Raw genomic sequence first — 57671 nt, 5'->3', positions numbered from 1 at the left:
GTAGCCATGCGTTAATTGATTGCAGCACCCGCTTCGCGGAGGTTTCAACAGACCAGGCATCAGAGGTGGCGTAATAATCCTGTAAAAAACTATTGATAGCCGCTTTGCTCGCCACTTGACTGACTGAGCTACTTCCAATGCCGTCTGCCATAGCGAGTACTTGTCCCTTTAATCTACTTTGGGCGTCATGAATACAGTGAGAGCCGCAATGGTCTTGATTAATGGGTTTAAGGCCAGCAATTGAATGCTGGCCAACGGCTACTTTAGCTAGATGCATATCGCTTAACGAGATGCGTGCTTTGCGACTGAACTTGCAGCAACATCAGGTGTTTTGCTGTATGGCAAGTCACGCTTTTTGCCGGTACGCACATGGGTACTGTAAAGGGTTAAACCGGTAAAGGCTAAGCCGCCAACCAAGTTACCTAGGGCAGTCGGAATTTCGTTCCATACTAGGTAATCCATGACGGAGAAATCACCACCTAAAATAATGCTGAATGGAAATAAGAACATGTTCACTACTGAATGCTCAAAGCCCATGAAGAAGAACAAGAAGATGGGCATCCACATGGCGATGACTTTACCGCTTACGTGTGTTGAAATCATTGCACCCACCACACCTAACGACACCATCCAGTTACATAACATACCGCGAATGAAAATAGTGAACCAACCGGCCGTACCAAATTCGGCATAACCCAAGGTACGCGCTTCGCCGATTGAGGCAACTTTTTTACCAATAGCGCCTGGATCAGTATTAAAACCATAGGTGAAAATGAACGCCATCATTATCGCAACGGTTAATGCACCGCAGAAGTTACCTAAAAAGACTAAGCCCCAGTTACGTAACACGCCTTGAACGGTAACGCCCGGTCGCTTATCAAGCAAAGCCAATGGCGTTAACACAAACACACCGGTTAATAGGTCGAACCCCATAAGGTAAAGCATACAAAAACCAACTGGGAATAAGATTGCGCCAATTAAGAACACCCCAGTTTGCACAGCAATAGTGATTGCGAATACTGCCGCTAAAGCCAATATGGCCCCTGCCATGTAAGCACGAATAATAGTATCTCGTGTAGACATGAATATTTTTGCTTCCCCTGCGTCTACCATTTTGGTGGCAAACTCTGATGGTAATAAATAAGCCATTTTGAACCCCGTTTAAGTAAATGTGTTTAGCCAGTATTAAAAGTGGTTCGGGTAATTCTTAAATTTTGTCCTTTCAAACAAACAAAAAAACGGCGTCAGTCTTTCCGCTGTTTAAGCAGAAACACTAGACGCCGTCGTCAGAATCAATTTGTTTGAGAGGGCAAAATCCCCCGAACTCATAGTGCCTATTACAAATCCTATGCCAACGAATTAAATATAATAATTTCAGTCAGTTAAGATATTCACTACTTTTCCACTTGACGCACTATGGTGCATAATCAACCAGAACTCACCAGCAATGCCACATTTTGGCGCACAGCGTAAACTCAAAGTGAGACAACATCCAAAGCACGCACGAAACCAGCAATAATTTACAGTGACACCCACCTTTAATTCATATAAACACCCATGCTTACAAAGTAGAAAAATAATAAAGACAGCCATGTTTATAAGCGTAAAAAACGATTCAATTATGCTTTAACGTTGCTATTCAATCGTATGAATTCAACGTGATACAAAGTAACCGTAATTTTGAGCTAACTATTTGGTGGTTTTCACGGAATTTCGTGGAGATTGAGAACAAATTGGAAGAGGTAAGTAATTTACAGTGACACCCATGTTTAATTCATATAAATACCCATGCTTACAAAGTAGAAAAATATAAAGACAGCCATGTTTATAAGCGTAAAAAACGATTCAATTATGCTTTAACGTTGCTTTTCAATCGTATGAATTCAACGTGATACAAAGTAACCGTAATTTTAAGCTGACTATTTGGTGGTTTTCATGGAATTTCGTGGAGATTGAGAACAAATTGGAAGAGGTAAGTGAAATTGAGCCAAGCGCCCGCGTCACAAGCAGTGCATTAAGTGTATTTGTTGAGATTAGTTTAAGTTTAAGCGCGCTTCAGTAGCTCTTTTGCTTTGCCCATCCCCCGTATTCGTTGATGATGAGTATGGCGCTTAAAGGCATTCATCATTTGCTCTGCACCTGCGGCGTAGCAGAAGTGTTTTTCAAATTCAGTGGTTAAGGCTAACCACTGTGCTGAGTCTAACCCTAGTCTTTCTAGAATAGGGCTTTGAGTGTTATCGATATAACCTGCCTTATCATCACGAATACAGCGACCCGTGCTATCGATAAGCTCACAATAGTCTTTGAGGGAGTAAGCAATGCCTTTGGGCATGTTTTCTTTCGGGTTTCCCGCAAAGGGCATTAGCGTACTTGGCTGGGCTTGATGATGTTTAGCAGCGTGAATACGCTGTTTGATGCTGGTGTGTTTTGCTGTTTCAGGTGTTGTTGCAATTTTCGCTCTAATCGGGTTTAAATCCACATAGGCCATACAAGCCAGCACGGCACTTTCATCTAACAAGGCTTGAGATTTAAATCGTCCTTCCCAGAACCGGCCTGTGCAGTCATCCTCTTCATTGGCTTGACGAGCAATATATTCATTCAAGTCACGCATAAACCAGCTGATGTCGTACAAGCGTTTTCTGTAAATTTCAACGGTGTCATCAAGGGTGATTAACTCCCCTTGGGTTAAGGTATCACCGTTTATAAATTTTTGCGTGAGTAACGTACCTTTATGAAGCGTGTGATAACGCTTTAGTACCGATTCGGTATCCCATTTATCAGCTAAGGCTTTATCCACACAAAGCACCACATGGGTATGATTACTCATCACTGCATAAGCGCATATGTCGATTGCGAACACGGTAGATAAAAACAACAAACGCGCTTCAACCCAGCCACGACGATGTTCGTAGCTCTGCCCTGTAAGCGCATTCGTACCACATAAGAAAGACTGGCGTACACAACGGGACACACAGTGATAATAAGGCGTATCGATTAAACTGATTTGGCTTTTTCGTGACTGAGGCATAACAGTCGACCCAATAAAGTAGAACACGCATCAAGTGTAGTTGAGGGATGAAAATTAACCATTTTTAACATGGGTGTCTTCTTTAAAGATTTTAGAAAGTTTAGAATCCGGCAAGTGCGTTATCGCGAGCCAATATCGGTGAGCTTGTACTTTTGAATTAGTGAAATATCTGAGACGATATACAATTTGGGGCGCTAACCGCATTACGGCAACCGCGTTGTCGTGACCCATTGGGGTTGCGAGCTAAGTAACAATTGTCCGTTACTTTTAACGCTTTCAAATTTGGAGCGGGAAACGAGATTTGTATCCGGCAACCGCGTTGTCGTGACCCCTTGGGGTTGCGAACTAAGTAACAATTATCCGTTACTCTTAACACGTTCGGATTTGGAGCGGGAAACGAGATTCGAACTCGCGACCCCAACCTTGGCAAGGTTGTGCTCTACCACTGAGCTATTCCCGCATAATGATGTTGTGCTTTGCACGTACTTCATGGTCACTGCTCAGTTCCTGAGCTATAACAAAATACATCCTGTATTTTGCCTGCTAGGCCAGCCTTTGGCTGTTCTAAATTGTTCCAGACAATTTAGTCCCGCATAATGATGTGGTGCTTTCTGAATTTGTCATGTTCAAATTTGCAGCGCTAACCGCGTTACGGCAACTGCGTTGCGGTCGACGCTCGATCGTGACCCCTTGGGGTTGCGAACTAAGTAACAATCGCCCGTTACTTTTAACGCTTTCAAATTTGGAGCGGGAAACGAGATTCGAACTCGCGACCCCAACCTTGGCAAGGTTGTGCTCTACCACTGAGCTATTCCCGCGTCAATTTATGATTTATGACAAAATCACCCGCTGTCATCGACAGCGGGTGCGCATTTTACAAAAACTGGCTGGGGACGCAAGGGTTAATTTGCATTTATATGAAATTGATTTGCTTAAGTGCTCAGTTTATCGACGTTGCGTTGAAGAAAAGCACAATTCGGGCATCCATTTAATCAGATGGTAAAGATATGTTGGCGGTAATACACCAGCTCCGCAATGGATTCACGAATGTCATCTAACGCTAAATGAACACCTTTTTTACTAAAGCCATCTAACACTTCTGGCTTCCAGCGTTTGACCAATTCTTTCAACGTGCTCACATCAATATTTCGATAGTGAAAATATTCTTCCAGTTCTGGCATGTACTTCACCATAAAACGGCGATCTTGCCCTATGGTGTTACCGCATAAAGGAGAAGCCCCTTTAGGGACGTACTTTTCAAGAAAGCGAATAGTTTCGGCCACGGCGGTTTGTTCATCTATTGTGCTTTTGCGACAACGCTCGGTCAATCCTGACTTACCATGGGTGTCTATACACCATTGGTTCATGTTGTTCAGCACCTCATCGGATTGATGAATGGCCAGTACTGGGCCTTCTGCCAAGATATTTAAGTTGGCGTCTGTGACAATAGTCGCAATCTCGAGCACCACATCTACTTCAGGATGCAATCCCGTCATTTCCATATCAATCCAAACAAGGTTTTGTGCATCCACCGCCATGGTTTCTCCTAAAATCGCGCTAAATTAAGTTGTTGAACGGAATTGCTATAATTCCGACCGAGCTAACGTTACCATAATACTAGATATTAGAAGAAAATGCAGACATTCACCTGTGGCGAAAAAACCAAAACTTACCCATAAACAACGTCGTCAAGTTTCACATAATCGTACTAAGCGATTAGCTGAACCGGCAAGCACTCCTAGCGAAGACCAACTGGCAGACCAACAATCTGGTCGTGTCATTGGCCGTTTCGGTAAACACGCAGATGTTGAAGATAAAGAAGGCAATATTCACCGCTGTCATATTCGCCGTACTGTTCTTAGCGTGGTATGTGGCGATGATGTGTTATTTCGCCCGGGCAAAGATGGCACCGAGAGCATCAGTGGCGTTATCGAAATAGTCCAAGACCGTAAATCTGTGCTCACACGCCCTGATTTTTATGATGGGGTAAAACCGGTAGCGGCGAACATAGATCAAATCATTATCGTCAGTTCGGTTATTCCCGCATTGTCGTTAAACATTATCGATCGTTATTTGGTGGCATCAGAAGATGTAGGCATTGAACCTGTTATTTTGCTTAATAAGGTTGAATTGCTCAGCGATGAAGAACGAGTTGAGGTTGAAGCGCAGCTCAAAATTTACAGCGATATTGGTTACCGTATAGTGTACACAAGCTGTAAAAAACACACAGGTATTAGCGATTTAGCCCTGTGTTTAAAAGACAAGGTCAGCGTATTTGTAGGTCAGTCTGGGGTAGGTAAATCTAGTCTAATCAATGAGTTGCTGCCTGACGCCAAAGAGATTACCAATGAAGTGTCAGATAATTCAGGCTTAGGCCAACACACCACGACAACGGCTAAGTTACTGCATTTTCCCCAAGGTGGGGATTTGATTGATTCACCTGGTGTCCGCGAGTTTGCCCTGTGGCATATGCCCATGGAACGCTTAACCTGGGGCTTTAAAGAGTTTAGAGATTACATTGGTGGCTGCAAGTTTCGTGACTGCACGCATGCAGACGACCCTGGCTGCATCATTCGCCAAGCGGCTGAAAAAGGTGAAATCAGTATGTTGCGTTACGAAAGCTACCATAAGATTTTGTCTAATTTAGACGAACAGCGCCCTGCACACAGTAAAGTGTAGGGTTAGCAAGGTCCCAAGGATGAGAAATTGCATTTGCATCGATACACACTGTCAATATTTCTCACCATTATTAACTAGCATATAGCTAGTCGTGCTTATCATCATTCCCACTCAATAAAATATTACTGTACAATCGCTGGCGGTAAAAACTTTTCGTTTTAGGATTCTCATTTTGTTCGACTCGATAAAAATTGCATTTCAATACATTACACCTAAGCATTTGATTTCTAGGATAGTTGGCAAGCTTGCGGCAGCAGAGGCCGGTGGCTTAACCACCGCATTGATAAAATTATTTATCAAGCAATATAAGGTCAACATGGCTGAAGCAGAGCGGGAAAACCCTGCTGATTACGCGTCATTTAATGAATTTTTCACCCGCCCATTAAAAGATGACGCTCGAATTATTTGCCCTAATGAGCAAGACTTAGCCATGCCTGTTGATGGCGCGATGAGCCAGTCAGGTGACATTAAACACGACAGTATTTTTCAAGCGAAAGGCCATGACTACAGTTTAACGACCTTGCTAGGCGGTAAGCCTGAGTTAGCGGCGCCATTCAAAAATGGTAAATTCGCCACTGTATATTTAGCTCCTAAAGATTATCACCGTATTCACATGCCTATGGATGGCCAATTAACTGACATGGTGTATGTACCGGGTGATTTATTTTCAGTAAATCCATTGACCGCTAGACGCGTCCCCGGATTGTTCGCCCGTAACGAGCGTGTTGTGGCAATATTTAATACCCCCAAAGGTAAGATGGCCATGGTATTGGTTGGTGCAACGATTGTGGCTAGCATTGAGACGGTTTGGGCGGGCACAGTCTCACCACCAGTAGGCAAAAATGTGGTGCACTGGCAGTACCCAAGTGAAGGTGAAGAAGCCGTTTTCCTTAAAAAAGGTGATGAATTAGGTCGCTTTAAATTAGGTTCAACCATAGTGGCTTGTTTTGAGCCTGACATGGTGGAGTTAGCAGATTATAGCGCTGGAGATGACACTCGCCTCGGTGATGTTTTCGCTACTTTGACCCAATAGTTGTGGATCCAGTTAAAAAGAGCCTGTGGTCTCTACACCTCACCGTTATTTTGCTGGGGGCGACAGCACTTTTCTCAAAAGTGATCCCCCTTTCAGCGACTGATATCACCTTCGGCCGCTCAATTGTTGCCTGCTTAGCTTTATTTACATTAGTGAAAATGAATGGCGGCAAACTCACTCTTGCGCGCAAAAAAGATTACTTTATTGGCATCGGCTTAGGGCTGTTAATGGCTGCGCATTGGGTAAGTTATTTCGCGGCTATGCAATACTCTAGTGTGTCTGTTGGCATGATCGCACTTTTCACTTTCCCTGTTATCACCGTATTAATCGAACCTTTTTTCGAAGGCATCCGCTTGGTCTGGCAAGATATTTTAAGCGCACTTGTAGTACTCATTGGCATTTTTCTGATTGTCCCTGAAGTCTCTCTACAAAATGACGTTACTTTAGGTATTTTAGTGGGTGTCACCTCAGCAGTGCTTTACGCGTTTCGCAACGTCTGCCACAGAAAATATTTTTCTCACTATAGCGGCTCGTTAGCTATGGCCTACCAAACCCTAGTGATATTTTTCTGTTTAAGCTTTTTCATTAGCCCAGATTTGTTCAATGCCAGCGGAAAAACCTACGTATACCTAGCCTTGCTTGGCACGTTTTTCACCGCTGTACCTCATGCTCTGATTGCTACGAGCTTGCAACACTTAAGAGCAAAAACCTTTTCACTCGTCGCCTGTATGCAGCCTTTGTATGGCGTTATTCTGGCCATAATCGTACTCGACGAACAACCAAACTGGCAAACTTATGTAGGTGGATTATTGGTGATATCAGCTGCTTTGTACGAAACTGTTAACACTCAAAAACTACACAAGAAATAGGCCTACCTCATGCTTGTTTTTGCTCATCGCGGTGCCAGTGCTGACGCACCAGAAAACACCTTACTCGCCATTAAAGCAGCTCTAACGCAAGGCTGTGACGGTATTGAAATTGATGTGCACCAACACGGTGACAAGCTAGTGGTTATTCATGACCACTGGCTTCATCGCACCACCAACGGCACCGGCCAGCTCAAAGACCACAGTTTCGAAGCACTACAACAGCTTAATGCAGGATCAGATGAACGCATCCCTACTCTGTGGCAAGTCATGGAATGCATTGCTGGCAGATGTTTACTCAACATTGAAATCAAGGGTGTGTCGGATGTGCAGCTAGTGCTGGACAACATTGAAAAAGCCATTCACGAGCTGAATTTCACCTTGGATCATTTCATTGTTTCTTCTTTCGATCATCACCTACTTCGTAGTATTAAAGCACATAATCCAGATTTGAAAATAGGTGCATTAACTGCAAGTAAGCCCATAGAATACGCCGCGTTTGCTCAGGCATTGAATGCCTACTCGGTCAATGCTGATATAAGTTTCGTAGACGAGGCGTTCGTACTTGATGCCAAGCAAAGAGGTCTAAAATTCTTTGTTTACACAGTTGACCAACCTGCCGACCTAGCAACCTTAGCCAGTTGGCAAGTCGATGGTGTTTTTAGCAACGGTCCTGGCAAAGCCAAAGCATTTTTAGCAAAGTAACAGTATCGGCGGTATTACTTCATTCAAGCGCCTTGACTAAGTTCTTTTAAATTTTCGCTGAGTGATTAATTATTGATTGGAATTGGTATTAACTAAGACGGATTTTAAAAAGACAGCGGCAACATTAGTCTGCTTTCAAGCCGGCTGGAACGGAACGCTTGCACTACAATTGATGCAGTGCACTTTTCGAATTGGTCAGGGCGTATATTAGTCGGTCGAGCAGCTGTTTTCTGACTCACAGCTATGACAACTTTGGCACAGTTTTAAGTTAACGATATGCGCCCCTATTATCAACAAGGCCCCAGTAGCAATCGTAAATGGCTCGTAAGTTTCACCAAACATGTCTTTGTTCCAGTAAATAATCCCGCCTAACATCAAGCTGTACAGAGGGTAAATCTGGCGGTGATAACGATAGAAACCAGACAATAGCGCCCAGAATCCTACAATCATCGACAAAGACAAAATAGTTCTTTCAAACCAGTCTTGGGCAAAGAAGCTTGCGCCAACTAAAGGCAATAAAGGGATCAGAATGGGCAAAGCAAGACAATGCACAGCACATAAACTGGAGGCCCATATGCCTAGTCTATCTAATAGTGATTTATCTTCTGTTACTTGCATTGCTGGTTAATCCTCTAAAATTCGGACGTTATAATATAACATCAATGGGAGTATGCCAAACTTTTTCAAGCCAATTTTCAATAAATATTTATATAGGCTGGGGTAAATTATTACTGCTGACCTTCACTTAATTAAAAATGAATAAATCATCACAAAAATACTCACTAGGGCGTTGCCTACTTTTCGAATACCGCCCGTAACATATAATTACGAGGGGTTAATTGTGCTGAGCAAAAAATGCCAACTTCAACCTGATAGCCTTGTTCTTGCATAAACAGAGCTCGGTCAAGCACTAGCCACAACTCCATTGCGCGGCGAAAGCAACTGCGCACCGCCTCTAAGCGGGCGAGTAACGCTCGGCGCTGTTTGCCGATAGCTAAATACTGAGTAACCTGTTCGTCTGTGGCACTAAACAGCTGATTTTTTTGCTCTGCGGCCCAGTGACAAAACGCTTCAAACCCTTGGTTCAGCTGGCTCTTTTTCACAGATGGAAGGGGAATGTAATTATCGGCGTTTAGTGTCTCTCGTAACCATGTGTCAAAACCAAGCCGATAAGTTAGCTCAAGCTCGCGTAAGTCTTGCTCTCTTGCGCCAGCAGTCGCGACTTGTTTAACCGCGAGTTTTAAATCGTCTTTGTCTATCTCAAGCCCATGTTGAATCAAGTTAGCTTGGCAGAATTGGGAAAGCCCAAGGTAGTGAGCATCTCGGGTCAGGTGGTAACAACAGGGTGAAATAACCACGTGGGGCGTTTTAACCTCACCTGCAGCTCGCAACAAAGCGGTATGTAAATCTCCGCATGCGTGTAAGGCCATTGCGCAGTTTTTGCCTGTTAAATGGGTAGCACTTTGAGCACCAAGCGCATCATCGCACACAAAATCTTGTTGCACATTCGCCTTTTGGGCAAGCGTGCTGCCTTTATCGCACAAAGCCTGTTGCCATTCTAAACTGAGTACACTGGAGGCCGTTTTAAGCGCGACCAAGCGACCTAGATGCCCCATACCGGCGCACCATTCAAGATAGTTTTCAGCCTGTTGCGCAGGCCCAAGGGCGGCAAAAAAAGCACTAATTTGCTGCCATTTTCGCCCGCCAATACCATGACTAAAATGCACCGGAACGGAGGAAAATTCAGCGCTATCTTTGTTTTCGCTAGGTGTTAAACAATCAAGCGTAAAATCATCAAGCTGAGTCAGTGCCTCTATCTGGGACACAAATGGTAAAAATTGGCCAATTCGCGCTTGGCTATCCTCAGATAAAAGGTCAGTCACAGATTGGGAATCTAGCCAATTACACAGTTCAGGGTAGTCTTCACGCCATGGCAAATCAGCTTGATTAAAAGTCGCAAATTGCCACAAGGCTTTGTGTTCAGATAACAAATGGGTTAACTGTTCAAACCTGCGGGCATAATTGAAATCGTCTCGGGCGATATTTGACATGTATTTGTATGGCTTGTTGAGTTAAAAGAAACCTTAGAAAGGGAAATTACGTATAGCGCGAAACGCCTCATTCTCCCACGAATTACCAATGGATCGAAGTATTTTCCACGCAATTGGCAGCCCGCAACTGGGTTAAATTCCTTACACCGCACAGTGCTGAATTTTATGTCTTGGCTATAACTCTTTTACGTTTTGTAATAATGTTGTGGGCAAGTGTCATATGGAATGAACCTGATGAAAATAACAAAAAGAGCCTTTATTAAAGCCAGTGCTGCAGCAGTAGCCACCCTCCCCCTTTCTCAATCGGTATTTGCAGCAAATAATACTGCCTCTTTAGCCGCAGATAAAGCAGCGACATTATCCGATATCACGACATCTAGCCGTCCTATCACAGTCAATGAACGCAAAGCGCGCATCAAAAAAGCGCAATCATTAATGGCGAAATCCAATGTGGCAGCGATGATTTTAGAGCCCGGCGCCGCAATGGAATACTTTACAGGGATTCAGTGGTGGCGTAGCGAACGTTTAACCGCTGTGGTAATCCCCAGAGAAGGCGACATTGCCGTGCTTTGCCCTTTTTTTGAAGAACCCAGTATTCGTGAATCCCTTAAGGTTGGCGACGATGTACGCGTTTGGCAGGAGCATGAAAGCCCATTTGCGTTAGTTCAGCAAATTTTGAACGATCGTAATGTAACAAAGGGGCGCTTGGCCTTCGAACATTCAGTTCGTTATTTCGTGCTCGACGGTGTTATGAGCCTAATGCATCAGATGCAACACACTTCTGCTGATCCGATTACCCAAGGTTGTCGCATGTTTAAAAGCGACCACGAAATCGCCCTTATGCATAAAGCAAATGAAATCACCCTTAGGGCATACCAATACGTGCATGCCAACCTTGCGCTCGGGATGAGCCAACAAGGCGTCAACCAACTAATGAGCAGCGCTCAGGCCCAGTTGGGTGGCAGCGGTATTTGGACTATGGCCTTGTTCAACGAAGCCAGTGCCTATCCTCACGGCAGCAAACAGGCTCAAACCATTAACAATGGCTCTGTTGTTTTAATGGATTGTGGCTGTGCGGTGCATGGTTATCAGTCTGATATCAGCCGCACATTTGTGTTTGGTGAGCCAAGTAAAAAACAGCAAAAAATTTGGCAAACAGTACGCAAGGGCCAGCAAATTGCTTTCGAAAAAGCCCAAATTGGCGTACCCGCCGGTGCAGTCGATGACGCGGTGCGTGCTTATTATCAAAGCCAAGGGTTAGGCCCCGAATACCAATTACCTGGGCTTTCCCATCGCACCGGTCACGGCATTGGTATGGAAGGTCATGAACCTGTTAACTTCGTGCATCAAGAACAAACGCTACTGCAGGCGGGCATGTGCTTTTCTGATGAACCAGGTATTTATATACCTGGGGAATTTGGGGTACGGTTAGAAGACTGCATTTACATGACCGACAAAGGCCCTCGCTGGTTCACCACACCGCCTGATAGTCTAGAATCCCCGATTGGCGCTCTAGCCGTGCTTTAAACACCCTTTTATTAAAATAAGAATCAAATTAATGAAAATCAGCATTATCAAAAACACACTATCCCATACAATCGGCAAACCCCTTGGTATGCTCACATTACTGGCTATGTCAGGGAACACATGGGCAGATGCCACCCAAGAATTTAACGATTTACTCAATAGCCACTGGCAAGAAGCACAAAAAGAAAAAATATTCTTTCGCACCGATCCAGATGCGTGGAAACCCAAAGGAAAATTAGCAGATTTCAGCCCACAGGGTTTCGAGCGCCGTGAAGCATTTAATCAGCAGATGCTTGAACAATTAGCGCAAATTGACGTTAAACAACTGAGTGCAGACGAACAAGTCAGTTACCGCTTATTCAAATATGAGCGTGAAACCGAAGCCAAAAGCTACGAGTTTCAAGATCGTTATTTCCCTATAAACTTTTTAAGCGGCTGGCACACTTATTTTGCACAGGCCCCTGCCAACATGGCATTTCTTACCCCGCAAGATTATGATCAATACTTGATAAGCCTTGAAGACTACCCACGCTTTAATCAAGAAAATATTGATTTACTCGCTCAAGGGGTCAAAACGGGCTTTGTGCAGCACTGTGAAACCTTCAAAAACTATCAGCAAACTATCACAATTCACATCGTTAAAGACCCCAAAGACAGTGCATTGTACGAACCATTTACCCGTTTTCCGGCTCAATTTACTGAAAAGCAAAAACAACGCTATGCCAGCAAAGGCGCCGAGCTTATCAAAAACGCGGTTGTGCCTGCTTATGCGCATTTCAACGATTATTTTGTAAATGACTATATGCGCCACTGCCGCCAAGAGCCGGGTATTTCTAGCGTCAAAGGGGGGGCTGACTACTATGCTTACACCGCTAACTATTACACCACTACGAACTTAACCCCGAAGCAAATTCACCAACTCGGCTTGGACGAAGTAGAACGTATTAGCAAAGAAATGAACGAGATTATTCAGCAGGTGGGCTTTAAAGGCAGCTATGCAGAGTTTTTGCAGTTTTTAGCCACAGATCCGCGCTTTTACGCCCAAGACCGCCAAGATGTAATGGAGAAAACCGCATTTATCACCCAAAAAATGTACGGTAAATTACCTAGCTTTTTCGCCACCTTGCCTCGCAATACGTTCACCATTAAAGGCTCTGCGTCACGTGGCGCGTTTTATATGCCGCCACCAGATAACCGCACGCCCGGCACATACTTTTTAACCTCTGATCCTGCCCAGCAACCACTATACAATTTAGAAGCCCTTAGCCTGCATGAGGCCGTCCCTGGGCATCATCTACAAAATGCTATTGCTATGGAGTTAGAGGTACCTGAATTTCGCCGCACCCTTAACCACTCAGCGTTTTCAGAAGGCTGGGGCTTGTACTCTGAGCGTTTAGGCAAAGAAGCCGGTTTTTATCAAGCCCCTTATTCTGACTTTGGTCGACTGGGTTACGAAATGTGGCGTGCAGTGCGCTTAGTCGTAGACACGGGCATTCATGCCTTCGGCTGGAGCCGCCAACAAGCGATTGATTATTTGGGCTCACGCACGGCACTAACTGAAAAAGCCACCGCAGATCAAATTGATCGCTATATTTCTTGGCCAGGCCAAGCGCTGTCTTACAAAATTGGCGAGCTTAAAATACGTGAACTTCGCAGCAAAGCCCAAACCAGCTTGAAAGAAAACTTCGACATACGTCAATTCCATGATGTGATTATCGGCCAAGGCTCGTTACCTATGGCCGTTCTTGAAGACAGTGTCAATCAATGGATTGAAACACAGTTAAAACACGATGAATAACAGCTAGATATGGTTTGTTACGTTTTATTGAGTATTGCCTGACAAAAATATAACAAAAGCGCGACTCACCGACTTGAGTGGACTGCGCAATACTCTACACTAAACCCTAATCGCATTAGCGTAAAAAACTTCATAGAAAGTAATAAAAATATAATCAAAACAACACCTAACCCAGGGGACAGAGCAAATGGAAAGACGCGACTTTATAAAGCTAAGTAGTGCCGGAATGGGCACGCTTATGCTACCGATATCCGGAGTGGCTATATCAGCCGATCAACTTCTCGATAAACCCATGGATGTAACGTACAAAAAGAAGCTTGCTGATATCGCATTAAACGCCGCAAAAGCAAAAGGGGCCACCTATGCTGATGCGCGCATTGGCCGTTACTTAAACCAATTTGTGACGACCCGTGAAACCCGCGTTGACAGCATAACCAATACTGAATCTGCGGGTATTGGCGTGCGTGTCATTGCTAATGGGACATGGGGGTTTGCGTCTACTTCAAACATGACGCCTGACAGCGTGGCTAAAGCTGCAGAACAAGCTGTCGCCGTCGCTATGGCAAATTCAAAGTTTCAAACCACACCTGTGCAACTCGCTCCTGTGAAAGGGGTTGGTGAAGTCAGCTGGCAAACACCTATCAAAAAGAATGCCATGGAAGTCCCCATTCAGGAAAAGGTCGATTTATTATTGTCAGTAAACGATGCCGCAATGCAAAACGGCGCGAGCTTTATCAGTTCACGTTTATTCCTAGTGAATGAGCAAAAGTATTTTGCCTCCACCGATGGCTCATACATCGATCAAGATATTCATCGCCTATGGGCTCCTTTTACCGCCACAGCTGTAGGGGAAGACGGCTTCAAACAGCGCTCTGCTTTAGGCAACCCCGTGGGTATGGGATACGAATATTTAGACGGTTTAGAAAAAGACAAAGTGCGAGTTCAAGGGGCAAACGTTGGCTACCATAACTCCTACGATATGGTAGAAGATGCCGCGGCTGCTGGTAAACAACTGCAAGCAAAATTAAAAGCAAAATCAGTAGAGCCTGGCAAATATGACCTCGTGTTAGACCCAGCTCACCTAATGCTGACCATACACGAATCCGTTGGACACCCACTTGAGCTAGACCGAGTACTGGGCTACGAAGCAAACTACGCTGGTACTAGTTTTGCCACGTTAGACAAATGGAAAAGCGGTGATTTCCAATATGGGTCAGACATAGTCAATCTATATGCAGATAAAAATCAAGCCAACACCTTAGGCAATGTGGGATACGATGACGAGGGTGTTAAAACCAAAGAATGGGACTTGATCAAAGACGGTATTTTGGTGAACTATCAAGCAACCCGAGACCAAGTACATATGCTTGGGCAAAAAGAATCTCATGGTTGCAGTTATGCACAGAGCTGGCGCGATGTGCAATTCCAGCGTATGTCGAATGTGTCACTTCGTCCAAATGAAAAAGACTTATCTGCTGATGATGTGATTAAAGATGTTGAAAAAGGCATTTATATTGCTGGTCGCGGCTCTTACTCTATCGACCAACAACGTTATAACTTCCAATTTGGTGGGCAGTTATTTTATGAAATTAAAGACGGCAAAATTGTCGACCAAATTGAAGATGTTGCATACCAATCTAACACCCAGGAATTTTGGAATAGCTGTAGTCAGTTAGCAGGTAAATCAGATTACAGAGTGGGCGGTTCGTTCTTTGATGGTAAAGGCCAGCCTTCACAAGTGAGCGCGGTTTCTCATGGTTGTCCAACCACGAGATTCGACAACATTAACGTGATTAACACAGCGCGCAACGTTTAAGCAGCTCACTAAGAAGGAAAAATATAATGACCATAATTACCGAACAACACGCCAAAGAGCTGCTGAGCAAAGTCCTTACATTCTCAAAAGCCGATGAATGCGAATGCAATTTAGAAAGCAAAGTGGGTGGCAATATTCGCTATGCCCGCAACACTGTGTCAACCTCAGGACAAGAAAGCGACCTTATGCTTATCGTGCAATCTACCTTTGGTAAGCGCACAGGCACCGCCACCATTAATGAGTTTGACGATGCTTCCCTTGAAAAAGTAGTGCGCCGCTCGGAAGAACTAGCCAAGCTCGCCCCAGAAAATGAAGAGTTTATGCCTGTATTTGGCAAACAAAAATACAGCAAAGCAAATACGTATTTTGAATCTACTGCCAATGTGACCCCAGAGGATCGCGCTCAAGCGGCCTTTGATAGTATTGAGCCATCTAAAAAGAACAAGCTCATTGCAGCGGGCTTTTTAGAAGACGCCGTAGAGATGAGCGCGATTATGAACAGCAAAGGTTTGTTCGCGTATAACACAGCTACCCAGGTGGATTTTTCGGTCACTATTCGTACCGAAGATGGTAAAGGCTCGGGCTGGGCCTCGGGTGACTACAGTGACGTAAAGCTGCTCGATACCGCTAAGTTGTCCTCTATTGCCATTCAAAAATCGAAAGGCTCTGCAGAAGCAAAAGAAATGGAGCCAGGTAAGTATACGGTTATCCTCGAGCCTGCAGCCAGTGTTGGCCTTATTCAAAATATGATGCGTGCGTTTGATCAACGTTCTGCGGACGAAGGGCGAAGTTTTTTAAGCAATAAAGTCCCCAAAGGCGAAAACGCTCCGAAAAACAAATTGGGCCAGAAGATGTTTGACGAACGTGTCCATATTTATTCTGATCCTCAGCATGCAATTGCCCCTAGCGCGCCCTTTGCTGGCAATGGTTATCCGTTGAGTAAAATCGATTGGGTAAAAGACGGTACGATTAAAAACATGCCCAACTCACCTTACTGGGCAAAACATACCAAAAGTGACTATATACCAGCCAATCGTAATTTCATTATGAGCGGTGGTGATCAGTCTCTTGAAGATATGATCAAAAACACTCGCCGGGGCGTGCTGGTCACCCGCTTGTGGTACATACGTGGCCTTGACCCGCAAACCTTGCTGTATACAGGTTTGACCCGCGACGGCACCTTTTACATTGAAAACGGCAAGATCAAATACCCGATCAAAAACTTCCGTTTCAATGAAAGCCCGATCATTATGCTCAATAATATTGAGGCGCTGGGTGAACCACAGCGGATTGAAGGCTGCATGATACCGCCTATGAAAATTCGTGACTTTACGTTTAGCAGCTTGTCTGACGCAGTATAAGTCGCTTTGTCTCAGGCTCGTACGAGCCTGAGGCCATTTTCATCATTTTAAACGTGTGCCAAACCATGAGTATGTCCCGCCGAAAATTTATTAAAAACGCATGTATAGCATTCGCTGCACAGGCGTTTTTTCGTGGTGCCAATTCATGGGCCCAGAGCAGTGATTACGATTTCTATTTTACTCGATTAAGCTACGAGTCCGGTGATTGGGAAGTCGACGAACGAATGCCTGCCAACGTGCTCAACTCGTTAATTGAATACACCAGCCTGAGGGTGGATATAAAAGAGCGCATTATTCCCCTGTCAGACCCCGCCATGTTAAACGCGCCTTTTTGTTATATGGCTGGGCACAGATTGGTGCAATTTAGCGATGCCGAGGCGCAGAACTTTAAGCAATACGTTGAAAATGGTGGCTTTGTTTTTGTAGATGATTGTAACCACGATATTGACGGAATGTTTGCCAAAACCTTTGAAGCACAAATGCGCAGCCTATTTGGGGAAGATGCCTTACAAAAGATCCCTAACGATCATCCAATATACAGTGCATTTTTTACCTTTGATGGGCCACCGCGTACTTCTATTGAACTTAATGGCTGGGGTGATGACTTGGTTCACAACTACCTGAAAGCCATCATAGTTAACGGCAAAATTGCGGTGCTATACAGCAATAAAGATTTAGGTTGCGAATGGGATTATGATTTTCGTAACAAGCGCTGGCTCAAAGAAGACAACACAAAATTCGCGGTGAATATCGTACTTTATGCCATGACCGCCTGAGCCCATATAAACAAGAACACTATGCTAATCGAGCACCAAGAATAGTCGGCCAACCAATAAGAATTAAGGTAGTAACCTCATGAGTACCACGAACAGTTTGCCCTGTGAACCACAGAGCCACGCCCTTTGTGAGCAAGATATTTTACAGCTACTTTCCAAGCTGGCCGATGTTACTGATGAACTTGGCCGAGTGATAGTTGGCCAGCGCAGCGTCGTGCAGCAATTGTTAGTCGCGATGTTAGCTGGTGGCCATTGTTTACTAGAAGGCGCACCAGGATTAGCCAAAACCTTAGTGGTCAGCTCATTAGCCAAAACCCTAGAGCTGGATTACAAGCGTATTCAATTTACACCGGATTTAATGCCAAGCGACATTATAGGCACAGAAATACTGGAAACAGACCACGACAGTGGCGAACGCTTTTTTAAATTCAAACAAGGTCCCGTTTTCACTCATATTTTATTAGCAGATGAAATAAACCGTACTCCACCAAAAACCCAAGCAGCACTACTAGAAGCCATGCAAGAGCGGACCATCAGCTATGCGGGCAATATTCACCCTTTACCAAAACCCTTTTTTGTTTTGGCTACTCAGAATCCCGTTGAGCAATCAGGCACCTATGCCCTGCCTGAAGCACAACTCGACCGCTTCTTAATGTTTGTGCGCGTGGGTTATCCAAGTGCAGAAGAAGAAATAGAGATCCTAGCCCGTACTACTGGTACCCAAAGCGTTACGTTAAAAGAAGTACTGCACACCGAAGAAATACTGACATTGCAAAGCTTAGTGCGCCAAGTGGAGATCTCATCAGAGCTACTGCAATACATCAGTCAACTCGTGCGCGATACTCGCCCAGATATTAGCGAAAATCAAAGCGTGAAAGAGTTTGTCCGTTGGGGCGCAGGGCCGCGCGCAGGCCAAGCACTAGTATTATGCGCCAAAGCCAATGCCCTGTTAAATCAACGCTTTGCTGTGACCTTAGAGGATATTCGTAGTGTGGCTCATGGCGTACTGCGCCATCGAATATTACTTAACTTTCAAGCTCAGGCGCAAAACATGGATACAGATAACGTAATTGACCATCTAATTAACCATACGCCTCTCCCTGAAAGCCCCTTGGCTTCAAACGCGTCTTCTCGTAGCGCGGGCTAAACATGCAGCAATGGATTGACCCGCTCACGCTTTCTCGTGTTAAAGACATGCCCTTAGTCGCCAAAACGGTCGCCGAAGGTGTGCTACACGGTCAGCATACCAGTGTGCAAAAAGGCTCGGGAGTTGAGTTTAGCCAATACCGTAGCTACGAGCCTGGGGATGAGCTAGGCAAAGTTGACTGGAAACTCTTTGCTCGCTCTGACAAATATTTTGTCCGCGAAGCTGAGCGGGAAAGCGATACGCAAATTTGGCTGGTGCTAGATACCAGCCTATCTATGTTGCAACAATCAGCCACCAGCAAAGCCCAAGGCGGTTGGCATAAACTAGATTACGCCCGTTATTTTTTAGCGACTATCGCTTACATTGCCCAGCAGCAAGGTGACGCTGTAGGCGTTATCGGTTTATCTGATGAGCGAATTGATTTTCTGCCTTGTGGAACCGGTCAGCAGCACTGGCACAAACTCATGCTGACGCTGAGTCAACTTACTGTGGGTAAACAATTTCCAAATAAGGCAACCCTAACGCAATCATTGGGAAATATTCACCCTCAAGGTTTGATATTTGTGCTCAGTGATTTTATGCAACGCGAAACCGAGATAGTAGACTTCATGCAGCCATTAAATTACGGCCAGAATGAAGTCGTAGCCATGCAGTTAGTTTGCGATGATGAGGTTAACTTTCCCTATAAAGGCGCGATAAGAGTCGAAAATCCAGAAACTAAAGAGCAACGTCTAGTTTCAAGTTCAGAAGTTAAAGCGCAATATTTAGCGGCATATGAGCAGCATCAAGCCACGTTGAAAAGCCGCTTGGAGCAGCAAAACATTGCGCTTTTTAGGGCCAATATTGATGAACCTTTAGATAAAAGCGTGCACGCCTACTTGACGTCCCGCTCGGGCAGAAAATAACCATGGGGGCAATGTTTAGCGCGCTAAACAATATTGTGCTTTCTCCTCTATGGTTATTGGGTATGCTCGCTGTCATTATTCCTTTAGCCATCCATTTTTTCAGTAAAAGTAAAGCGCCGCTCATTTCATTTGCTCAATACGCACTTATCCCCGCAAAGCAAAGTAGTGTGCCTAACGCGCTGCGCCTAAGTCAGTGGCTGCTGCTGTTGTTACGTATGATGATAATCGTACTTCTTAGCTTGGCGCTGGCTCAGTGTATGAAGCAGCCCTCCGATAATAGTCAAACACGGTATTTTTTAGTCAGCCAAGATTGGCTACACCATGCCAGCGAAAATGAAAAACAAAGCTTGCTAAAAACCTTCAATCAAGCTCAAGATGCAACTTCAAGCAGGTTGGTTATTCTTGGCGCTAATGCGAGCAAGAATCTGAACAATAGCCTGAGCAATAGCCCTGGCAAGAATCCGAGCAATAATTTGAACGCTAAGCTGAGCAATGAGCAGCCAGAAGCGCTGAGTGAGTACGCTATTAATGGCAACAACGAATTAACACTCGATAGGTTGGCGCAAATCACTGCAGCCAACGAAAAAACTGGACTAAACGCTCAAATCAATACAGCACGCCCACTGCCCCAAACAACAATATGGCAGCAAGTAGCTGATTTTATAGCCACTCACCCAACAGTGTCCCCTAGCCAAATACAGATTTTTACTAGCAGTGGATTTTCTCAGTTCAATAACGACAAAATAAACCTTCCTGAAACCCTAACTTGGCACATTAGCAGTGCAGAAAGTTCATCTCTTATGGGTGAAAAATCGAAGATATTGATGCTAACATCGGCGAAAAACCATGCGCAAACACAATATTTAATGGCCGCTTTTGACGCACTCGATCGCGAGTTGAACCGTGAACTATCAGTGGCTCATCTACCCGCTTCGTCACCAATGTCACTTGAGCAACTCGAGCTATACAACTGGGTATTTTATCTTGCTGATACTGGGCTCAATACACAGCAAGCGCAAACTCCGGCTCAAGTATCAGAGCAGGCAGTTGCTCAGGCTTCGGCCCTGAAAAGAATACTCAACCAATATGTACAACAAGGCGGTAATTTATTTATCACTGCGAATCAGCAGGTTGTCAGCACCGGTAAACACTCAGTATTTATTACCCAAAGCGGCCTACGCAATAATGAGATAAGCATTCGCAAGATAGGCGCGCTTGCTAAAGTGACCGAGAAGATAACCAGCAGCAAAGATGAAGCGCCCACCAGCACGCACTATCAGGTCATCTGGCAAACAAGCGATCAGCAACCCTTATTAACAAGAACAATAGCAACCTCCACCGAAGCTACCGAGACTCATGTTGCTGAGCACAAGCGTAACACGGGGCAAATTCTAGAATTTTACAGCCGGTTTGAACCTAGCTGGACAAATTGGGTATCTCAGTTGGACTTTCCATATACCTTAGTTGCACTCATGAACGAGTCCCGATATCAGCAAACGTACCAAGCAAGGGCGACTGTGCATGCAGCGCAAATAGCGCGCGGGGCACCAACAAAATCGGCCAAAGCCAATAGTAATAATCAGGCACAGCAGCAAGGTGAAAATGAGCCTGTACGAAGCCTAGTCCCGTCACTTAACCCTCAGCGCGATGACCAAACCCATTATTGGTTACTCACCCTGCTCGTTTGCGCGTTCTGTCTTGAGCGCATTGCCAGCGAATATTCCGCTAGAACCAAAGGCGCAGGGGCAACTTAATGGCGAACGATTTTCAGGGTCATACACCACCAGCCCCAAATGCCGAACAGGTACGGCAAATAAACGCCCTGCAGCAGGTAGTTTACGCCAGTAAAAGGCGCAAGCTCATCCAACACATGCTGTTCTGTTTACCCGTTTTGCTGCTGTTTATGCTGCTATTAGTGGCTGGCCTTTATCTTATCGATAGCGCTGCATTTATTTTGCAGCCCTTAGCAATTAGCACACTCTTCATTATGGGCTTGGCGCTATGTTTACTCGCGGGATTTTATCGCCCTTCTTATACAGCGATTACCCCACATAATGTCGCCAAGGATCTTAATCGGCGGTTCCCCTCACTAGAGGAAAGCTGTCAACTTGTGCTAGTAAAAGATCAGCACACCCTGAGCGTATTACAACGCCTACAGTACCAGCGCAGTGCAAAGGCACTGAATAAATTACTTGAAGATAAAAATACGCCGCTCGCTCCCCGCTTTGGGTTAAAAACACCCTTAGCGCTTAACCTCGTTACGGTCCTGCTTTGCCTCTTTGCGGCAATTTTCATATGCAATATTGCTCACAAGCCGCTAGGCGACGAGGTTGCTATTAGCAGCGCTCAGGAGACAGCCGATAACTTAGCCAGCGATGTGTTGTCGAAAATCACTGATGCGCGTGTCGCGGTTTCTCCTCCTGACTACGCCATTGGCTTTAATGGCTTTAAGCGTAATCAAACTCAGGCACTTGATATGCAGGTGCTTACGGGCAGCAAAGTAGAATGGCAATTGGTGTTTTCCAATGAACCACAGGGGCAAAATCAGCCTTATTCAATCCAAATCAACAATACACAATTACCTTTAGAACGCTCGCCAGATGGTAATCATACTGCCAGCACAGTGGTTAAGCGTGCTGCGGTGTATCAGGTATTAGATCATCAACGGCGGGTACTTGCTGTGCATAGCATCAAGGTTATCCCTGATGAATCACCGCAAATCAGCTTTATTGCCCCGCAAGCGACCATCACGGAAATAAAAAGCCAAAATGAGAACAGTAAACCCACTATTTCTACCCAAGCAGTGATCAGCGACGACTTTGCATTAAGTAAAGTGGAAATATTAGCGTCAGTCGCCAAAGGGTCCGGGGAGTCGGTTAAATTTCGCGACAGTGTTTTTGCGTTTGATACCATCAACACCGTTGATGGACAGCAGCTGTATAGCAAAGAGTGGGACCTATCCAATTTAGGCATGGAGCCAGGAGATGAGCTGTATTTTAGTGTTAAGGCTTGGGACAACCGAGAAAATCAGCCCCAATTAACACAATCTTCAACAAAAATTATCCGCTGGCTCGGTGAAGACATAGACACGGTTTTCAGTGAGGGCACCGTCATTGACAACATGCCAGCATATTTTAAAAGTCAGCGACAGATCATCATCGACACCAAAGCACTCATTGCACAACGCTCGTCATTAACCGAGCACGAGTTTAACCATACCTCCCAAGAATTAGGCGTGGCCCAAGCTGATTTAAAACATAAATACGGACAGTTTGTTGGAGATGAGGTCAGTGGTATCACCCGTACAATGGAAGATGGCGCAAGTCAGCAGCAAAATAATGAACAAAGTAATGAACGTGGTGCTGAAGAGGCGCACGAAGACCACAGCGAGCATGAAGAGCCGGCCGAAGGTAGCCACGACGCACATCAACACGAAGGTGAGCATGGCTTAATTGAGGATAAATCAGGTTATCAAAGCGTTATTGAGCAATTTGGTCATGCCCACGGTGAAACTGATGTGGCCATTTTTAAAGCCCCTGGTGGCATAGAACAAAACCCAAGAGTAATGATGAAGCGTGCGATCGCCTACATGTGGCAGGCTGAAGGCCAGTTGCGTTTAAATCGTCCACAAGACGCCCTGCCCTTTGAAGAACAAGCACTGATATGGTTAAACCGCGCTAAAAAAGCCCAGCGGATTTATGTAAAACGCTTAGGGTTTGAGCCACCGCCTGTTAGCGAGCAACGCCGGTACCAAGGTGAGTTAACAGATATCAATACTGAAGCTCAACACACGCCAAACGTCATAAACGATACAGATGTGCGCACTCTCACAAAAGCGATTGCGCTTTTAAATGCGCCCCTACGCGCAAATGCCCCATTCAACGAACAAGAGAAGGAGCTGCTATCACAAACCGAAGTACTGCTAAATAGTCTGCTAGATGAAACGCCTGAGGTCATTGAAGCTTTGGCATCTTTGGCGCAAATTCAGCGCAGCAATCGGCGTACCCCTAATCAATGTTCTTCATGTTTGCCGCGTTTAACTGGGCAACTTTGGCGATTACTGCCGTCGCCGCGATACAAAGTGCAGCAACCTGCAAAGCTCTATAACGATACTCAGCCTGCTATCAAGCATTTTGCTGAATTTAAGCAGCAACAGGAGGCGCAATGAGTTGGCAGTTAGCCCATATAGGGCCATACACCGTTAACACGCCTGCCGGCATGCCGTTAGTTTTATGTATGCTTCTAGGCGCTATACTGCTGCTCGCATGGGTATTTAGCAGCCTATTCATGCTCAAAAAAACACTAAAAGCCCCTAGTGAGAAGTCGCTGTTTAAAGGTGCTCGAGCCACTTTATTGCTCAGTATAAATACGTTGGCGTTTATCTTTTTACTTGGAGTCCTGCTTGATATTACAAGCACTAGCACCCAAACAATACGCGCTGTTTTAGTCACTAAGGGCACCACGCCTGAATTGCTGGATACGCTAAAAAACCAAGCACCGCCAAACGTTAATATAGATGCCAACACCTCTTGGTTTACTATGCTAAGTGACCTGCCCGTTGAGCACGCCAAATATTTACCCTCTGCATCTTTATTGCCTCAAACGATTGGCGATTTAAACGAGCTAATCGTGGTCGGAGACGGTCTAAGCTCAGCCCAATGGCAATCATTATTTTCCGCAGCTAAAAACTGGGGTTCTGCTAGCCAAAGTAAAATTGCCATCACCTTTGTGCCTAGTAATAAAGCGCTGGGCATAGGGGAATTAACTTGGCAAAAACAGCTAACCATTGGCGATTCTTTATCCATTCGCGGGACGCTTCAAGGTGCAGATAAGCAAGGGCAAGACGCCGCTGAGTCCTATTTATTGCAACTAATCTCTCCAAGCGGAGACGTAGAGCAGACACAGACGATTAAAGACGGCCAATCGTTTACATTAAGGGCACTCCCCAAAGTAGCTGGGCAATGGCACTATCAACTGCGATTACGAGATAAACACACCCAAGCCTTGATGGCAGAAAACGAAATTGCCCTATCGATTAGTCAAAACAGCTTACCCAACATGGCACCCAGCGACGTGTCGAACCAGTTACCGTTGAATACCCCAAGTATTGCTATTTGGCAGTCGTCCCCTTCGTTTGAAACTAAGCATATAAAACAGTGGGCCAGTGAGACAGGTAGCCCAGTCACAGTCGTCAGCCAAATAAGCCAAGATGCTTATCAGCGCCAGTACGTTAACCAGCCGAAACCCGATACAGGCACAGCGAATCAAAACGGCGATCCGTTTTATCAATCCAGCGCATTGGACAATATTGACCTGCTCTTTATCGATGGTCGCGGCTTAATTAGGTTATCTTCATCGCAGCGTGCGCGCTTACGCCAAGCGGTTGCCAATGGTCTTGGGCTGCTAGTACTGGCTGATGGCGCTTTAGTCGCTAATCAGAACGCTGCATTAACTGAAGCTTTGCACCTGCCGCTATTACGTGAGGATAAACAAGCAATAGATGCGTTTTCCATCGTTTACCCTAACGCGTCAGCACAAAGCAGCACTGATGCCACCTTGGCTGCAAGCGCAATCCGATTTGATGGAAACGAAGGCGACACGCTATTAGCCGCCCCCAACGGCCGCCCATTAGTGAAACGTCATCTCCTTGGGCTAGGGTACGTCGCGGTTACGCTATTACCTCGCACCTATGAATGGAAATTAAATCAAACGAACGGAGCCTATGAGCAATTGTGGCACTACTTAGTGCAACAAGTAGCCCGAAACACCCAAGATGATTTCTGGTTAAAAGAACAAAATAACCAGCTGACTTTTACCAACAAGCAAAGCCAAGCCTGCCTACGTACCAGCAAGCTTAGGCAAGGCGCTCATTGGGTAATAGAATACATTGATGAGCAATCAGGCGAGATAGCGCAACAACCTCTGATGTTAAACCAACGCCCTGAGCAACCTAACATTTGGTGTGCACATTACTGGCCGCCTTCACCGGGTTGGTTGCGCTTGTCGTTGAAAAATGAACAGGGGAATGTGAATGTTCAAAAAGACTCATCACTAAAAACGTCAGAAGCTTCCCTGCTAGCGCCTGAGCAATATCGCTATGTATACCCTACAACAGGTTGGCTTGCACAGCTGCAAGCGTTTAAGCATAACGCCAGTAAATCAGTGGCCGCACTGTCAAGCGCGCGCCACGTTGACTCATCTGAACTACCGATTAACAAAGGACTGTTTTTTGGCTGCTTAGTATTTCTGTTGAGCCTATTGTGGATCGTACGTCGTTTGCTTTGAGGCCAAAACAAACGACGAAGTGATGAATGAAAGTGCTCGCTTAGTAGCGTTGCCAAACTAGCGAGATTTATAAAACAAAGTAGGTCTTGATCCCTTCTAAAATACTGGCGGTCGCTACAGACGCTAGTATAAGTCCCATCACGCGGCTAACAATATTCGCCCCACCGTTACCAATTATTTTATGGATCGGAGCCGCAGCTAACAGCAATATCAAGGTAATGCCGAGCACAGATAACATAATACCCGTTGTAGTCGCTTGCTCTACCAAGGTATAGCGGTCGTTTTCTGTGAGCATCACCGCCGCTAGCATTGCTCCTGGGCTAGCGATAGAGGGCACCGCTAGAGGAAAAATAGCGGTCTCGGTTACTGATTTGGCCATACGCAATTCGCTTCGGGCTTTTCCTTCACCAAATATCATCGTCAAGGCGAATAGGAAAAGTACTATGCCACCCGCAATTTCAAAAGCCGACAGCGGGATCCCCATAGCTGATAACACGTATTCACCAGCAATAGTAAAGAACAGCAAAATACCGGCTGCTGCAATAATCGCTTTATACGCTATGTGGCGTTTAGCTTTGGCATCAAAACCGGATGTAGTGGCAATAAAAACCGGCACACTACCAATGGGGTCGATAACGGCAAAGAAAAAAATGAAGATGGGTATTAATTCGCTCATATGGCTCCTACAAAAGAAAGTCATGGAATCAGGGTCAAATATTAACCCAATAATTTAGGGGAATGTTACAAAAATAGACGCCGAAAAATATGCTCCTCATAGATCCTACTACCGCCTCAAGATACCACAGTCATGGCAAGTTTAGCGAAGAATAAGTGTGAGATAATGTATCTAGCTTCGGCGAAATAACACCAATCAGCTATAAAATGAGGAGAACATCCGGAGCGCTAAACGCTAAGAAAAAATAAATTCAGCAAAGCGAATGTTACGCTTTACAGTTATTAACTTGATAATGCTTAACCTAGACAAATATCCGTCGTGCCATAGCGTTCACTGACACAAAGGAGCAAAACGAGCGGACAATGCTTTTGTCAGTGCATTTGGTGATAAGCCAATTTCAAGGCCGCGCTTCCCTGCACTCACATAGATTGTGGCAAGCTCGTTGGCAGAGTCGTCAATCATCGTTTTCAATCGCTTCTTCTGCCCTAGAGGGCTCACCCCACCAAGCACGTAACCGGTAACCCGTTCAACTTCGGCTTTATCCGCCATTTGTGCTTTTTTGGCTCCTGCGGCTTTGGCCAGAAGTTTCATATTAAGCATATTTTCAACGGGCAAAATTGCTACACATAAGGTTTGAGAATCTAACTTAACCACTAAGGTTTTATACACCAAGTTAGGGGCTAAATTGAGTTTTTCTGCTGCTTCTAAACCGAAGGATTCCGCATTGGCGTCATGCTCGTACTGCAATACTTCATGCGCTATTTTTTGCTTAAGCAGTAAATTAATCGCTGGGGTCATAGTGACACTGTCCTTGTCAATTAACGTTCAACCTAAGAAGCTTGCCTAGTCAGTTTATGTTGCGCTAACAAGGGCAACTCTCCTCCCAGACCGGCGGCATGTTGAACAATTTTCTGTTTTGCTTTGGGCAGATGATTCACGGTGCTAAGGCCAATATCTCGGGCTAACTTTTGTACGGGGTTTGCCCCATCAAACAGGCGTTTGAATGATTCCATGGTGCCAATCATCTTCACCGTCTCTGTTTTACGCCAGCGCTCGTAGGCACGTAAACTTTTAGTCAAACCGATATCTTTGCCTTGCTCAGCAATTTTGATCACCTGTTCGGCTAAAGCGACTGCGTCCATAATCCCTAGGTTAGCACCCTGCCCTGCGAGGGGGTGAATGGTATGCGCAGCATCGCCAACCAAGGCAACTCTATCTGTCACCCACTGGCGTGCGTAACGCATTTTTAACGGAAAGCTTTTACGTTCACTGACTAACTCACATCTGCCTAAACGCATATCAAAAGCAGCCATGAGTGATTTTTCGAATTCGTCTTCGTTAAGGGCTAACAAAGCTGCAGCCTCGGGCTCTTGCTGAGACCATACGATAGAACAATGATGTTCATCCCACAGAGGCAAAAAGGCTAAAGGCCCTTTTGGGGTAAAGACCTGTCGAGCAGTGTTGTCGTGAGGCATTTCAGTTTTAATCGTGGCCACGATGGAGTGATGTTCGTAATCCCAAAACGTAAGGGGTAAATTCGCTTTTTGGCGCACCATAGAATTTGCGCCATCAGCGCCCACCACTAACCTAGCGCTCAGCATAGTTTCATCATCCAAGGTCAAGAAACTCTCTTGCTGACCAAACACCATGTTACTTACTTTATTAGGTGCTAACAGCGTAATGTGTTCGCTTTGTTCGGCTTTTTTCCATAAGGCTCGGACCAGATTTTGGTTTTCAACCACATGACCAAGATACGCCTGCCCCACTTCCTCGTGAGAAAATCCAATGTGCGCAAAACTATCTTGATCCCACACTGCCATTTTTTCATAAGCACATAAGCGGTTATGCGCTATTAAAGGCCAAACACCTAGGTTTTGCATCACAGTCTGAGTAGCAAGCGTAAAAGTACTGACTCTGAGCTCTGGCTTATCACCAAGTGCTTGGCCACCTTCTTGGGCGTCAATAACAGCGACATTTAGCTCACCAGTGGCCAATGTTAACGCCACGGTTAAACCCACTATGCCGCCACCGACGATAACAACATCATAACTTTGCATTTTTTGCTGTCCTACTTGAGTAAGCGATACACAAAAACGGCTATTGAATAAACGATTCGGCCATTAACGCTTCAATCTGTGAAATTTCTTTGGGCACGTCACCGGTAAGTATCTCATGCCCCGAGTCTGTAATAAGCACATTATCTTCGATACGGATCCCGATCCCTCGCCAGCACGGGGCAACTGGCGCGTCACCTGCCACATAAATACCGGGCTCTACGGTTAGTACCATTCCCGGCATCAATGGCCTGTCACCACCGGCTGCTTTGTAATGACCTACGTCATGCACATCAAGCCCGAGCCAGTGACTCAAACCGTGCATGAAAAACGCTCGATAATGTTGCCCTGCTATATTTTCTTCTAGGGTGCCGGTCAATAAACCTAACTCGATCAACCCTGCAGTTATGCATTCAATCGCGGCTTGGGTGGCCTCACCGATAGTCTTCCTTGGTTTGATACGCGCCAGTGCAGCGTTTTGAGCATCAAGCACTAATTGATACAACTGACGCTGCTGCGGTGAAAACTGCCCTGAAACAGGGAAAGTGCGAGTGATATCAGCAGCGTATCCGTGTAACTCACAGCCTGCGTCTATCAATACGAGCTGGCCTTCTTTTAGTTCAGCATTATTTTCAGTGTAATGCAGAATACATGCGTTTTCTCCACTGCCCACTATGGTGCTATACGCTGGGTGCTTTGCTCCGTGCATAGCAAATTCATGGTGCAGTTCTGCCTCTAATTGGTATTCAAATCGACCAGCTTGGGCAAACGCCATAGCGCGCATATGGGCTTTGGCACTGATATGCCCAGCTTGGCGCATTATGTCTTGCTCGTATGGGGATTTCACTAAACGCATTTCGTCGAGCAGCAAACGGCTGTCAACAATACTTGAAGGGGCTGATTGGCTCTGTTTTGGCGCACTACGCAGTTGCTCAATGCAATCAAGCACCCGCTCTTCACAGTCTTGATTGTGCCCTAGGGCAAAATACAACTGCTCATGACCATTCATTAATTCAACTAATCGCTCATCGAGTTCTTCGTTATCAAACACAATATCAAAGCCGAAGGTACGCTTGGCCTCCCGAGGGCCAATGCGCTTGCCTTGCCACATTTCGATGTTAGGGTCCTTGTCTAAACAAAAAAGCACAGACAGTCCCTTGGGGTACTCAGGTGAATTTGTGAGTACCAAACAGGCATCAGGCTCAGGGAAGCCGCTCAGATATTCAAAATAACTATCTTGGCGAAACGGAAATTCAGTATCACGGCTGCGGGTCACTAACGCACTACTTGGCACCACGCAAATACTATTGGGTTGCATTTGCGCCAATAAGCGCTGACGTCGTTGTGCAAATTCATTTTTATCAAACGCTATCATAAAAATACGTGAGCCTAATGTACCGTTTTAGGTTGGCTTTGCTGCTCTTCTGGTGACTTACCTAGTTCGTTAAAACACAACATAGCGCTAACACGCACATACTCAACGACTTCAAAAAGTGCTTGTTCAAACTCTTCACCTTCGGCCATTTCTTCATCCATACGCGCGATTTCAGCAAAGTCTTCTAGTGCTTCTTTCACGTCTGGTGAGCATTTGGTTAAATCATCTTGGAACAAGCCGAAGCCGAGCATAAAGCCTTGCACCCACTCTAGTAATGCTTGACCACGCTCATTAATTGGTGCTGCGTCATCGGGTAAACACAGTACCAAGGAAAAGTCGCTTTCAACCAATTGTTGACAGGTTTGGTTGTACAAATTGACTAATTGCTCTTGCACTTCTTTTGCTAGCGGCTCACCTTGGTTAACAAAATCGGCAATGGCTTCAACCCAGTCTTGGGCTTCTAATGGCATTCCACCACCTAACATGCCGCATAGCACACCTTGAATTTCTGCGGCGCTGGCCAAGATATTATTGCGCTGTAGCGCTGCGGTAATCAGTTCGTATTTTTGTTCTTCAGTATTCAAAGCGTTATCCCATCTGGTTAATAGCTCAATTCTAACATCATGCATAAATTAGGTCATGCAAAGCACAAGAGTAATTCATAACTAACATGAAAATGAAATTGGACAAGCGCCCCCCGTCCCATACTATAATGGCGCCGAAATCGAGGTTATTAGTGCTTTTGCAGTAAAAACCAGCGGTTTTCGTTTAAAACATGCTCGACAATGAGTATGTGCAAGGTCTCCTGGAATGTTTGCCAGTTCAGTAATGTCCCTGGCCGATGCTTTTTACCTAGGAAGTTGATTCCATCGCTATTGTGCAAGCTCGGCTCGTATCGAGACGCCTACGGCGATGATGATACTTCCGCCCTGAACTTTCGGTTCACGGGCGAACACCGAACAGCGGCATTTTGGGAGACACCCTCCATATCATGTGTAATGAAATGTTTATTTTTATTACCTAATGCATTTTGACTTCAAGGATGAAAAAATATGCAGTTCATTGCGGTTAACATCATTACGTTCAACCTCATTACGTTTAGACTCAATTACGTTTAGACTCAATTACGTTTAATTTCAATTACGTTTATAAGTGGCTTTCATGAATCAAGAAACAATAATACGCCAACGAGGTGCCGTTATCGTTGATGCTTTGAATGGCGTAGTGAAATGGAAATACGACGATTTTAATCGTGCGCTTTTGGCAGAATTTTCAGTGGACAAGGCTGATCACGTCAATGCCATTGTGAAAGAACACTATGAGGTGGAATGGCACGCTAAAAATATCAAGCAAGCACCTGATTTGATGAAACACTTAGCAGGGAAATATGCTGTTTTAAGCAAAAAGCAGAGACTATATTATCCTGCAAATGATCCTCACCCGGATGTTATGTTGGCGTGGTGGCCTTGGGGACACGGGGCAACCGTATCCGTGCGCCTATTTATGGTTAGCCAAGAGCCATTTGTTTCATCAAAGCCGCTTCTGAAACGAATTTTCCCGTTTCTAAAATGAAAAATAAGCGCATTTTGTTACTTATTTAGGACAGCTAAGACAATTCTCGGTTAGAATAACGCCAAAATAAGTCTAACTCTCGGAATTAACCTATATGGCAGTTATTAACTTTGGTTCTATTAATGTGGACCATGTTTATCAGGTAGATCACTTTGTGCAGCCTGGTGAAACCCTAGCCTCAACAAATTATCAGTGTTTACTTGGCGGAAAAGGTGCGAATCAATCTATCGCCCTTGCGAAAGCTGGCGCTGATGTACGTCATGTGGGGCGTATCAACGAGTCCGATGCGAACTTCAAGCAAGTCATGATTAAGCACAATATCAACTGTAAGTATGTGGCATGCACTGAAAGCCCATCTGGCCATGCCATTATTCAAGTCACTCCCACCGGCGAAAACGCAATTGTACTGTTCGGCGGCGCAAATCATGAAATATCACCTAAAGATGTGATGGCGGCGCTTGATGGCGCAAAATCGAGCGACTGGGTGTTAACTCAAAACGAAACCAGTTCTATCGATGAAGTCCTCAAGCAAGCAAAAGAAGCCGGTTTGAAAGTAGCCTTCAATCCTGCGCCAATGACAGATTCAGTTAAACAATTACCGGTAGACTGTATCGATTTATTGATCGTCAACGAAGTTGAAGCAGAAGAAATTTCTGGTCACAAAGATATCGATGCCATGGAAAAATATTTCCATGCAAACTGGCCTAATTGTGAAATTATTATTACTTTAGGTAAAGCAGGTGTTTGTATGCTCAAGAATGAGCGCAGAATTGAAGTGGATGCTTTTGTAGTTGATGCGGTAGACACAACAGCCGCAGGTGACACCTTCATTGGTTTCTTCCTATCCGCGTACAGTGAACACACTGACGCAAAAACTGCACTCACCCGAGCGTGTGCTGCATCGGCCTTAGCTGTTACCCAAGTGGGAGCGGCACAATCGATTCCGGATGAAGAGCAAGTGAATCGCTTTCTTGCTAAACATCATAGTTAAAATACATTCAACGAGGACTTTATGAGTCATAAAATTATTCTTGATACCGATCCGGGTATCGACGATGCAATGGCGATTTTTTTCGCTTTTCAATCGCCTGACATTGATGTACTTGGTTTAACCACCGTTTACGGAAATGTGCCCGTTGAAATGGCTGCACAGAACGCGTTAACGTTATGTGAAATGGCAGGAGTGGATATTCCCGTATGTAAAGGTGTTGGCATGCCATGGGTTGGCCCACAATCTAAATATGCCCATTTCGTGCACGGTGATGACGGCTTTGGCGATGTTTGTCCAAAGCCATCTAAACGTGAATTAGATCCACGCAGTTCTGCACAATTTATTGTCGATATGGCGCGTCAGCACCCTGGTGAAATAACCGTAGTGGCCATTGGTCCCTTGGGTAACTTAGCGCTGGCGCTGCGTTTAGAGCCTGAATTACCTAAACTGCTAAAAGGCGTTTCTATTATGGGTGGCGCGGCGTTCGTCCCCGGCAACGTCACCCCAGTGGCTGAAGCCAATATTTGGAACGATGCCTACGCAGCAGAGATCGTTTTTGCTGCTGATTGGAATCTAACCATGTTTGGTTTGGACGTAACAATGACGGTGCCATTTGAGCCGGCATTTTTAGAATCACTGCGGGAAAATAACGCCAAACTCGGTGGCTTTGTGCATGATGCCGCTCAGTTCTACATGGATTTTTATTCGCAAAATCGTGAAGATCGCGTGTGTTTCTTCCATGACGCGATGCCAATCGCCCACTTAGTTGACCCTAGCTTGTTCGAGATTGTGCGTGGTCATGCCCGCGTATCGACCGATCCGCTTAACATAGGTCAAACATCTGTCGCCCCTGAAAATACCACTGCCAGCCCAGATTGGTTAGAGGCCCAACAAATAGATGTAGCAGTAAAAGTAGACAAAGAGCGTCTGACTAAACTGTATATTGATACCTACTAGTCTTTACTGGGTTAAATTGATACTGCATCTATACCTGATGCAGTATCAACCTAATGCTAATCTACAAAATTGTGCGATCACTCCATATTATGTTCTCTCACCAACCCTACAATCAGTATTTTTATGTCAGCGCCTAGTATGCACCCTAGCGATAAAAGCCAACTGCGTAGACACTTTCGTAGTTTGCGTAATAGTCTCAGCCAAACTCAGCAAATCGCTGCCAGTGAACAATTATTGGCGCAGTGCCACGCGTTAACACAATATAGAGATGCAAATTTTGTCGCTTGTTATCTAGCACAAGATGGGGAAATTACATTAACCCCCATCATCGAGGACGCTTGGCAAAACGGCAAAACTGTTTGTCTTCCTGTACTTCACCCTTTTTGCAAAGGGCATTTGATTTTTGTGAAGTATCGGCATAACAGTGAAATGATCTTAAATCGCTTTGCTATCCCCGAACCCAAACTCAATGTCGCTGATATTGTGCCGATATCACTGCTTAATATTGTGTTTACGCCTTTAGTCGCTTTTGATGAGTCAGCCCAGCGCCTAGGAATGGGCGGTGGGTTTTATGACCGCACACTCGCCCCCATGATACGCAATGAAATATCACCACAAGTATTTGGCGTAGCTCATGACTGTCAAAGGGTTGAGGAAGGCTTAGTGAATGAAGAGTGGGATATCCCAATGCAAAAAATCATCACCCCTTCATCCATCTTTAACGCCTCGTAACCCTGCTCATTTTTGCAAACTGGCCACGCGCCGTCACTGCGTTTTACCTTAAAGCCGAACATTCCTAGCTTCTATCAATGCCTTGGGTATAATTTACCCATTACATGCTTACTAGAAGACAAAAATGAATCAAGACGACAAGAAAAAAGCAGTCGCGCAAGCCGCTGTACGATATGTAGAACAAGGCTCGATTGTAGGGGTTGGCACAGGCTCTACGGTCAATTACTTCATCGAAGCCCTAGCACCGATTAAACACGATATTGTAGGGGCCGTATCAAGCTCGGAAGCATCAACTGAGCGTTTAAAAGCACTCGGTATAGAAGTCTTTGATTTGAACTCCGTTGACCAGCTTTCTGTGTATGTAGATGGGGCAGATGAAATCACTGAACATCGTCATATGATCAAAGGCGGCGGCGCAGCCTTAACACGTGAGAAAATCGTCGCAGCCGTCGCACAAAAATTCGTGTGTATTATTGACGATACAAAAAATGTTGACGTATTAGGTGCATTCCCTCTGCCGGTGGAGGTTATTCCTATGGCGCGTTCGTACGTTGCCCGCGAAATCGTTAAACTAGGGGGCGATCCCGTATACCGCCAAGGGGTTATTACCGACAATGGCAACGTGATTTTGGATGTGCATAACCTTAAAATTCTAAATCCTGTAGAACTAGAACGAACTCTGAATAATATCGTGGGTGTGGTTACAAGTGGCCTTTTCGCTATGCGTGGCGCCGATGTAGTGCTGACCGGCAGCGAAGAAGGTGTCCAAGTAAACGATTAACCAACGCTGCGTCCTAGTGCGTTACAGCTACTCCCTATGGGGCTCTAGTAGAATTAACGCTCAGCCATTGGACACAAAAACGTCATAAAACAATGGCAGACTGATTGACTAATTCAATCAACTGTCATTTTTTGTGTCGATTCATTTAGATTCTATCAAAACTCGCCTTGTCGTCATTATCATCGTTTGTGTATTTGGCATGCTGCTATTAGTCGCCAGTCAGATTTTCTACACCCAAAAACTAGTAGATTTGAATGATAAAAATAAATCTCTGTTGCGCTTAGGACAAGACTTCTTACAACTCAGACGCCATGAAAAAGACTTTCTTTTGCGTCTAGATTTGGTTTACGTCGACAAATTTAACCTTCAAGCAGAGCAGTTTTTAAGACAACTAGCGCTTGTGCAGACCACGGATGAACAAGCTGTGTTAAACCAAGATATCTTTCATCAACTTTTAGATAGCTTTCCCTTATACCAACAACAATTTACGACCCTTGTACAAACTCGCGTTGCCATGGGCTTAAATGAAAATATGGGTTACCAGGGTGAATTTCGCGATGCGACCCACAGATTGGAAGCTAAAATAGCTAATGCTGATATGCTGTACATGCACCAAGTGTTGCTGCAAATGCGCCGCGCTGAAAAAGACTTTCTGCTGCGCAAAGACATGGAGTATGTGGATAAAGAACTAGGCCTCTATTCAACCCTGCGCCAACGTATCGAAGCTTTACCACCGCAGGTCCACGCCGAGTTTATGCCCCTTTTAAGTCAATATCAGCAGCAGTTTATGCAATTGGTTGACGCTTACCGCCAGATAGGACTCGATCACGATAGCGGACTACAGGGGCGGTTTCGCAATCAAGCTCATCTAGTTGAGCAGCACTTTATAAATCTCGACCAACAGCTACAACAGCAAGTTGATGATGCGCAGCGGCGAGTTGAAATAACCAGCATTATGATCATGCTGGTAACATCGATAATTTTAATAATTTTGCTTGTACGCAGTTTTCTGACCTTGCAACGAGCCTTTAGTAATTTTGTGATGTTCTTTTATCGCTGCAAGCGAGAGTATCAACATATGGATGAGAAAAGCATGGGCTTTTCTGAGTTCAAATACCTAGCCACTATTGCCAATGAAATGATCGATTCTCGTCGCCAAATGGAACGGGAATTGTGCGCTGCTCAAGATGAAATAAAGCGTTTAAAGAAACAGTATCAATCAACTACATCAGAACAAAGTCAGTAAACTTAAAGATAATCTGCTTGTAATTTTTTGACGATTTCTACATTGGCCGCAGGGAATTCATAGTCGCTTAGCTGTGCAATATGAACCCAACGGCTAATTTGGCCTTCGAGGTGAGCAGGCTCTCCTACGAAGCTATCCACTACTTGAATATGGAGTCTTACGCGCTTATCGCCGTAATCATGCTCAATCAGCATATAATCTAGCGCTTGGGTTACTTCTATGCCGATTTCTTCTTTGAGCTCTCTTATCAAAGCTTGTGTTGGGGTTTCATTTACTTCTTGTTTACCACCTGGAAACTCCCACTTGCCCCCTTGATGCAAGGCATCTGAACGCTTACTGATATATACTTCCTGATCGCGTTTAATAACACCTACCGCCACATCAACTACTTTCATATTGATTCCTTTATTAAAAAAAACGGGCTGCTCCTGAAGGAATAGCCCGCTCTTAACACCTGTAAGTATTTAAAAGCTAAACGCTAGCTTAATTTACCGTGGCATTGTTTGTACTTTAAGCCTGAACCACAAGGACAAGGGTCGTTACGGCCGACTTTAGGGCCTTCACGCAACGTGTTTGCAGGTCGTCCTGCTGGAGCCGCTTCTGGCGCTTGCTCAGGGGCTTGGGTTGCACTGGCGGTTTCATGTTCGTACTGCTTAGGCTGTCCGTCAGCTTGACGGCGCTGCTCTTCAACCGCTTCTACATCCGATTCCGCTTTTACTTGTACCTTGCTCAGCACAGTGACCACTTCGACTTTCAGCGCTTCAAGCATTTCAGTAAATAGCTCGAATGACTCGCGCTTGTACTCTTGTTTCGGGTTCTTTTGAGCGTAGCCGCGTAAGTGAATGCCTTGGCGTAGGTGATCCATGGCCGCCAAATGTTCTTTCCAGTGGCTGTCCAAATTTTGCAGCATCACTGCTTTTTCGAACTGGCGAAGCACATCAGGGCCAACAATCTCTTCTTTGGCTTTATAGCCTTTGTTCACTTCTTCTAGAATGCGTTCACGAATTTTCTCTTCGTATAGTTTGTCGTCTTCATCAATCCATTGTTGTAATGGAATATCCAATAAAAACTCACTTTTGAAGTGCTCTTCTAGGCCACTTACATTCCACATTTCACTCAGTGATTGGGGCGGAATATATTGGCTTATAATACTGTCTACTACGTCAATGCGTATCGCTTCAATGGTGGCGTATATGTCACCTTCATCAAGCAACTCGTTACGCTGTTCGTAAATAACTTTACGTTGGTCGTTAGCAACATCATCAAATTCGAGTAGTTGTTTACGCATGTCGAAGTTACGACCTTCCACTTTACGCTGCGCATTCTCGATAGCGCGCGTCACCCAAGGGTGTTCAATCGCTTCACCGCGCTCCATGCCTAAACGCTTCATCATATTGCCCATTTTTTCAGAGGCAAATATACGCATTAAAGCGTCATCTAATGAAAGGTAGAAACGTGAAGAACCGGCATCCCCTTGACGACCAGAACGACCACGTAGCTGGTTATCGATACGGCGTGATTCATGGCGCTCGGTGCCTATGATATGTAAACCGCCCGCTTCGATAACGGCATCATGATCTTTTTGCCATTGCTCTTTAATGTTCTCTACTGTACCGGGTTTAGGATCTTTAATGCCATCTACCGCGACCTGCCAGTTACCACCTAATACTATGTCGGTACCACGGCCAGCCATGTTAGTCGCGATTGTTACCGCTCCAGGCTTACCTGCTTGGGCAACAATGTCTGCTTCTTGTTCATGAAACTTAGCGTTGAGTACTTTATGGGGAATTTTAGCTTTCTTTAGAATAGACGAAATTAATTCGGAGTTTTCTATTGAAACGGTACCTACTAGTGTAGGTTGACCACGCTTAACGCAATCTTTGATGTCCTCCACTATTGCTTCGTATTTTTCTTGTGCCGTCAGGTATATTAAATCAGCCTTATCTTTACGTATCATAGGCTTATTGGTTGGTATAACCACGGTATCTAAACCATAAATACTTTGGAACTCGAATGCTTCGGTATCCGCTGTACCTGTCATACCCGCAAGCTTCTCGTAAAGGCGGAAGTAATTTTGGAAGGTAATAGATGCGAGAGTTTGATTCTCGTTTTGAATGTTCACCCCTTCTTTGGCTTCAACAGCTTGGTGTAAACCTTCAGACCAACGACGGCCTTCCATTGTACGGCCGGTATGTTCATCAACGATGACCACGTCATCGCCTTTAACAATATAATCTACATCACGGCTAAATAATTTATGCGCACGTAATGCGGCGTTTACGTGGTGCAGCAAAGAGATATTTGCCGCAGCAAATAGAGACTCATCTTCGCCTAAAATACCGCTGGCTTTAAGAATTTCTTCTACATGAATTTGACCTTTTTCGGTCAAATGTACCTGCTTGCCTTTTTCATCGATGGTGTAATCACCGTCGCCATTTTTCCCTTCCTCGTCTTCCTTATCTTGTAATTCCAACTGAGGGATAATGGTATTAATCTTGCGGTAAAGCTCTGAGCTGTCTTCTGCTTGACCAGAGATAATCAGTGGTGTTCTGGCTTCATCAATAAGGATTGAATCAACTTCATCGATAATCGCGTAGTGCAGTTCGCGCTGTACGCGATCGCCAGGGCTAAATGCCATGTTGTCACGCAGGTAGTCAAAGCCAAATTCGTTGTTAGTTCCGTATGTAATATCTGCCGCGTACGCTTCTTTCTTCTGAGCGTGATTCATACCAGGAATATTACAACCAACGGTTAAACCTAAGAATTCAAATAATGGGCGACTGCCATCAGCATCACGACTCGCTAGGTAGTCATTAACGGTAATAACATGCACGCCTTTGCCACTAAGGGCATTTAAATAAGCAGGTAACGTTGACGTTAGGGTTTTACCTTCACCGGTACGCATCTCGGCAATTTGGCCCGTGTGTAACACTTGGCCGCCGAGCATCTGCACATCAAAATGGCGCATAGAGAATACACGTTTACTGGCTTCACGCACGACAGCAAAAGCTTCAGGCAATAAATTGTCTGTGTCTTCACCGTCCTTTAAGCGCGTTTGAAATTCGCCTGTTTTGGCCTTGAGTTGCTCATCACTAAGCGCCTCATACTCCGCTTCCAACTGGTTAACTTGCTCAGTAATTTTATTTAGTTTTTTTAAAGTTCGGTCATTACGGCTACCAAAAACCTTGGTCAGAATACTCGAAAACATGGATTTACAGCTTCCAATCTAATAAATGAATGACCTTATATCCTTTAAGGGTATAAAAATCATGACTAAAATAAAACAAACTGCTCTGTACTGAACAGCTTGCCAATAATTAACGAAAATTGTTTCGTTGGGCTCATCAAACTGATAGGCCTGCGTCAGCTAAACGCATAAGTAGCTAATCACGGTACACAAATGGCAATGGGTCTTGCGGTTGCCCTTGGCGAATAACTTCATAATGTACATGAGCACCGGTTGAACGGCCAGTATTGCCCATTAACGCAATTGCTTGCCCTTTGGTCACCACGTCACCAATTTTCACATTAAGCGACTTATTATGCCCATAACGTGTGACCAAGCCATTACCGTGGTCAATTTCTACTAACTCACCATAACCATAGCGGCTTGCCGCCCACGTTACGATGCCAGCACCGGTCGCAACAACCGGCTCGCCTTCCGCTCCGGCGAAGTCTAACCCTTTATGCATGGTGGGTTTGCCAGTAAATGGATCAGTTCGAATGCCGTAATAAGATGATAACCAACCGGCCTCAATGGGGCGCCCAGCTAAAGCGCTTTCTTCGGTTATATGGTGACTCATTAAGATAGATTCAAGCGCGCTTAGCTGCTTCTCTTTATCTTCTAACTCGTCGAGCATGATTTCGATTCGTGAAACCACATTATATTGGCTGAGATCATTAGCGCTTTGCGCTAGGTCCTGTTCAACTTCAGCTGGCTGCGAAAAGCTAAATTCATCAGGGTTTAATTGGGCTTGCTCAACCAATCTTGCCCCTAACGCATTAACACTGACTAGACGACTTTCTGCTTCCGCAAGCTTTTGTAACAGCGTGGCTAAACGTTGTTCTGTGCTGTTTTTTAACTGATCAAGCTGGGCTTGCTGCTGATGTAAGCCAGATTGCGCTAACGACAATCGGGCTAAATTCTCGTTGGGTAAATCCGTTGAACGGCTCGAAATTAAAAAAACACCGCATATAGCAATAAAGCACGTCAATACCTGGCGCTTAGTTGGCCGGTAGACAAAACGTGATTTTTTACTGCGATACAGTAGTGTCAGACTCATTATTGAACGGATTCCCAAAAGTTTGGATGCTTTACATCTCTTATGAGGTGCAGTTTAACAAAGGGATCTTGATATACAAAATCAATTCGCTATAAACAAAAAATGCCGCTTAGAGCGGCATTTTAATATTAATTCGATTTAGTTCGCTAAAATGGGTGATGCAAACCTGATCGGTAACTCTTCACTATTGTCATAGCTAACGAATTCCCAACAAGCTTGATTCTGTAATAAAGCATTAAGCAATTTATTATTTAAACCATGACCTGTCTTATAAGCGACAAGCTCACCAATAATGCTGTGACCGCCTAGATATAGATCGCCAATGGCATCCAAAATCTTATGCTTAAGGAATTCATCACTGTAGCGTAACCCTTCAGGGTTCAAAACACGATACTCATCCAAAGCAACTGCATTTGCCATGCTGCCGCCAAGGGCTAAATTATTCGCGTTCATATACTCTAGGTCTTTCATAAAACCAAATGTACGGGCTCGGCTAACTTCATCTACATAAGAAGATGAATCAAAATCTAATACCATATGCTGACGCGTTTGGCTGATCGCAGGGTGTTCAAAATCAATGCGAAAATCCACACGGAAGCCATCATGAGGTCGTAACTCGGCCCACTTGTCGCCATCTTTTACTTTGATCGACTTTTTGATCTTAATGAATTGCTTAGGCGCATTTAGCTCTTCGATACCAACAGATTGCAATAAGAAAATGAACGGACTAGCGCTGCCATCCATAATCGGCAATTCATCACTATCGACTTCAACAATAATGTTGTCGATGCCTAAGCCAGCAAGCGCTGAAGCCAAGTGCTCAACGGTGGAAATAGACACACCGTCAGCATTGGTTATACACGTACACAACATCGTGTCACCCACCGCTTCGGCGCGAGCTGGAATATCCGCATGAGGCTCAAGGTCAACGCGGCGAAATACAATACCTGTATTCGCCGGCGCAGGCCGGAGAGTCATAGTGACCTTGTCACCTTTGTGCAGACCAATTCCAGTCTCTTGAACAGATTGTTTAATGGTACGTTGTTTAATCATTTTATTTCTTGGCTCTAGTTAACCTAATAAAAAGCGGCACGTATTATATAAATTAATGTGTCTATTGTCAAAATAGTGTCACATTCACTATTTTCAACCCTATTGTACCTTACGTACTGTAAAGTAACGTAAAGCAATACGAAAACACATAATTTTAATAATTTAATGACCGTTTTTTAATCAGCTTGCTTACGTAAAAACGCAGGAATATCTAAATATTCAAGATCATTTCCTGAGTCTGTACGCTCTTCATTTACCACAGTACGACTGCTTTCAGTGGTCACGCTGGTTTGCATATTGTCAGTACCATTGGCTTGAATGCGTACTTCTTGCTGCTCACTCGGTACACGCGCTGAACTACGGTTTGATACCAAAGAGATATCAGGTTTACGTTCTGCGCCAATGCCTGTGGCAACTACGGTTACACGTAGCTCATCCGACATTTCCATGTCGATAACAGTACCCACGACCACAGTTGCGTTTTCAGAAGCAAATGCTTTAACTGCGTTACCCACGATTTCAAACTCGTCGATAGAAAAGTCAGGGCCGGCTGTAATGTTAACCAAAATACCACGCGCGCCAGACAAGTCGATATCTTCAAGTAACGGACAAGCAATCGCGCCTTCTGATGCTTCTTCAGCACGGTCTTCACCTGTTGCGCTGCCACTGCCCATCATCGCAGTACCCATTTCAGACATAACTGTTCTTACGTCGGCGAAATCCACGTTGATTAAACCTGGGCGGGTAATTAGCTCGGCGATACCTTGAACGGCACCACTTAGAATATCGTTAGCGGCGCTAAATGCTTGTAGTAAAGGTGTGCCTTTACCCATAACTTTTAGTAATTTTTCGTTCGGGATCGTGATCAATGAATCAACGTATTTAGACAGCTCTTCAATACCTTGCTCAGCAAAATCAGTACGTTTACGGCCTTCGAATGGGAAGGGTTTGGTCACAACCGCCACGGTCAAAATGCCCAATTCTTTAGCAATTTTTGCTACTTCAGGCGCAGCGCCTGTCCCTGTACCACCACCCATACCAGCGGTGATGAAAACCATGTCTGCACCTTCAAGAGATTGGCGAATGGTTTCGCGATCTTCTTCTGCTGCTTCACGGCCGATATTAGGGTTAGCTCCTGCTCCTAAACCTTTGGTAACACCAGAACCTATTTGCAAGGTTACGTTAGCAGACGAGCTACGTAAGACTTGAGCATCGGTATTGATGGCAATAAATTCAACGCCTTCAATGCACTGTGAAACCATGTGTTCGATAGCGTTACCGCCACCACCGCCGACACCAATAACTTTAATGACGGCTTCTTCGCTATGACTATCCATTAATTCAAACATATTTACTCTCCGGTTTTTGCGCTAAGACATGCAAACAAAATAGTCTGCGGCCTATAGTTTTTTAAGTTCATCTAAAAGCAGGTTTAAAACTCACCCTTAAACCAACTTTGAATTCGTTCCCAAACGCCTTCAGACGATTTGGTTTTCGCAGCTGTTTTGGCTGCTACGTGTTCTTTGCCGTATTGCAATAACCCTATTGCCGTAGCAAACGTTGGGTCTTCCACATATTCCGACAACCCCTTTATGGATAAGGGTTCACCTACTCTTACAGGCATTTGAAAAATTTCTTCGGCGAATTCAATCGCTCCTTCCATTTTGGCCGTGCCACCTGTTAACACGATCCCCGCTGCAATTTGCTCTTCAAAGCCACTGCTGCGTATCTCTTTTTGTACCAATTCAAATAACTCTTGATACCTAGGCTCAATCACTTCTGCCAGTGTATGGCGCGACATAGCACGAGACGGTCTGCCGCCTACGCTATGTACTTCAATGTTTTCTTCCATGCTAACCATGTCTTTTAGAGCACAGGCATAGTTAATTTTGATGTCTTCAGCATGGCTAATTGGTGTACGGAAAATTTTCGCAATATCGCTGGTAATCTGGTTACCCGCCACTGGCACCACTGCGGTGTGCCTAATCGCCCCATCAGTATAAATAACGATATCGATCGTGCCGCCACCTATGTCCACAACACATACGCCGAGCTCTTTTTCATCATCGGTCAATACTGCATAGCTTGAGGCTAACGATGAGAAAATCAGTTGATCTGTGGTTAACTCGCAACGTTCAACACATTTGACTAGGTTCTTCGCCATATCGTCAGCACAGGTAATAATGTGTGCTTGCGCTTCCATACGAACACCTGACATACCAATCGGGTTTTTGATCCCTTCTTGCACGTCAATGGTAAATTCTTGCGGTAATACGTGCAGTAAGCGACGCTCAGCGGCAATCGGCACGGAACGCGCGGCGTGGATCACGTTGTCAACGTCTTCTTGAGTCACTTCTTTGTTGTTAATGGGCACCATGCCGCTTTCATTTTGGCACTGTACGTGTCGCCCTGAAATCGACATAAATACCGAGGACACACGGCAATCGGCCATTAACTCCATTTCGCTCATGGCGCGCTGCACTGATTGAACGACTAGGTTCAGATCATTCACACCGCCTTTGTCCATCCCTTTCGCTGGGTGACTACCGACACCAATCACACTGATCCCACCATCGTCGAGTAACTCACCCACGACGGCTTTTACCATGCTGGTACCAATGTCTAAGCCTACAATTAGCTTTCTATCTGTAACTTTAGACATACTGTGCTGCTCTCACTTTCATTAGCTCTCTTGTGAAGGTTGCTCAGGGGATTTCCATCCCACGGCTAAACCTGTGTCATAGCGTAAATCAACATAATCCACGGCTTTTTCATTTTTCTTGAGCAAAGGATACAAATCGATAAATCGTTGTAACCTTGCTATGTATTCATTGCGACCTAAATTCAAACTGATGCCATTGACCAATTTTAAATGCCAAGCAAATCGCTCACTTAAAAACAATTCATCAATGCTCATTCCGGCACTCTCCAACAGCGCCTGCATTGAGTTGTAACCGTCAAGCGCGGTATGTTCGCTGCCCCCTGGGCCAAACAAACTGGGCAATTCAGGAGGTGTCATTCCTTTCGCAACGGCCCCTTCAAACGCATCACCATATTGATTGAGAATCAGATCGTCGTTCCACCTTGCGGCTGGTGTCTGTTCTAAAACATAAATTTTCAAACTATTCGGCCAACGCTTACGAATAGATGCGCGATAAACCCATGGCAACTGCTCAATATCTTGGTGTGCTTGCTCTACATTCAGTTCAAAAAAACTACCAGGTTGTGTTTTGCGTACTAGGGTTTCAACCTCACTTTGAGTCACAAAGCGCAAATCCCCTGATAAAGCAATTTCTCGTACCGGTGATTTTTGTTCATCTTCAGCCCAGCTTTTTATCGCCCAAGCGCCATATACAATGCCAGTTAGCAATATCAGCAAAAACGCCATTCCACCGATAAATCGGAAGTTAGGCTTAGCTTTTTCTGTCATCGCTTCGCTGGTCATTTTGCTTAACCTGCCGTCGCTAACACAGCAAGTGATAACTGCGCAAAACTCAAACCCGCTTGCTTAGCGGCTAGTGGTACCAAACTCTTTTCTGTCATGCCGGGTACTGTATTGGCTTCAAGCAAATAAAACTGACCTTGTGCGTCTTGCATAAAATCAATTCTTCCCCACCCTGAGCCCGCAACAGCATCAAAAGCGTTCAAAGCCAATTGTGCTAAGTCAGTTTCCTGCTCATCAGATAAACCACTAGGGCAAAAATACTCAGTCGAATTTGACTGATACTTTGCCTCGTAATCGTAAAAATCTCGTGGAGTCGACATGCTGATTGAGGGCAACGCTATGCCATTTAATAGGCTAACGGTGTACTCTGAACCTTGAATGAATTGTTCCAACAAAACCTTATCGTCATACTCAAAAGCCTGTTGAATTGCTGCAGCGAGTTGATGCGCATTTGAAACCTTAGCCATGCCTATGCTCGAACCTTCTTGAGCAGGCTTAACCATAACCAGATCCCCTAAGCGGGTCATTATATCCCCGCAGTTCGCTGCATTAAAGTCTCTTTTATCAGCAATTTCGTAATTGGCAGTAGGTAACCCCAAGCTTTGCCAAACTTGCTTACTGCGTATTTTATCCATGCACAAGGCTGAACCCAGCACACCAGTGCCGGTGTAAGGCATATTCATTTGTTGTAAGGCCCCCTGAAGAGAGCCATCTTCACCACCTCGGCCATGTAACATAATCAGTACGCGGTCAAACTTTTGCTCCACTAATTCATGTAACTGACGATCAGCAGGATCAAAACCATGGGCGTTCACGCCCGCACCGACAAGTGCATTGAGCACAGCTTGACCTGAGCGTAATGAAACCTCTCGTTCAGCAGAGCGACCGCCAAACATAACGGCGACTTTTCCAAAGCCAGCTGGATCTTTGCTTTCAATTGCGTCTACGTCTATTGCATTTGTGTTTGTTGCGTTGATTGATGTCACTTCGACCATCCTTCACGTAACGTGCTTTTTGCTAATTTCATATCTTGTAGTTGCTTGGCGATTTGCCCGATATTTCCCGCGCCTTGGGTCATCAAAATATCTTGATCGTTTAAATTATCTGCCAATAATTTAGGTAGTTCGCTTTTGTCTGCCACATAAATTGGTTCAAGCTGGCCACGCTGACGAATACTGCGGCACAAGGACTTACTGTCTGCACCCTCTATTTTCTCTTCACCGGCAGAATAAACATCAAGTAATAACAGCACATCGACCTGAGATAAGACTCGGACAAAATCTTCGTATAAATCTCGGGTTCGAGAATAACGATGTGGCTGGTATGCCATCACTAGTCTTCTGTCAGGCCAATTATTACGTGCAACGGCTATGGTCGCTTCCACCTCAGTCGGGTGATGACCGTAATCATCCACCAACAGTACATCACCATCACCGGTAGCAAATTCACCTAGCATTTCAAAGCGTCGACCAATGCCAGAGAAGTTAGCTAATGCTGTTTTAATCGCCGAATCAGCGATATTTTCATCGGTTGCAACGGCAATTGCGGCCAGCGAGTTAAGCACGTTGTGCTTACCTGGGGCGTTAACAGTCACTTGTATATCGTCATGATCTTTACGTATTAAGGTAAATTCACTTTGATTGAACCCGTGCTTAACATTAGTAGCGCGCACATCTGCGTTTTCACTGTAACCGTACGTCAGGTATTTGCGCTTTATCCGCGGTAGCAGTTCGGTAATGACAGGATCGTCAATGCACAGCACTGCTAACCCGTAAAATGGTAAATTGTGCAGAAAGTCTATGTAGGTATCTTGCATCTTATCGAAATCACCTTGGTAGGTTTCCATGTGATCTGGTTCGATATTGGTTACCACAGATACCATAGGCTGCAGGTGCACAAACGATGCATCGCTTTCATCTGCTTCAGCAATTAAATACTGACTTGAACCCAGTCTTGCATTGGTGCCAGCACTATTGAGCAAGCCTCCGATCACAAACGTAGGATCAAGCTCTGCTTGTGCAAAGATGGTCGCAATCAAACTCGTGGTGGTGGTTTTACCATGCGTTCCAGCGATGGCGATACCATGCCTAAAGCGCATCAACTCAGCCAACATCTCCGCTCTGCGAATAACGGGAATACGCTTTTCGTTTGCTGCGTTTACTTCTGGGTTGGTTGGGTCAATCGCACTGGATACCACAACCACATTGGCTTGTTCGACGTTTGACGCCTGATGACCAAAGAAAATAGTCGCCCCTAAGGCCGCTAAACGGTTAGTCATACCATTGGCTTGGCGATCAGAGCCTGATACTTGATACCCTTCGTTTAATAACACTTCAGCAATGCCGCCCATGCCTGCACCGCCTATACCCACAAAGTGAATATTCTTAATTCGGCGCATCTCTGGCACATGGTAATGAACTTTATCGGGTGCGATCATTGCGCTTTCTCCACTAACAACTGGCAGCAATGAGTGACTCGTTGGACTGCATCTAATTTCGCTAAGGCACGGGCCTTGTTGCCCATAGCCACTAACATGTTCGGTTGTGCAAGGCAGATTTCTAACAAGGGGGTTAGTCCGCCGTTGACTAATTCATTTTGCGCAAGCAAATAGCCCGCGTCTTGCTCGACTAACGTTTGCGCATTTTTGGTTTGGTGATCGTCCACCGCATGAGGTAAAGGTACAAAAATAGCGGCCACACCTGCTGCCGCTACTTCGGCAACGGTTAAGGCACCCGCACGACAAATAACGAGATCTGCCCATTGATAAGCTTGCGGCATATCGTCAACAAATTCGGTTACTTGCCATGTTGAGCTGTCGCTAAATTGGCTTTTGTACAATTCATTGACTGAGGCCAAATGCCCCTTACCACATTGATGGCGTACCATAACGTTATCGTGTTTCGCTAACGCTAAAGGGACATTTTCATTCAATGCTTTGGCGCCTAAGCTTCCACCTAGAATAAGAATATTTAATGGACCATGGGTCTCAGATACCTGCTTGGGTGGAATTTCAGCAAAACCCGCTCGCACAGGATTGCCCACCCACTGATATTTATCCGTTAACTTGGTCTCTTGTTCAGTGGCGCTTGCTTTTTGCTGGGCATCAAATGTGTCAGCAAAACCGGTCAGTACTCTATTCGCGATGCGAGCTAATAACCGATTGGTCATGCCTGGCGCAGCGTTTTGTTCATGCAATATCAGAGGTTTGCCCATCAACCAAGCAGCGACGCCACCTGGACCACTTGCAAAGCCGCCCATACCTATCACCACGTCAGGCTTGACTCGTTTAATCACGCGCCTTGCTTGCAAAACCGCTTTGATTATTTTAAATGGCGCTGCAAGCAATCGAATGAGACCGTTTCCGCGTACACCGGCAATATCAATAAAACTGATATCAAAGCCGGCTTTTGGCACAAGTTCAGCTTCCATCCGCTGGGCAGTGCCTAACCAATGGATATGCCAATTTTGCTCTTTAAGGGCTTGTGCTACTGCTAATCCTGGGAATACATGACCGCCTGTGCCGCCGGCCATTACTAGCAGAGTATTCGTCATGGTAGAATCAATCACAGTCGGATTAGACATTGTCATCCTCCTGCTCTTCAGCCGTTGTGCGTCTACTGCGCTTGGTGGCTGTTTTGCCTTGATGATTATCCCCATTTGAGGCTGAATCATCCTGCTCAAAATCATCCATCAATGTATTCATTTCTTGTTCTTCATCGACAACGGCGTACGCCACGTCATCAAGAACCGTAGATACTTTTTTCTTACCCGCGCTACTGGTTGCTTTGGCTTTACTTTTATCTTTACCGCGATTAGGTTTTGCTTTACCACCACGGTTAATAGCTTGAATACCTTCAACGCGCATTTCAAAGTCGATACGCACCAATAATCCGACAGCTGCGGCCATAATAATCAAACTTGAGCCACCGTAACTCAATAATGGAAAGGTCAGTCCTTTGGTCGGTAAAATACCTGCGCTTGCCCCAACATTAACCGCGGTTTGAAAGCTAAACCAAATACCGATGGAGTAAGCAAGATAGGCATCAAACGGGCGCTCATTCTGCAGCGCTTTACTGCCCATTTTCATGGCTTTAAGCACTATGCCCAGCATTAAGGCGAGCACGGTCAACACGCCGGCAAAACCAAGCTCTTCCGCTAAAATAGCCATAATAAAATCGGTATGTGCTTCTGGTAAATATTCCAGTTTTTGTAAACTGTTACCTAGCCCCTGACCAAATAGATCGCCGCGCCCGTAGGCCATTAATGATTGTGTCAACTGATAGCCACTGCCAAAAGGGTCAGCCCAAGGATCTAAAAACGACGTAATCCGCTTCATGCGGTATTCTTCGAACATGATTAAAAAGGTTACGGCAGCACCGCCAGCGAACGCTAAACCAAAGAACTGCCACAATTTAGCGCCAGCTAAAAATAGCAAACCTATGGTGGTACATAACATCACAACCACAGTGCCTAAATCGGGTTGCATTAATAACAAAAATGCAAAAGCAAAGAACACCACCAGCGGTTTAGCAAACCCTTTGATATTTTCAGTCACTTCTTCGTAGCGCCTGACCAAATAACCCGCTAAGTAACAGAAGAAGAAAAGCTTGGCTGGTTCAGCCGCTTGAATGGTTATCGGGCCAATTGCTAACCAGCGAGTACTGCCGTTTACACTGCGCCCTACTAATAACACCGCAACGAGTAACACCAGACCTAATAGCAATAGCCACCCATTGCTGGTGCGCCACCACTGCATAGGAATTTGCATAACGGTTAACGCTGCACCTATGGCTAAAGCTAAATAAATGCCGTGGCGAATAGCAAAATGAAACGGGTTATCAAACAAACGTGACGCTACGGGCATGGATGCCGAAGTAACAATCACTAAACCAATAGCCATCAACGATAGGGCGAGTAAAATTAAACTCACATCGTAGGGGCGCACGACAGCAGGTGCTGCATCGTGGCGCTGAGCAAACATAGCGCGAAGTGGCGTAGCAAATGTCGACGTATTCATCGCTGGCCACCTTGTTTAGCAACAAGATTATTTACTGCTTGCTCGAATAACTCGCCTCGCTGTTGGTAATTTTTAAACATATCTAAGCTAGCGCAGGCTGGCGATAGCAATACGGTACTGTCTTTACTGGCTAGACTTGCGGCCAATTGAACAGCGTCTTCTAAATTTACCACTTGATGACTGCTTGGCTTTAATTTAGCCAGCTCAGGGCCGTCTTTGCCCAAGGTGATAAGTTCGCTCACTTGATGGTTAAAACGTTCTTCCAATGGGCTGAAATCTGCGCCTTTCCCGTCGCCCCCAGCAATTAATATCAATTTGCCTTTGCAGGTAGGCGCAAGTCCATCAATCGCAGCAATCGTTGCACCGACATTGGTGGCTTTTGAGTCATTGATCCAGCGGACATTGCTGCTCATAGCAACGGTTTGGCAACGATGTGCTAAACCAGCAAAATTCATTGCAGCCGACTTGATCGCCTCTAGCTCAATGCCTGCTAGCATCGTCATCGCGGTGGCTGCTTGAATGTTGAGCATGTTATGCTCGCCCACTAGCATACATGCTTGACTATCAAGATACGCTTTTCCGTCAAGTAGCAATTGAGCTGTGTCTTTGTCCCAGCTTAAGCCTCGCTCGCTACTACTCAACCCAAACATAACGTCTGGATTAATGGTCATGGGCCATGTGGCCGCATCATCACGATTGCACACACTAAAACGCGCATCTTTGTAGATACGTAACTTAGCGCGCTGATAACTCAACATGTCGCCATGACGGTCTAAGTGATCATCACTAAGATTCAACATGCACGCGACCAAAGGGCGTAACGTATGGGTACTTTCAAGTTGAAAACTAGATAGCTCAAGTACAATGATGTCTGCGTCTTTTTCCAGAAGTTCAAGAGCCGGAGTACCGATATTCCCCCCGAGTAAAGCCTTTTTACCGCCCGCTATACACATCTCATAGGCAAGTGTCGCGACGGTGGATTTACCATTTGAACCAGTCACCGCTAATACAGGTGTGTTATTGAACATAGCGAAGAGCTCGATATCCCCAACAACTTGCACTCCCGCTTCGATAGCCTCTTGAATAGCGGCTGTTTGTAGACTCAAACCAGGGCTTACGACCAACATATCAGCGCTGCACAAGCGTGTGCTATCAAGCTCTCCTAAAAATACCGGTACATTCACACTGATATTGAGATCAGCACGTGTGTCCATTGCGCTTACGTTGGCACCTTTAGCCAGCAAAAACGTCACGCAGGACAAACCGGTCAAACCGAGTCCGACAACGATGATGTTTTTGTTAGCTAATGGATTTGCAGCCATGTAAACCAAATACCTTTAACGTAACTTCAAGGTGGCTAAGCCAACCAAGACTAAAATGATAGAAATGATCCAGAAACGCACAATAACGCGAGGCTCTGGCCAGCCTTTTAATTCATAGTGGTGATGAATGGGTGCCATACGGAATATACGTTGTCCGCGTAACTTAAATGACCCAACCTGTAAAATAACCGACAAGGTTTCCATCACGAACACACCGCCCATGATCACCAATACAATTTCTTGGCGTACTAACACCGCGATAACACCCAGCGTTCCGCCTAAAGCCAATGAGCCTACGTCACCCATAAACACCATTGCCGGGTATGTGTTGAACCACAAGAAGCCCAAACCTGCCCCCACAATGGCGGTGCATACAATCACCAACTCACTGGTTAAGGGTAAATAGGGAATATTCAGGTAAGCCGAAAAGTTAATGTTGCCTGTGGTATAGGCGAAAATGGCAAACGCACCTGCAACCAAGACAGTGGGTACAATCGCTAAGCCATCTAAACCATCGGTAAGGTTTACCGCATTGCTAGTACCGACAATGACGAAGTACGTCATAAGAATAAATAGCAGCCCCATTTGAGGCATCACATCTTTGAAAAATGGCACCAATAAAGCCGTTTCGGCAGGGTCTTGCTGGCTCGCGTATAAATATAAAGCGACACCAATGGCAATAACTGATTGCCAAAAGTATTTCCAGCGGGCAATCAATCCTTTGGGATCTTTGCGCACCACCTTACGATAGTCATCAATAAAACCAATAATGCCGTACCCCACAACCACGCTTAATGTGACCCAAACGTAACGGTTGGTTAGATCCGCCCATAGCAACACACTGATCACAATGGCAGCCAAAATAAGGAGGCCACCCATGGTGGGTGTACCTGACTTTGCAAGATGAGATTGCGGGCCATCATCACGCACGGTTTGGCCAATCTGCATGGTTTGCAACCAACGGATCATACGGGGGCCAATCAGTACCGCAATCAATAGCGCGGTTAACGTGCTTAAAATCGCACGCAAGGTCAAATACGAGAATACCCGAAAACTTGGCTCGAACTGTTGTAGCCAATCGGCCAATAGCATCAGCATGCAATTAGCTCCCTAAAGCGTTCAAACTTTCCCACGGGGGATGCCTCCAAGGCTTCAACAACCAACTCCATACGCGCACTACGGGAGCCCTTTACTAAAATACTGATATCACGTTTCTCCGTTGCTAAATTCTCGGCTAGCGCCGCAACTAGTTTGTCTTTGTCGCTAAAATGGTAACCACTTTTTTGATATACATCGCTGGCACTTTGACTAAGCACACCTAAGGTGTATAAATCGTCGATGCCCTTTTCTTTGGCGTATTCACCTACTTGTTGATGATAAAAGCGCGCTCGCTCACCCAACTCTGCCATGTCGCCCAGCACCAATACTTTTCGACCAGCAAAACTGCCCAATAAATCGATAGCTGCATTGACCGACGCCACATTGGCGTTGTAGGTATCATCAAGTACTTTCACCTGACCACTTAGCTGCTTAACCTGTAAGCGGCCGCTGACCTGCGCCATATATTGAAGCCCAGCTTGAACGTCTTGTAAGTTAGCACCTACTTCGATAGCTAAGGCAGCAGATACAAGGGCATTACTGACATTGTGAAGTCCAGGTAAGGGCAATGAAATAGACACTTTTCCCAGCGGGGTAACCATCAAAAAATCGGCACAACCGTTTAGCCCTAGAACCACATCTTGGGCGTAATAATCTGCTTCATCCTTAGTGGAGAACGCTTGATTGCGCAGGTGCTCATACTTGCCATGCCAGAACGCATAGAATTGACTGTCGGCATTAAAAATGGCTAAACCATCTTTGCCTAGGCCTTTAAATATTTCACTTTTGGCGCGAGCTACGCCTAACAGGCTACCAAACCCTTCTAAGTGTGCGGCGGCAGCATTTACAATCGTAGCCACATCAGGTTTTACTAACTCGGTGGTATAGGCAATTTCGCCAAGATGATTTGCGCCAAGTTCAACCACAGCAAACTCGTGATCAGCTTCTAAACGTAGCAAGGTAAGAGGCACGCCAATATCATTGTTAAAGTTGCCCTTGGTCGCCAAGACTTTTCCGCGGCGCGACAAAATAGCCGCTACCATTTCTTTAACCGTGGTTTTGCCACTGCTACCTGTGATTGCTACCGTTTTAGGTGCAACTTCTCGCTTGATCGCTTGCCCTAAGCGGCCTAGCGCCTCTTTGGTGTCACTAACCAATATCTGTGCAAGCTCCGTGTCTACCTTTCGACTTACTATTACGGCCACCGCGCCACCTTGCGCCGCTGTATCGATGAATTTATGCCCATCAAAATTTGGCCCACTCAAAGCAATAAATAAATCGTCCAGGTTGATTTGACGCGTGTCAGTACTTACGCCTTGAATGATGGCGTTAGCAGCTATGCTTTTTTCACTGCGAATTAGCTCGCCCTGCACTTGCTGTGCTATCCACGTCAATGACACCGGGATCATGTGATATTCCTCTCAAACATTTGTTTTACGTATTCACGTTCATTGTAAGCAACTGTCTCACTGCCAATGATTTGGTAATCTTCGTGACCTTTACCCGCCACTAATATGATGTCTTTTGGGGTGGCATCAGCAACGGCCTTAGCGATAGCGCATTTGCGATCGAGCTCTACCTGAATTTTTTCCGGCTGAATACAGCCCGCTAAAATATCGCTGGCAATGGCATTAGGATCTTCTGAGCGGCTGTTGTCATTGGTAATCATTACGACATCAGCACAGGTTTCAGCTGCCTCACCCATTAGCGAACGTTTGCCTTTGTCTCTATCTCCGCCGCAACCAAAAATAACGAATAAACGACATTCACTGTGCTGACGCAGCGCTAGTAATGCTTGTTTAAGGGCATCTGGGGTATGCGCGTAATCGACCACCACTGTGGGGGATTTTTCATCACTAAAGCGTTCCATGCGTCCGGCAACGGGTACAAGCTGCTGGGCCACATCAGCGATATCAGTTAACGCCTGACCTAAACATAGCTGTGACGCTATCGCTGCTAATGCATTAAAGATATTGAACCGCCCGAGCAAACTTAACTGTATTTCGCATTCGCCCCATGACGACACCAAGGTAAAACGACAGCCCTGACTGCTGTATTCAACCTCTTTTGCTAGGCACACTTTCTGCGCATTGCCCAAAAGCAAACTTTCATCGTCAATCCCGTAAACGACAGGCGTTACTGTATTCGGTAACTGTGCTAGCCATTGTTTGCTTTCAATTTCATTACCATTTAGAACAGCAAATTTAAGTTCAGGTTGAGTTAAAATCTCACGCTTCGCTTGCGCGTAAGCCTGCATCGTACCGTGATAATCTAAATGGTCGCGGGTAAGATTTGTGAGCACTGCCACGTCCACTTTAAGCGCCGCGACGCGTTTTTGTACTAATGCGTGTGATGACACTTCTAAGGCAACTTGCTTGACATTATCTTGTGCAAATTGCGCCATCAATTTGTGCATAGTGATAGCATCAGGTGTGGTATTGATGGTTTCACCGAAAGATGCACATTCTCCTGTGCAACTTATAACGCCTGAGCCTAATGTTCCGATTGAAGCTGCACGTTTATTGAGTAAAGCGGCCAGTTGACTAGTCAGTTGCACAGTCGATGTTTTGCCATTGGTGCCCGTGACTCCAATGATTTGCATTTCGCTTGCAGGGAAATGATAAAACGTGGCAGCAAGCGCTGATAACTGTGCAGATAAGTTGTAGAAGCTGATAATCAAGGATTGCTCGCGCATACTCGTTTGCCCGTGCTCTTGTTGGGTATCGCACTCCGCTATGATCACTTTCGCCCCAAGACTAACCGCTTGAGGGATAAAATCGCGGCCGTCACGTACATGCCCTTTAAGCGCGATAAATGCACTATGAATAGCGACTTCACGACTATCAAGCACCAAAGATTCAACCATGATATCAGCGGTTTCAATGCCAAACTTCGCTAACAAAGGCTGAATGCTTTGCGTTGTATTAAGTTGAATGTGTTGCTTAGCCTGCATTTGAATCTCCCCTAATTGCAGCCAGAGAAGACACTGATTTATCGTCAGGGGGAACGTTTAACATTTGCAAACTATTGGACATAATTTTTGAGAACACAGGAGCCGCTGTATCGCCCGCGTAATACAAATCACCTCTAGGCTCATTGATAAGTACTACCACGGCTAGCTGCGGATCTGAAACCGGTGCCACACCGGCAAAAATACTCACGTACTCTTCGCCGTAACCACCCGCCACAGCTTTACGGCTGGTACCTGTTTTACCCGCTACTCGATAGCCGGGAACGCGGGCTTTAGTGCCTGAGCCACCTTCATTGACCACGCTTTCCATCATAGTCAGCACTTCATGGGCGATATCTTCGCTCAGTACTCGCTCTTCTGGCGCTTTCTGCTCGCTTTTAATAATGCTTAATGGACGCTTAATTCCGCCACTGCCCAGCGTGCTGTACATTCTAGCCAGTTGCGCCGTGGTAACAGATAAGCCATAACCAAATGATAATGTTGATAATTCAAACTCTGACCAGCGGCTGCGATCATGAAAAATGCCACTACTCTCACCAATAAGGTTCGAGCCGGTATCACTCATCAACCCCATATTGTAATACTGATCAATGAGGAACTGTTTTGGAACCGACAAGGCCAGTTTTGAAGTGCCCATATTGCTCGATTTACGAATAATTCCGGTTAAATCTAACTCACCATAATTGCGCGAGTCTCGCACCATACTGCCACCGACGCGCATCCAGCCGGGTGAAGTGTCGATAACGCTGTCCATCTCAACTGAACCAAACTCTAATGCGCTTAATACTGCGATAGGCTTAATTGAAGAGCCAGGTTCAAACGCATCAGTAATAGCGCGATTACGAATTCGATGTCCCGACACGCCGCTGCGATTATTTGGGTTATAAGACGGGTTGTTGACCATGGCCAATATCTCGCCAGTTTGCACATCGACAACCACGGCTGAAGCGGATGTGGCTTTGTAATATTGCACCGCTTTTTTCAGTTCTTTATAAGCAAACGCCTGAATGCGCTGGTCGATGGTAAGCTGAATATCGCGCGGCTCCTCACCTGCCTCTTGCTCTAGAATTTCAACTTGGCGGCCCTTGGCATCGCGGCGAATTTTACGGCTGCCAGGCGAGCCTTTCAGCCACTGGTTGTATAGTTTTTCAATTCCTTCAATGCCCTGATCGTCAACGTTGGTAAACCCGATAAGTTGGGCTGATACTTCGCCTGTAGGATAATACCGACGAGATTCGTCACGCAGGTATACGCCGTTAATGGACAACTGGTCCACGTAATCAGCCATCGCAGGTGAAACCTGACGCTGAATATACACAAAACGTTTTTTCGGGTTTTTCACCCGAGAAACCAATTTGTCGTAGTCTTGGCCCAATACATCAGCAAGCGCTTGCCAGCGACGTTTGTCATTCAATGAGCCATTATCCACTATGGTTTTAGGGTCTGCCCAGATAGCTCGAACGGGAACACTGACCGCAAGGTTTTGGCCATTTCTGTCGGTGATAAGCCCTCGATGCACTGGCATATTTTGCGTGCGTAACGTGCGGTTATCCCCTTGTTGTATCAGCAAGTCAGGGTCGATTACCTGAATATAAACCGCCCGAGCTGATAACCCAACAAACACCAACATAATCACGCAGATCACAAGCAAGTAACGCCACTGCAAAGCAGTAGGCGCGACATTTTGTTTCGCTTGTTGGTTGCGTTTTTTGTTGCTGACTCGGCTCATTTTATTCTCACCACCACTTCTTCTTCAGCTTGGGGGCGACGCATATCCAATTGCTTAGATACGAGGTTTTCAATTCGATTGTGCTCAGTCAACGCGCTTTGTTCTAAGATCAGATTACGCCACTGCACATCGAGTAAATCTTTCTTTTGCATCAGGCGCTCAAGGGCGATTGACGCTTGACGATTATGGTGCGCACTTAGGATCACCGCACCAGCACTAACCAACAGTGACAAAAACAACAAAACCCGCACGGGATGGCGGGCTAGGTCGGCAAGTAAAAAACCGACAAGTTTGAAGTTAGTCTCTTGGGTACTCATAGTTTTTCGGCCACCCTAAGTACAGAGCTACGGGCACGTACGTTGCGCGATAGTTCTTCAGGTGATGGCTTAATT

General features: G+C 45.4%; 49 protein-coding genes, 2 tRNA genes and 1 other RNA gene (2 of these 52 cut by a window edge). 21 read left to right on the top strand and 31 right to left on the bottom strand.

Going from position 1 to position 57671, the window contains the following annotated elements; genetic code table 11:
* From GCHA_RS14920 to orn, 6 genes are all read right to left on the bottom strand, one after another.
* A protein-coding gene (locus GCHA_RS14920; protein ID WP_007989641.1) for a bifunctional protein-serine/threonine kinase/phosphatase crosses the window boundary here: on the bottom strand, nt 1-277 show its 5' end (the start). It extends 1466 nt beyond the left edge of the window; the window shows 277 of its 1743 coding nt (coding positions 1-277); the start codon lies at nt 275-277; the stop codon falls past the left edge of the window.
* 5 nt (nt 278-282) lie between these two features.
* Nucleotides 283-1149 carry a formate/nitrite transporter family protein gene (locus tag GCHA_RS14915; protein ID WP_007989640.1) on the bottom strand — a complete coding sequence of 289 codons (867 nt, stop codon included), beginning with the start codon at nt 1147-1149 and terminating at the stop codon, nt 283-285.
* 895 nt (nt 1150-2044) lie between these two features.
* On the bottom strand, nt 2045-3028 hold the full coding sequence (locus tag GCHA_RS14910) for a hypothetical protein (protein ID WP_007989637.1): 984 nt from the start codon (nt 3026-3028) through the stop codon (nt 2045-2047).
* A 385-nt stretch (nt 3029-3413) separates the two neighbouring features.
* Nucleotides 3414-3488: transfer RNA gene (locus GCHA_RS14905), tRNA-Gly, on the bottom strand.
* A 283-nt stretch (nt 3489-3771) separates the two neighbouring features.
* A tRNA-Gly gene (locus GCHA_RS14900) sits at nt 3772-3846 on the bottom strand.
* 174 nt (nt 3847-4020) lie between these two features.
* A complete protein-coding gene (gene orn, locus GCHA_RS14895; protein WP_007989634.1) occupies nt 4021-4566 on the bottom strand; it encodes an oligoribonuclease in 546 nt (181 codons plus the stop codon).
* 112 nt (nt 4567-4678) lie between these two features.
* Between orn and rsgA the strand changes: the two genes are divergently transcribed.
* The 4 genes from rsgA to GCHA_RS14875 all read left to right on the top strand — a co-directional run bounded on the left by rsgA (nt 4679) and on the right by GCHA_RS14875 (nt 8311).
* Complete coding sequence (gene rsgA, locus GCHA_RS14890; RefSeq protein WP_007989632.1) at nt 4679-5707, top strand: small ribosomal subunit biogenesis GTPase RsgA; 1029 nt, start codon at nt 4679-4681, stop codon at nt 5705-5707.
* A 172-nt stretch (nt 5708-5879) separates the two neighbouring features.
* Entirely contained in the window at nt 5880-6740 is an 861-nt protein-coding gene (gene asd, locus GCHA_RS14885; RefSeq protein WP_007989631.1) for an archaetidylserine decarboxylase, read from the top strand.
* 2 nt (nt 6741-6742) lie between these two features.
* Nucleotides 6743-7609, top strand: a complete 867-nt coding sequence (locus GCHA_RS14880) for a DMT family transporter (protein WP_007989629.1) — start codon at nt 6743-6745, stop codon at nt 7607-7609.
* A gap of 9 nt (nt 7610-7618) precedes the next feature.
* A complete protein-coding gene (locus GCHA_RS14875) occupies nt 7619-8311 on the top strand; it encodes a glycerophosphodiester phosphodiesterase (RefSeq protein WP_007989627.1) in 693 nt (230 codons plus the stop codon).
* 207 nt (nt 8312-8518) lie between these two features.
* Here GCHA_RS14875 and GCHA_RS14870 read toward each other — a convergent pair whose 3' ends face one another.
* Nucleotides 8519-8929, bottom strand: coding sequence for a MerC domain-containing protein (locus tag GCHA_RS14870; protein WP_007989626.1), 411 nt, complete (start codon nt 8927-8929; stop codon nt 8519-8521).
* A 176-nt stretch (nt 8930-9105) separates the two neighbouring features.
* Complete coding sequence (locus GCHA_RS14865; RefSeq protein ID WP_007989624.1) at nt 9106-10362, bottom strand: methyltransferase; 1257 nt, start codon at nt 10360-10362, stop codon at nt 9106-9108.
* 234 nt (nt 10363-10596) lie between these two features.
* Between GCHA_RS14865 and GCHA_RS14860 the strand changes: the two genes are divergently transcribed.
* From GCHA_RS14860 to GCHA_RS14815, 10 genes are all read left to right on the top strand, one after another.
* Nucleotides 10597-11889, top strand: coding sequence for a M24 family metallopeptidase (locus GCHA_RS14860; protein ID WP_007989623.1), 1293 nt, complete (start codon nt 10597-10599; stop codon nt 11887-11889).
* Nucleotides 11890-11920: 31 nt separating this feature from the next.
* Nucleotides 11921-13687: a DUF885 domain-containing protein gene (locus GCHA_RS14855; RefSeq protein ID WP_007989621.1), complete on the top strand. Its 1767-nt coding sequence runs from the start codon at nt 11921-11923 to the stop codon at nt 13685-13687.
* A 187-nt stretch (nt 13688-13874) separates the two neighbouring features.
* Nucleotides 13875-15503 (top strand): TldD/PmbA family protein, encoded by a 1629-nt coding sequence (locus GCHA_RS14850; RefSeq protein ID WP_007989619.1) that lies wholly within the window; start codon nt 13875-13877, stop codon nt 15501-15503.
* Between the two features lie 26 nt (nt 15504-15529).
* Nucleotides 15530-16864 carry a TldD/PmbA family protein gene (locus tag GCHA_RS14845; RefSeq protein ID WP_007989617.1) on the top strand — a complete coding sequence of 445 codons (1335 nt, stop codon included), beginning with the start codon at nt 15530-15532 and terminating at the stop codon, nt 16862-16864.
* A 65-nt stretch (nt 16865-16929) separates the two neighbouring features.
* Nucleotides 16930-17640, top strand: a complete 711-nt coding sequence (locus tag GCHA_RS14840; protein WP_007989615.1) for a DUF4159 domain-containing protein — start codon at nt 16930-16932, stop codon at nt 17638-17640.
* Between the two features lie 79 nt (nt 17641-17719).
* Nucleotides 17720-18787 (top strand): AAA family ATPase, encoded by a 1068-nt coding sequence (locus tag GCHA_RS14835; protein WP_007989613.1) that lies wholly within the window; start codon nt 17720-17722, stop codon nt 18785-18787.
* Nucleotides 18788-18789: 2 nt separating this feature from the next.
* The gene (locus tag GCHA_RS14830) at nt 18790-19692 is read left to right on the top strand and encodes a DUF58 domain-containing protein (RefSeq protein WP_007989610.1); all 903 of its coding nucleotides are present in this window, start codon (nt 18790-18792) and stop codon (nt 19690-19692) included.
* Between the two features lie 2 nt (nt 19693-19694).
* Nucleotides 19695-21446: a BatA domain-containing protein gene (locus GCHA_RS14825; protein ID WP_007989608.1), complete on the top strand. Its 1752-nt coding sequence runs from the start codon at nt 19695-19697 to the stop codon at nt 21444-21446.
* The gene (locus GCHA_RS14820; protein WP_007989606.1) at nt 21446-23860 is read left to right on the top strand and encodes a hypothetical protein; all 2415 of its coding nucleotides are present in this window, start codon (nt 21446-21448) and stop codon (nt 23858-23860) included. The genes GCHA_RS14825 and GCHA_RS14820 overlap by 1 nt, the downstream gene beginning before the upstream one ends.
* Entirely contained in the window at nt 23857-25977 is a 2121-nt protein-coding gene (locus tag GCHA_RS14815; protein WP_007989604.1) for a hypothetical protein, read from the top strand. The genes GCHA_RS14820 and GCHA_RS14815 overlap by 4 nt, the downstream gene beginning before the upstream one ends.
* Nucleotides 25978-26044: 67 nt before the next feature.
* Here the strand turns inward: GCHA_RS14815 and GCHA_RS14810 are convergent, their stop codons facing one another.
* The 5 genes from GCHA_RS14810 to GCHA_RS14790 all read right to left on the bottom strand — a co-directional run bounded on the left by GCHA_RS14810 (nt 26045) and on the right by GCHA_RS14790 (nt 30666).
* A complete protein-coding gene (locus tag GCHA_RS14810; protein WP_007989603.1) occupies nt 26045-26653 on the bottom strand; it encodes a MarC family protein in 609 nt (202 codons plus the stop codon).
* A 330-nt stretch (nt 26654-26983) separates the two neighbouring features.
* Nucleotides 26984-27451 carry a Cys-tRNA(Pro) deacylase gene (gene ybaK, locus GCHA_RS14805; RefSeq protein ID WP_007989601.1) on the bottom strand — a complete coding sequence of 156 codons (468 nt, stop codon included), beginning with the start codon at nt 27449-27451 and terminating at the stop codon, nt 26984-26986.
* Between the two features lie 32 nt (nt 27452-27483).
* Nucleotides 27484-28710, bottom strand: coding sequence for an FAD-dependent oxidoreductase (locus GCHA_RS14800; protein WP_007989599.1), 1227 nt, complete (start codon nt 28708-28710; stop codon nt 27484-27486).
* Between the two features lie 40 nt (nt 28711-28750).
* Nucleotides 28751-30082, bottom strand: coding sequence for a Xaa-Pro aminopeptidase (gene pepP, locus GCHA_RS14795; protein WP_007989595.1), 1332 nt, complete (start codon nt 30080-30082; stop codon nt 28751-28753).
* A 14-nt stretch (nt 30083-30096) separates the two neighbouring features.
* Nucleotides 30097-30666: a UPF0149 family protein gene (locus GCHA_RS14790; RefSeq protein ID WP_039992599.1), complete on the bottom strand. Its 570-nt coding sequence runs from the start codon at nt 30664-30666 to the stop codon at nt 30097-30099.
* A 215-nt stretch (nt 30667-30881) separates the two neighbouring features.
* Here GCHA_RS14790 and ssrS point away from each other — a divergent pair.
* The 7 genes from ssrS (at nt 30882) to GCHA_RS14760 (ending at nt 36361) form a co-directional block, all read left to right on the top strand.
* Nucleotides 30882-31063, top strand: a non-coding RNA gene (gene ssrS, locus GCHA_RS22655) — 6S RNA.
* A 180-nt stretch (nt 31064-31243) separates the two neighbouring features.
* Nucleotides 31244-31654 carry a hypothetical protein gene (locus GCHA_RS14785; protein WP_007989590.1) on the top strand — a complete coding sequence of 137 codons (411 nt, stop codon included), beginning with the start codon at nt 31244-31246 and terminating at the stop codon, nt 31652-31654.
* 94 nt (nt 31655-31748) lie between these two features.
* Complete coding sequence (locus tag GCHA_RS14780; RefSeq protein ID WP_007989588.1) at nt 31749-32645, top strand: ribokinase; 897 nt, start codon at nt 31749-31751, stop codon at nt 32643-32645.
* Nucleotides 32646-32666: 21 nt separating this feature from the next.
* Entirely contained in the window at nt 32667-33602 is a 936-nt protein-coding gene (locus tag GCHA_RS14775) for a nucleoside hydrolase (RefSeq protein ID WP_007989586.1), read from the top strand.
* Nucleotides 33603-33725: 123 nt separating this feature from the next.
* Complete coding sequence (locus GCHA_RS14770) at nt 33726-34334, top strand: 5-formyltetrahydrofolate cyclo-ligase (RefSeq protein WP_007989584.1); 609 nt, start codon at nt 33726-33728, stop codon at nt 34332-34334.
* Between the two features lie 124 nt (nt 34335-34458).
* Nucleotides 34459-35115 (top strand): ribose-5-phosphate isomerase RpiA, encoded by a 657-nt coding sequence (gene rpiA / locus GCHA_RS14765; protein WP_007989582.1) that lies wholly within the window; start codon nt 34459-34461, stop codon nt 35113-35115.
* A gap of 133 nt (nt 35116-35248) precedes the next feature.
* Nucleotides 35249-36361, top strand: coding sequence for a hypothetical protein (locus GCHA_RS14760; protein WP_039992582.1), 1113 nt, complete (start codon nt 35249-35251; stop codon nt 36359-36361).
* Between the two features lie 2 nt (nt 36362-36363).
* Here GCHA_RS14760 and mutT read toward each other — a convergent pair whose 3' ends face one another.
* The 18 genes from mutT to rsmH all read right to left on the bottom strand — a co-directional run.
* Nucleotides 36364-36756 carry an 8-oxo-dGTP diphosphatase MutT gene (mutT, locus tag GCHA_RS14755; RefSeq protein ID WP_007989579.1) on the bottom strand — a complete coding sequence of 131 codons (393 nt, stop codon included), beginning with the start codon at nt 36754-36756 and terminating at the stop codon, nt 36364-36366.
* An 83-nt stretch (nt 36757-36839) separates the two neighbouring features.
* The gene (gene secA / locus GCHA_RS14750) at nt 36840-39569 is read right to left on the bottom strand and encodes a preprotein translocase subunit SecA (RefSeq protein ID WP_007989578.1); all 2730 of its coding nucleotides are present in this window, start codon (nt 39567-39569) and stop codon (nt 36840-36842) included.
* A 175-nt stretch (nt 39570-39744) separates the two neighbouring features.
* Nucleotides 39745-40644: a M23 family metallopeptidase gene (locus tag GCHA_RS14745; RefSeq protein WP_007989576.1), complete on the bottom strand. Its 900-nt coding sequence runs from the start codon at nt 40642-40644 to the stop codon at nt 39745-39747.
* 138 nt (nt 40645-40782) lie between these two features.
* Nucleotides 40783-41697 (bottom strand): UDP-3-O-acyl-N-acetylglucosamine deacetylase, encoded by a 915-nt coding sequence (gene lpxC / locus GCHA_RS14740; RefSeq protein WP_007989574.1) that lies wholly within the window; start codon nt 41695-41697, stop codon nt 40783-40785.
* Nucleotides 41698-41873: 176 nt separating this feature from the next.
* A complete protein-coding gene (gene ftsZ / locus GCHA_RS14735) occupies nt 41874-43046 on the bottom strand; it encodes a cell division protein FtsZ (RefSeq protein WP_007989571.1) in 1173 nt (390 codons plus the stop codon).
* Between the two features lie 83 nt (nt 43047-43129).
* Nucleotides 43130-44359 carry a cell division protein FtsA gene (ftsA, locus tag GCHA_RS14730; RefSeq protein ID WP_007989570.1) on the bottom strand — a complete coding sequence of 410 codons (1230 nt, stop codon included), beginning with the start codon at nt 44357-44359 and terminating at the stop codon, nt 43130-43132.
* A 21-nt stretch (nt 44360-44380) separates the two neighbouring features.
* A complete protein-coding gene (locus tag GCHA_RS14725; RefSeq protein ID WP_007989567.1) occupies nt 44381-45142 on the bottom strand; it encodes a cell division protein FtsQ/DivIB in 762 nt (253 codons plus the stop codon).
* 5 nt (nt 45143-45147) lie between these two features.
* Nucleotides 45148-46128 carry a D-alanine--D-alanine ligase gene (locus GCHA_RS14720; RefSeq protein WP_007989565.1) on the bottom strand — a complete coding sequence of 327 codons (981 nt, stop codon included), beginning with the start codon at nt 46126-46128 and terminating at the stop codon, nt 45148-45150.
* Complete coding sequence (murC, locus tag GCHA_RS14715) at nt 46125-47579, bottom strand: UDP-N-acetylmuramate--L-alanine ligase (RefSeq protein WP_007989563.1); 1455 nt, start codon at nt 47577-47579, stop codon at nt 46125-46127. Before murC ends, GCHA_RS14720 begins: the two co-directional genes overlap by 4 nt.
* Nucleotides 47576-48724, bottom strand: coding sequence for an undecaprenyldiphospho-muramoylpentapeptide beta-N-acetylglucosaminyltransferase (murG, locus tag GCHA_RS14710; protein ID WP_007989561.1), 1149 nt, complete (start codon nt 48722-48724; stop codon nt 47576-47578). The genes murC and murG overlap by 4 nt, the downstream gene beginning before the upstream one ends.
* Complete coding sequence (gene ftsW, locus GCHA_RS14705; protein WP_007989560.1) at nt 48717-50159, bottom strand: cell division protein FtsW; 1443 nt, start codon at nt 50157-50159, stop codon at nt 48717-48719. The genes murG and ftsW overlap by 8 nt, the downstream gene beginning before the upstream one ends.
* On the bottom strand, nt 50156-51481 hold the full coding sequence (gene murD, locus GCHA_RS14700) for a UDP-N-acetylmuramoyl-L-alanine--D-glutamate ligase (protein ID WP_007989558.1): 1326 nt from the start codon (nt 51479-51481) through the stop codon (nt 50156-50158). Before murD ends, ftsW begins: the two co-directional genes overlap by 4 nt.
* Nucleotides 51482-51496: 15 nt before the next feature.
* The gene (mraY, locus tag GCHA_RS14695) at nt 51497-52579 is read right to left on the bottom strand and encodes a phospho-N-acetylmuramoyl-pentapeptide-transferase (protein WP_007989556.1); all 1083 of its coding nucleotides are present in this window, start codon (nt 52577-52579) and stop codon (nt 51497-51499) included.
* The gene (locus tag GCHA_RS14690; protein WP_007989553.1) at nt 52573-53988 is read right to left on the bottom strand and encodes a UDP-N-acetylmuramoyl-tripeptide--D-alanyl-D-alanine ligase; all 1416 of its coding nucleotides are present in this window, start codon (nt 53986-53988) and stop codon (nt 52573-52575) included. Before GCHA_RS14690 ends, mraY begins: the two co-directional genes overlap by 7 nt.
* A complete protein-coding gene (locus GCHA_RS14685) occupies nt 53985-55532 on the bottom strand; it encodes a UDP-N-acetylmuramoyl-L-alanyl-D-glutamate--2,6-diaminopimelate ligase (protein ID WP_007989551.1) in 1548 nt (515 codons plus the stop codon). Before GCHA_RS14685 ends, GCHA_RS14690 begins: the two co-directional genes overlap by 4 nt.
* Nucleotides 55522-57279, bottom strand: coding sequence for a peptidoglycan glycosyltransferase FtsI (locus GCHA_RS14680; RefSeq protein ID WP_007989549.1), 1758 nt, complete (start codon nt 57277-57279; stop codon nt 55522-55524). Before GCHA_RS14680 ends, GCHA_RS14685 begins: the two co-directional genes overlap by 11 nt.
* Nucleotides 57276-57596 (bottom strand): cell division protein FtsL, encoded by a 321-nt coding sequence (gene ftsL / locus GCHA_RS14675; protein ID WP_007989547.1) that lies wholly within the window; start codon nt 57594-57596, stop codon nt 57276-57278. The genes GCHA_RS14680 and ftsL overlap by 4 nt, the downstream gene beginning before the upstream one ends.
* On the bottom strand, nt 57593-57671 hold the 3' portion of the coding sequence (gene rsmH, locus GCHA_RS14670) for a 16S rRNA (cytosine(1402)-N(4))-methyltransferase RsmH (RefSeq protein ID WP_007989545.1). 857 nt of this gene lie beyond the right edge of the window; the window shows 79 of its 936 coding nt (coding positions 858-936); its start codon lies off the right edge, out of view; it ends in the stop codon at nt 57593-57595. Before rsmH ends, ftsL begins: the two co-directional genes overlap by 4 nt.

Source organism: Paraglaciecola chathamensis S18K6 (assembly GCA_000314955.1).
GTDB lineage: Bacteria > Pseudomonadota > Gammaproteobacteria > Enterobacterales > Alteromonadaceae > Paraglaciecola > Paraglaciecola chathamensis.
The sequence above is the reverse complement of the archived record's forward strand: the minus strand, read 5'-3'. Positions and strand labels throughout refer to the sequence as shown.

Coding starts and splice junctions, on each gene's coding strand:
- GCHA_RS14685 (WP_007989551.1), bottom strand. CDS start 55,532: ATGCAGGCTAAGCAACACATTCAACTTAATACAACGCAAAGCATTCAG.
- ftsL (WP_007989547.1), bottom strand. CDS start 57,596: ATGAGTACCCAAGAGACTAACTTCAAACTTGTCGGTTTTTTACTTGCC.
- GCHA_RS14860 (WP_007989623.1), top strand. CDS start 10,597: ATGAAAATAACAAAAAGAGCCTTTATTAAAGCCAGTGCTGCAGCAGTA.
- GCHA_RS14825 (WP_007989608.1), top strand. CDS start 19,695: ATGGGGGCAATGTTTAGCGCGCTAAACAATATTGTGCTTTCTCCTCTA.
- GCHA_RS14915 (WP_007989640.1), bottom strand. CDS start 1,149: ATGGCTTATTTATTACCATCAGAGTTTGCCACCAAAATGGTAGACGCA.
- GCHA_RS14785 (WP_007989590.1), top strand. CDS start 31,244: ATGAATCAAGAAACAATAATACGCCAACGAGGTGCCGTTATCGTTGAT.
- GCHA_RS14800 (WP_007989599.1), bottom strand. CDS start 28,710: ATGCAAAGTTATGATGTTGTTATCGTCGGTGGCGGCATAGTGGGTTTA.
- lpxC (WP_007989574.1), bottom strand. CDS start 41,697: ATGATTAAACAACGTACCATTAAACAATCTGTTCAAGAGACTGGAATT.
- GCHA_RS14830 (WP_007989610.1), top strand. CDS start 18,790: ATGCAGCAATGGATTGACCCGCTCACGCTTTCTCGTGTTAAAGACATG.
- GCHA_RS14855 (WP_007989621.1), top strand. CDS start 11,921: ATGAAAATCAGCATTATCAAAAACACACTATCCCATACAATCGGCAAA.
- GCHA_RS14815 (WP_007989604.1), top strand. CDS start 23,857: ATGAGTTGGCAGTTAGCCCATATAGGGCCATACACCGTTAACACGCCT.
- mutT (WP_007989579.1), bottom strand. CDS start 36,756: ATGAAAGTAGTTGATGTGGCGGTAGGTGTTATTAAACGCGATCAGGAA.
- GCHA_RS14690 (WP_007989553.1), bottom strand. CDS start 53,988: ATGATCCCGGTGTCATTGACGTGGATAGCACAGCAAGTGCAGGGCGAG.
- rpiA (WP_007989582.1), top strand. CDS start 34,459: ATGAATCAAGACGACAAGAAAAAAGCAGTCGCGCAAGCCGCTGTACGA.
- GCHA_RS14810 (WP_007989603.1), bottom strand. CDS start 26,653: ATGAGCGAATTAATACCCATCTTCATTTTTTTCTTTGCCGTTATCGAC.
- GCHA_RS14775 (WP_007989586.1), top strand. CDS start 32,667: ATGAGTCATAAAATTATTCTTGATACCGATCCGGGTATCGACGATGCA.
- ybaK (WP_007989601.1), bottom strand. CDS start 27,451: ATGACCCCAGCGATTAATTTACTGCTTAAGCAAAAAATAGCGCATGAA.
- GCHA_RS14865 (WP_007989624.1), bottom strand. CDS start 10,362: ATGTCAAATATCGCCCGAGACGATTTCAATTATGCCCGCAGGTTTGAA.
- mraY (WP_007989556.1), bottom strand. CDS start 52,579: ATGCTGATGCTATTGGCCGATTGGCTACAACAGTTCGAGCCAAGTTTT.
- murC (WP_007989563.1), bottom strand. CDS start 47,579: ATGATCGCACCCGATAAAGTTCATTACCATGTGCCAGAGATGCGCCGA.
- ftsW (WP_007989560.1), bottom strand. CDS start 50,159: ATGAATACGTCGACATTTGCTACGCCACTTCGCGCTATGTTTGCTCAG.
- GCHA_RS14840 (WP_007989615.1), top strand. CDS start 16,930: ATGAGTATGTCCCGCCGAAAATTTATTAAAAACGCATGTATAGCATTC.
- GCHA_RS14770 (WP_007989584.1), top strand. CDS start 33,726: ATGTCAGCGCCTAGTATGCACCCTAGCGATAAAAGCCAACTGCGTAGA.
- pepP (WP_007989595.1), bottom strand. CDS start 30,082: ATGATAGCGTTTGATAAAAATGAATTTGCACAACGACGTCAGCGCTTA.
- GCHA_RS14870 (WP_007989626.1), bottom strand. CDS start 8,929: ATGCAAGTAACAGAAGATAAATCACTATTAGATAGACTAGGCATATGG.
- orn (WP_007989634.1), bottom strand. CDS start 4,566: ATGGCGGTGGATGCACAAAACCTTGTTTGGATTGATATGGAAATGACG.
- GCHA_RS14835 (WP_007989613.1), top strand. CDS start 17,720: ATGAGTACCACGAACAGTTTGCCCTGTGAACCACAGAGCCACGCCCTT.
- GCHA_RS14820 (WP_007989606.1), top strand. CDS start 21,446: ATGGCGAACGATTTTCAGGGTCATACACCACCAGCCCCAAATGCCGAA.
- GCHA_RS14780 (WP_007989588.1), top strand. CDS start 31,749: ATGGCAGTTATTAACTTTGGTTCTATTAATGTGGACCATGTTTATCAG.
- GCHA_RS14845 (WP_007989617.1), top strand. CDS start 15,530: ATGACCATAATTACCGAACAACACGCCAAAGAGCTGCTGAGCAAAGTC.
- ftsZ (WP_007989571.1), bottom strand. CDS start 43,046: ATGTTTGAATTAATGGATAGTCATAGCGAAGAAGCCGTCATTAAAGTT.
- murG (WP_007989561.1), bottom strand. CDS start 48,724: ATGTCTAATCCGACTGTGATTGATTCTACCATGACGAATACTCTGCTA.
- GCHA_RS14680 (WP_007989549.1), bottom strand. CDS start 57,279: ATGAGCCGAGTCAGCAACAAAAAACGCAACCAACAAGCGAAACAAAAT.
- GCHA_RS14850 (WP_007989619.1), top strand. CDS start 13,875: ATGGAAAGACGCGACTTTATAAAGCTAAGTAGTGCCGGAATGGGCACG.
- GCHA_RS14725 (WP_007989567.1), bottom strand. CDS start 45,142: ATGACCAGCGAAGCGATGACAGAAAAAGCTAAGCCTAACTTCCGATTT.
- GCHA_RS14910 (WP_007989637.1), bottom strand. CDS start 3,028: ATGCCTCAGTCACGAAAAAGCCAAATCAGTTTAATCGATACGCCTTAT.
- secA (WP_007989578.1), bottom strand. CDS start 39,569: ATGTTTTCGAGTATTCTGACCAAGGTTTTTGGTAGCCGTAATGACCGA.
- GCHA_RS14745 (WP_007989576.1), bottom strand. CDS start 40,644: ATGAGTCTGACACTACTGTATCGCAGTAAAAAATCACGTTTTGTCTAC.
- GCHA_RS14875 (WP_007989627.1), top strand. CDS start 7,619: ATGCTTGTTTTTGCTCATCGCGGTGCCAGTGCTGACGCACCAGAAAAC.
- murD (WP_007989558.1), bottom strand. CDS start 51,481: ATGGCTGCAAATCCATTAGCTAACAAAAACATCATCGTTGTCGGACTC.
- ftsA (WP_007989570.1), bottom strand. CDS start 44,359: ATGTCTAAAGTTACAGATAGAAAGCTAATTGTAGGCTTAGACATTGGT.